The organism is Allobranchiibius huperziae (assembly GCF_013410455.1).
Taxonomy (GTDB): Bacteria; Actinomycetota; Actinomycetes; order Actinomycetales; family Dermatophilaceae; genus Allobranchiibius; species Allobranchiibius huperziae.
In genome coordinates, this window is record NZ_JACCFW010000001.1 from 2109653 (window position 1) to 2165883 (window position 56231).

General features: G+C 69.8%; 57 protein-coding genes (2 of these 57 running past the window's edge). 21 read left to right on the forward strand and 36 right to left on the reverse strand.

What is annotated here, in order from left to right; genetic code table 11:
- The 3 genes from HNR15_RS09940 to HNR15_RS09950 form a co-directional block, all read right to left on the reverse strand.
- Positions 1–871: the 5' portion of a carbohydrate ABC transporter permease gene (locus HNR15_RS09940; RefSeq protein WP_343048495.1), read on the reverse strand. Its footprint begins 38 nt before the window's first position; the window shows 871 of its 909 coding nt (coding positions 1–871); it begins with the start codon at positions 869–871; its stop codon lies off the left edge, out of view.
- On the reverse strand, positions 868–1827 hold the full coding sequence (locus HNR15_RS09945) for a carbohydrate ABC transporter permease (protein WP_179481340.1): 960 nt from the start codon (positions 1825–1827) through the stop codon (positions 868–870). The genes HNR15_RS09940 and HNR15_RS09945 overlap by 4 nt, the downstream gene beginning before the upstream one ends.
- A gap of 86 nt (positions 1828–1913) precedes the next feature.
- On the reverse strand, positions 1914–3248 hold the full coding sequence (locus tag HNR15_RS09950; RefSeq protein ID WP_246305912.1) for an ABC transporter substrate-binding protein: 1335 nt from the start codon (positions 3246–3248) through the stop codon (positions 1914–1916).
- 252 nt (positions 3249–3500) lie between these two features.
- On the opposite strand from HNR15_RS09950, the gene HNR15_RS09955 reads away from it, so the two are divergent.
- The 4 genes from HNR15_RS09955 to HNR15_RS09970 all read left to right on the forward strand — a co-directional run bounded on the left by HNR15_RS09955 (position 3501) and on the right by HNR15_RS09970 (position 7909).
- A complete protein-coding gene (locus tag HNR15_RS09955) occupies positions 3501–4547 on the forward strand; it encodes a LacI family DNA-binding transcriptional regulator (protein ID WP_179481342.1) in 1047 nt (348 codons plus the stop codon).
- On the forward strand, positions 4544–5254 hold the full coding sequence (locus tag HNR15_RS09960; protein ID WP_179481344.1) for a ThuA domain-containing protein: 711 nt from the start codon (positions 4544–4546) through the stop codon (positions 5252–5254). The genes HNR15_RS09955 and HNR15_RS09960 overlap by 4 nt, the downstream gene beginning before the upstream one ends.
- On the forward strand, positions 5251–6336 hold the full coding sequence (locus tag HNR15_RS09965; RefSeq protein WP_179481346.1) for a Gfo/Idh/MocA family protein: 1086 nt from the start codon (positions 5251–5253) through the stop codon (positions 6334–6336). Before HNR15_RS09960 ends, HNR15_RS09965 begins: the two co-directional genes overlap by 4 nt.
- 94 nt (positions 6337–6430) lie before the next feature.
- Positions 6431–7909, forward strand: coding sequence for a GH1 family beta-glucosidase (locus tag HNR15_RS09970; protein WP_179481348.1), 1479 nt, complete (start codon positions 6431–6433; stop codon positions 7907–7909).
- A 48-nt stretch (positions 7910–7957) separates the two neighbouring features.
- On the opposite strand, the gene HNR15_RS09975 is transcribed toward HNR15_RS09970, so the two are convergent.
- Positions 7958–8485 (reverse strand): DUF1990 family protein, encoded by a 528-nt coding sequence (locus HNR15_RS09975; protein ID WP_179481350.1) that lies wholly within the window; start codon positions 8483–8485, stop codon positions 7958–7960.
- 126 nt (positions 8486–8611) lie between these two features.
- On the opposite strand from HNR15_RS09975, the gene HNR15_RS09980 reads away from it, so the two are divergent.
- A complete protein-coding gene (locus HNR15_RS09980) occupies positions 8612–11062 on the forward strand; it encodes a DNA gyrase/topoisomerase IV subunit A (RefSeq protein ID WP_179481352.1) in 2451 nt (816 codons plus the stop codon).
- 55 nt (positions 11063–11117) lie between these two features.
- Here HNR15_RS09980 and HNR15_RS09985 read toward each other — a convergent pair whose 3' ends face one another.
- A complete protein-coding gene (locus HNR15_RS09985) occupies positions 11118–11669 on the reverse strand; it encodes a DinB family protein (RefSeq protein ID WP_179481354.1) in 552 nt (183 codons plus the stop codon).
- A 146-nt stretch (positions 11670–11815) separates the two neighbouring features.
- Between HNR15_RS09985 and HNR15_RS09990 the strand changes: the two genes are divergently transcribed.
- Positions 11816–12991 (forward strand): AAA family ATPase, encoded by a 1176-nt coding sequence (locus tag HNR15_RS09990; RefSeq protein WP_179481356.1) that lies wholly within the window; start codon positions 11816–11818, stop codon positions 12989–12991.
- Positions 12992–13057: 66 nt separating this feature from the next.
- Here the strand turns inward: HNR15_RS09990 and HNR15_RS09995 are convergent, their stop codons facing one another.
- Both HNR15_RS09995 and dinB read right to left on the reverse strand, forming a co-directional pair.
- Positions 13058–13639 (reverse strand): HhH-GPD-type base excision DNA repair protein, encoded by a 582-nt coding sequence (locus HNR15_RS09995; protein ID WP_179481358.1) that lies wholly within the window; start codon positions 13637–13639, stop codon positions 13058–13060.
- 21 nt (positions 13640–13660) lie between these two features.
- Positions 13661–14839, reverse strand: a complete 1179-nt coding sequence (gene dinB, locus HNR15_RS10000) for a DNA polymerase IV (RefSeq protein WP_343048496.1) — start codon at positions 14837–14839, stop codon at positions 13661–13663.
- Between the two features lie 170 nt (positions 14840–15009).
- On the opposite strand from dinB, the gene HNR15_RS10005 reads away from it, so the two are divergent.
- A complete protein-coding gene (locus tag HNR15_RS10005) occupies positions 15010–16851 on the forward strand; it encodes an NAD(P)/FAD-dependent oxidoreductase (protein ID WP_179481362.1) in 1842 nt (613 codons plus the stop codon).
- A 59-nt stretch (positions 16852–16910) separates the two neighbouring features.
- Here the strand turns inward: HNR15_RS10005 and HNR15_RS10010 are convergent, their stop codons facing one another.
- Positions 16911–19034: a DNA gyrase/topoisomerase IV subunit B gene (locus HNR15_RS10010; protein WP_343048497.1), complete on the reverse strand. Its 2124-nt coding sequence runs from the start codon at positions 19032–19034 to the stop codon at positions 16911–16913.
- A 285-nt stretch (positions 19035–19319) separates the two neighbouring features.
- On the opposite strand from HNR15_RS10010, the gene HNR15_RS10015 reads away from it, so the two are divergent.
- A complete protein-coding gene (locus HNR15_RS10015; protein ID WP_179481364.1) occupies positions 19320–19535 on the forward strand; it encodes a DUF7455 domain-containing protein in 216 nt (71 codons plus the stop codon).
- A 93-nt stretch (positions 19536–19628) separates the two neighbouring features.
- A complete protein-coding gene (locus tag HNR15_RS10020) occupies positions 19629–20111 on the forward strand; it encodes a DUF456 domain-containing protein (protein WP_179481366.1) in 483 nt (160 codons plus the stop codon).
- Between the two features lie 15 nt (positions 20112–20126).
- Here HNR15_RS10020 and HNR15_RS10025 read toward each other — a convergent pair whose 3' ends face one another.
- The 3 genes from HNR15_RS10025 to metF form a co-directional block, all read right to left on the reverse strand.
- On the reverse strand, positions 20127–20576 hold the full coding sequence (locus HNR15_RS10025) for a DUF3040 domain-containing protein (protein WP_208052270.1): 450 nt from the start codon (positions 20574–20576) through the stop codon (positions 20127–20129).
- A gap of 104 nt (positions 20577–20680) precedes the next feature.
- Entirely contained in the window at positions 20681–21202 is a 522-nt protein-coding gene (locus HNR15_RS10030) for an SAV_6107 family HEPN domain-containing protein (RefSeq protein ID WP_246305913.1), read from the reverse strand.
- A gap of 93 nt (positions 21203–21295) precedes the next feature.
- Positions 21296–22198, reverse strand: coding sequence for a methylenetetrahydrofolate reductase [NAD(P)H] (gene metF, locus HNR15_RS10035; protein ID WP_343048498.1), 903 nt, complete (start codon positions 22196–22198; stop codon positions 21296–21298).
- 147 nt (positions 22199–22345) lie between these two features.
- On the opposite strand from metF, the gene HNR15_RS10040 reads away from it, so the two are divergent.
- Entirely contained in the window at positions 22346–23428 is a 1083-nt protein-coding gene (locus HNR15_RS10040; protein WP_343048499.1) for a polyprenyl synthetase family protein, read from the forward strand.
- 9 nt (positions 23429–23437) lie between these two features.
- Here the strand turns inward: HNR15_RS10040 and HNR15_RS10045 are convergent, their stop codons facing one another.
- Positions 23438–23797: an Rv2175c family DNA-binding protein gene (locus tag HNR15_RS10045; protein ID WP_179481372.1), complete on the reverse strand. Its 360-nt coding sequence runs from the start codon at positions 23795–23797 to the stop codon at positions 23438–23440.
- A gap of 64 nt (positions 23798–23861) precedes the next feature.
- Here HNR15_RS10045 and pknB point away from each other — a divergent pair, with 64 nt between their 5' ends.
- On the forward strand, positions 23862–25745 hold the full coding sequence (gene pknB / locus HNR15_RS10050; protein ID WP_343048500.1) for a Stk1 family PASTA domain-containing Ser/Thr kinase: 1884 nt from the start codon (positions 23862–23864) through the stop codon (positions 25743–25745).
- On the opposite strand, the gene HNR15_RS10055 is transcribed toward pknB, so the two are convergent.
- From HNR15_RS10055 to HNR15_RS10070, 4 genes are all read right to left on the reverse strand, one after another.
- Positions 25726–27114 (reverse strand): class II 3-deoxy-7-phosphoheptulonate synthase, encoded by a 1389-nt coding sequence (locus tag HNR15_RS10055; RefSeq protein ID WP_343048609.1) that lies wholly within the window; start codon positions 27112–27114, stop codon positions 25726–25728. The genes pknB and HNR15_RS10055 overlap by 20 nt on opposite strands.
- Before the next feature lie 42 nt (positions 27115–27156).
- Positions 27157–27657: a hypothetical protein gene (locus HNR15_RS10060; RefSeq protein WP_179481376.1), complete on the reverse strand. Its 501-nt coding sequence runs from the start codon at positions 27655–27657 to the stop codon at positions 27157–27159.
- A 1-nt stretch (position 27658) separates the two neighbouring features.
- Positions 27659–28528, reverse strand: a complete 870-nt coding sequence (locus HNR15_RS10065; protein ID WP_179481378.1) for a heavy metal-binding domain-containing protein — start codon at positions 28526–28528, stop codon at positions 27659–27661.
- A 76-nt stretch (positions 28529–28604) separates the two neighbouring features.
- Positions 28605–29363, reverse strand: a complete 759-nt coding sequence (locus tag HNR15_RS10070; protein WP_343048501.1) for a lysophospholipid acyltransferase family protein — start codon at positions 29361–29363, stop codon at positions 28605–28607.
- A 154-nt stretch (positions 29364–29517) separates the two neighbouring features.
- On the opposite strand from HNR15_RS10070, the gene HNR15_RS10075 reads away from it, so the two are divergent.
- Both HNR15_RS10075 and HNR15_RS10080 read left to right on the forward strand, forming a co-directional pair.
- A complete protein-coding gene (locus tag HNR15_RS10075; protein WP_179481382.1) occupies positions 29518–30267 on the forward strand; it encodes an alpha/beta hydrolase in 750 nt (249 codons plus the stop codon).
- On the forward strand, positions 30264–30725 hold the full coding sequence (locus HNR15_RS10080) for a hypothetical protein (RefSeq protein ID WP_179481384.1): 462 nt from the start codon (positions 30264–30266) through the stop codon (positions 30723–30725). Before HNR15_RS10075 ends, HNR15_RS10080 begins: the two co-directional genes overlap by 4 nt.
- A 50-nt stretch (positions 30726–30775) precedes the next feature.
- Here HNR15_RS10080 and HNR15_RS10085 read toward each other — a convergent pair whose 3' ends face one another.
- The 8 genes from HNR15_RS10085 to HNR15_RS10120 form a co-directional block, all read right to left on the reverse strand.
- Positions 30776–31501: an endonuclease/exonuclease/phosphatase family protein gene (locus tag HNR15_RS10085; RefSeq protein WP_179481386.1), complete on the reverse strand. Its 726-nt coding sequence runs from the start codon at positions 31499–31501 to the stop codon at positions 30776–30778.
- Positions 31494–32486 (reverse strand): ROK family glucokinase, encoded by a 993-nt coding sequence (locus HNR15_RS10090; protein WP_179483708.1) that lies wholly within the window; start codon positions 32484–32486, stop codon positions 31494–31496. Before HNR15_RS10090 ends, HNR15_RS10085 begins: the two co-directional genes overlap by 8 nt.
- A gap of 56 nt (positions 32487–32542) precedes the next feature.
- Positions 32543–33493: an ROK family glucokinase gene (locus tag HNR15_RS10095; RefSeq protein ID WP_179481388.1), complete on the reverse strand. Its 951-nt coding sequence runs from the start codon at positions 33491–33493 to the stop codon at positions 32543–32545.
- A 1-nt stretch (position 33494) separates the two neighbouring features.
- Positions 33495–34082: a hypothetical protein gene (locus HNR15_RS10100; protein ID WP_179481390.1), complete on the reverse strand. Its 588-nt coding sequence runs from the start codon at positions 34080–34082 to the stop codon at positions 33495–33497.
- Positions 34069–34743: an ArsA family ATPase gene (locus HNR15_RS10105; RefSeq protein WP_179481392.1), complete on the reverse strand. Its 675-nt coding sequence runs from the start codon at positions 34741–34743 to the stop codon at positions 34069–34071. The genes HNR15_RS10100 and HNR15_RS10105 overlap by 14 nt, the downstream gene beginning before the upstream one ends.
- 348 nt (positions 34744–35091) lie before the next feature.
- Positions 35092–35535, reverse strand: coding sequence for an SRPBCC family protein (locus tag HNR15_RS10110; RefSeq protein WP_179481394.1), 444 nt, complete (start codon positions 35533–35535; stop codon positions 35092–35094).
- Positions 35536–35606: 71 nt separating this feature from the next.
- Positions 35607–36518, reverse strand: a complete 912-nt coding sequence (locus HNR15_RS10115; protein ID WP_179481396.1) for a hypothetical protein — start codon at positions 36516–36518, stop codon at positions 35607–35609.
- 20 nt (positions 36519–36538) lie between these two features.
- Positions 36539–36784 (reverse strand): hypothetical protein, encoded by a 246-nt coding sequence (locus tag HNR15_RS10120; RefSeq protein ID WP_179481398.1) that lies wholly within the window; start codon positions 36782–36784, stop codon positions 36539–36541.
- Positions 36785–36898: 114 nt separating this feature from the next.
- On the opposite strand from HNR15_RS10120, the gene HNR15_RS10125 reads away from it, so the two are divergent.
- Entirely contained in the window at positions 36899–38626 is a 1728-nt protein-coding gene (locus HNR15_RS10125) for a DEDD exonuclease domain-containing protein (protein ID WP_179481400.1), read from the forward strand.
- A 16-nt stretch (positions 38627–38642) separates the two neighbouring features.
- Positions 38643–38924 (forward strand): Lrp/AsnC ligand binding domain-containing protein, encoded by a 282-nt coding sequence (locus HNR15_RS10130; RefSeq protein ID WP_179481402.1) that lies wholly within the window; start codon positions 38643–38645, stop codon positions 38922–38924.
- A 37-nt stretch (positions 38925–38961) separates the two neighbouring features.
- Here the strand turns inward: HNR15_RS10130 and trpD are convergent, their stop codons facing one another.
- Positions 38962–40026, reverse strand: coding sequence for an anthranilate phosphoribosyltransferase (trpD, locus tag HNR15_RS10135; RefSeq protein WP_179481404.1), 1065 nt, complete (start codon positions 40024–40026; stop codon positions 38962–38964).
- 2 nt (positions 40027–40028) lie between these two features.
- On the reverse strand, positions 40029–40460 hold the full coding sequence (locus HNR15_RS10140; protein WP_343048502.1) for a hypothetical protein: 432 nt from the start codon (positions 40458–40460) through the stop codon (positions 40029–40031).
- A gap of 247 nt (positions 40461–40707) precedes the next feature.
- Between HNR15_RS10140 and ctaE the strand changes: the two genes are divergently transcribed.
- The 4 genes from ctaE to qcrB are packed head-to-tail and all read left to right on the forward strand — an operon-like array spanning position 40708 to position 45140.
- Positions 40708–41361: an aa3-type cytochrome oxidase subunit III gene (ctaE, locus tag HNR15_RS10145; RefSeq protein WP_370639603.1), complete on the forward strand. Its 654-nt coding sequence runs from the start codon at positions 40708–40710 to the stop codon at positions 41359–41361.
- A gap of 52 nt (positions 41362–41413) precedes the next feature.
- Positions 41414–42199, forward strand: coding sequence for a cytochrome bc1 complex diheme cytochrome c subunit (gene qcrC / locus HNR15_RS10150; RefSeq protein WP_179481410.1), 786 nt, complete (start codon positions 41414–41416; stop codon positions 42197–42199).
- Positions 42199–43329, forward strand: coding sequence for a cytochrome bc1 complex Rieske iron-sulfur subunit (qcrA, locus tag HNR15_RS10155; protein ID WP_179481412.1), 1131 nt, complete (start codon positions 42199–42201; stop codon positions 43327–43329). The genes qcrC and qcrA overlap by 1 nt, the downstream gene beginning before the upstream one ends.
- Positions 43326–45140 carry a cytochrome bc1 complex cytochrome b subunit gene (gene qcrB / locus HNR15_RS10160; protein ID WP_179481414.1) on the forward strand — a complete coding sequence of 605 codons (1815 nt, stop codon included), beginning with the start codon at positions 43326–43328 and terminating at the stop codon, positions 45138–45140. Before qcrA ends, qcrB begins: the two co-directional genes overlap by 4 nt.
- 322 nt (positions 45141–45462) lie before the next feature.
- On the opposite strand, the gene HNR15_RS10165 is transcribed toward qcrB, so the two are convergent.
- From HNR15_RS10165 to HNR15_RS10205, 9 genes are all read right to left on the reverse strand, one after another.
- The gene (locus HNR15_RS10165; protein ID WP_179481417.1) at positions 45463–46479 is read right to left on the reverse strand and encodes a zinc-binding dehydrogenase; all 1017 of its coding nucleotides are present in this window, start codon (positions 46477–46479) and stop codon (positions 45463–45465) included.
- 62 nt (positions 46480–46541) lie between these two features.
- Complete coding sequence (locus HNR15_RS10170) at positions 46542–46943, reverse strand: cytochrome c oxidase subunit 4 (RefSeq protein WP_179481419.1); 402 nt, start codon at positions 46941–46943, stop codon at positions 46542–46544.
- On the reverse strand, positions 46940–48706 hold the full coding sequence (gene ctaD / locus HNR15_RS10175; RefSeq protein ID WP_179481422.1) for an aa3-type cytochrome oxidase subunit I: 1767 nt from the start codon (positions 48704–48706) through the stop codon (positions 46940–46942). The genes HNR15_RS10170 and ctaD overlap by 4 nt, the downstream gene beginning before the upstream one ends.
- Positions 48706–49644, reverse strand: a complete 939-nt coding sequence (gene ctaC, locus HNR15_RS10180) for an aa3-type cytochrome oxidase subunit II (protein ID WP_343048503.1) — start codon at positions 49642–49644, stop codon at positions 48706–48708. The genes ctaD and ctaC overlap by 1 nt, the downstream gene beginning before the upstream one ends.
- A gap of 146 nt (positions 49645–49790) precedes the next feature.
- Complete coding sequence (gene aat, locus HNR15_RS10185; RefSeq protein ID WP_179481424.1) at positions 49791–50480, reverse strand: leucyl/phenylalanyl-tRNA--protein transferase; 690 nt, start codon at positions 50478–50480, stop codon at positions 49791–49793.
- A gap of 16 nt (positions 50481–50496) precedes the next feature.
- Positions 50497–51483 (reverse strand): carbohydrate kinase family protein, encoded by a 987-nt coding sequence (locus HNR15_RS10190; RefSeq protein ID WP_179481426.1) that lies wholly within the window; start codon positions 51481–51483, stop codon positions 50497–50499.
- A gap of 138 nt (positions 51484–51621) precedes the next feature.
- Positions 51622–52002 carry a HesB/IscA family protein gene (locus tag HNR15_RS10195; RefSeq protein WP_179481428.1) on the reverse strand — a complete coding sequence of 127 codons (381 nt, stop codon included), beginning with the start codon at positions 52000–52002 and terminating at the stop codon, positions 51622–51624.
- A gap of 288 nt (positions 52003–52290) precedes the next feature.
- Positions 52291–53412, reverse strand: a complete 1122-nt coding sequence (locus tag HNR15_RS10200; protein WP_179481430.1) for a glycerate kinase — start codon at positions 53410–53412, stop codon at positions 52291–52293.
- A gap of 30 nt (positions 53413–53442) precedes the next feature.
- Positions 53443–54153: a M50 family metallopeptidase gene (locus HNR15_RS10205; protein ID WP_179481432.1), complete on the reverse strand. Its 711-nt coding sequence runs from the start codon at positions 54151–54153 to the stop codon at positions 53443–53445.
- Here HNR15_RS10205 and HNR15_RS10210 point away from each other — a divergent pair.
- Together HNR15_RS10210 and HNR15_RS10215 are read left to right on the forward strand one after the other, a co-directional pair.
- The gene (locus HNR15_RS10210; RefSeq protein ID WP_179481434.1) at positions 54152–55135 is read left to right on the forward strand and encodes a MurR/RpiR family transcriptional regulator; all 984 of its coding nucleotides are present in this window, start codon (positions 54152–54154) and stop codon (positions 55133–55135) included. The two genes, HNR15_RS10205 and HNR15_RS10210, sit on opposite strands and share 2 nt — an antisense overlap.
- Positions 55135–55995, forward strand: a complete 861-nt coding sequence (locus HNR15_RS10215) for a DMT family transporter (RefSeq protein ID WP_179481436.1) — start codon at positions 55135–55137, stop codon at positions 55993–55995. Before HNR15_RS10210 ends, HNR15_RS10215 begins: the two co-directional genes overlap by 1 nt.
- A 51-nt stretch (positions 55996–56046) precedes the next feature.
- Here HNR15_RS10215 and HNR15_RS10220 read toward each other — a convergent pair whose 3' ends face one another.
- On the reverse strand, positions 56047–56231 hold the 3' end of the coding sequence (locus tag HNR15_RS10220; protein ID WP_179481438.1) for a glutathione S-transferase family protein. The gene runs 847 nt beyond the window's last position; only the last 185 of its 1032 coding nucleotides appear in the window; its start codon lies beyond the right edge, outside the window; the stop codon is at positions 56047–56049.

Below are 56231 nucleotides of genomic sequence, written 5' to 3' on the forward strand. Positions count from 1 at the left end.
TGAAGTACTTGTTGAGCACGGAGAAGAGCAGGACGGGCGGCACCATCATGATCACCGCGACGGCCATCACCAGGCCCCAGTTGGTGGCGTTCTGCTGGAAGAAGGTCTGCAGGCCGATCTGCAGCGTGTAGTTCTGGTCCGACCGCAGGAAGACGACTGCGATGAGGTAGTCGTTCCAGGCCAGCAGGAAGGAGAAGATCGCCGTCGACAGGAGGCCGGGCAGGGAGTTGCGCAGCACGATGCGGAAGAAGCTGCCGAAGACCGAGCACCCGTCGATCCAGGCGGCCTCCTCCAGCGAGATGGGGATCGAGTCGAAGTACGCGGCCATCATCCAGACGGCGACCGACATGGTCGAGCCGACGTAGATGATCGTGATGCCCGTCAGGCTGTCGACGAGCCCGACCTTGGCGAAGAGGATGAACAGGGGGATCACCGACGTCACCACGGGGAGCGATTGCGCGACGAACAGGATCAGCGCGTACCCGGACACGAGCCGGTTGCGTCCTCTGGACAGGACGTAACCGGCGGGAGCGGCGACGCTCACGGCGACCACCACCGTGACGAGGGTGACGAGAAGGCTGTTCTTGAGCCAGGTCCCGACGGAGGTCTGTTGGAAGACCTTGCTGAAGTTCTCCAGCGTGAGGCCGGTGGCCGTACTTCCGAGCGATGGCTGGACCGACAGGTAGAGCACGGCCACGATCGGGACGAGCACCACGGCGGTGATGACCAGGATGACCGCGAACCGCCACCACTGACCGCGCCTCTCGGACGAGCTGATGGCGCCGCGCTTGCGCGGCCTGCGCGCGGTGTCGGTGTCGGTACGCACCGCGGCCGCCTTGCCGAGTCGGATCGGCGAGCTCTCGGCACTCACTCGATGTCCACCTTTCGAATCTGGCGGTAGAGCAGGGTGGCGATGACGACCAGCACGATCGTCATCAGGAAGGCGATGGCCACGCCGGGACCGGTCTGGAAGTTGGCGAAGACGGTCAGATACGCCATCACCACCAACGACTGGGTCGCTCTCACCGGGCCTCCCCCGGTGAGCAGGAAGATCGTCGGGAAGTCGTTGACGCAGAAGATGGTCATCAGCACCCAGCTGATGTAGGTCGACCGGGAGATCATCGGGAGCGTGATCTCCCGGAACGTCTGCCACTTGCCGGCACCGTCGATCTTGGCGGCCTCGTACACGTTGACGTCCACCGACGCCAGGGCGGAGGACATCATCATCATCATGAACGGGAAGCTGATCCACACCTTGAACACGCACACGAGGATCTGGGCGAGGAGCGGATCGGCGAGGAAGAGCACGTTGCCGAAGCCGAGCGCTGCGAAGAGCTTCGACATCGGGGACTGCGGCGTCGCGACCAGCCAGTTCCACGACGTGGCCGAGACCACCACGGGGACCACCCACGGCAGCAGCAGCAGCACCTTGAAGATGCTCCTGCCAGGGATCCGCGTCCGCAGCAGCAGCGCGAGTGCGAGCCCGATCGCCCAGCTGCCGAAGACCCCGACGAGGGTGAACACCACGGTGAACCGCGCCGCGTGCCAGAAGTTCGGGTCATGAAGGACGCCCGTGTAGTTGCGTAACCCGATGAACGTGCCGGAGTCGATGAGACTGCCGTTGCGCAACGACTGCAGTGCGGCGTAGATGACGGGGTAGAGGTTCAGCAGGAGGAGCAACGCGACCGAGGGCAGCGCGAAGATCGCGAAGACCCGTGCGAACCGGTTGCGCCGCCTGTGGTGCACCGATCGAGGCGGGCGCCCACGCCCACCGACGCCCACGCCCTTGCGCGCCCGCACCAGAGCTCCGGTTGACGACGATGCCATGCACTTCTCCTGTGAGCCGGGGGTGTGATGGTGGCGCGAACGGCGGGTGGCGCCTGCTGCTGGCCGTACCACCCGCCGCGCGGCCTCTAGGTCATCAGCGGTTCGATGGCGTTCTGCAGGGTGGTGAGTGCCGCCTTCGCGGAGACCTTGCCGCCGAGGATGCTCTGCGCGAAGTTGTTCATGGGCGCTGTTCCGTCGACGGTGTTGGCGACGTTGTAGAACAGGGCCGTCCCGCCGGGAGCGGCCCACGTCTTGAAGATGGGCTGCCAGTCGTCGACGATCTTGACGTTGTTGGGGTCGGCCTTGAACTGCTCGGTGGCGGTGATGGACTTCAGGGGCGGGAGACCGATACCGGTGTTCTGCGTCCACAGCGACTTCATGCTCTGGTAGTAGTACGTCAGGAACGCCTCCGAGCCCTTCTGACTCGGCGTGTTCGTGTACATCATGATGTTGTTCGGGAAGTACAGGCCGCCCTTCTTGCCGCTCGTGCTCGCGAGGGGCACACCGACGACCATGTCCTTGGCGACCGAGCCGCCGACCGAGACCGCGGCACCGGCCGTGTCCCAGCCCATCCCGAACTTCTTGGCCGTCCACTGCGAGTAGACGTTCGCCGTGCTGTAGGTGGCAGCGGCGGGGTCGGAGTACCCCTTCTTCACCAGTCCGAGGATGAACTCCACCGCCTCGACGTTCGCGTCACTGGCGCAGTCGGGCTCCTGCTTTGCGTTGAACAGGCCACCGCCGTTGTTGATCATGAACGCCGTCAGGATGTGCGCCATGATGTTGTTGCCGGTGCCGGCTCCGAGGCCGAACCCGTAGACGCCGATGCTCTTGAGCTTCGCGCAGACGTTCTCGTACTCCGCCCAGGTCGTGGGCGGTTCGACACCGGCCTTGGCGAGCAGCGACTTGTTGTACCAGGACACGCGCACGTCGAGGTTGTAGGGCACACCGGCGTAGCCCTTGTCGGTCTTCATGGTGTCGACCAGACCGGGGAAGAAGTCGTCGTAGATCCCGTTCTTCTTCCAGGAGTCCAGCAGGTTGTCGGCGTACGCGATCTGCCCCTGGTGCGCGAACTGGAACGCCTGCGTGCCGCCGCCCGAGCTGACGGCCGGGCCTGTCCTGGAGGCGATGGCGGAGGCGAACGTCTGGGTGAAGTTCGCCCACTGGATCTCCTGGTAGGTCGCTGCCGGCAACCCACCGGTCGGCTTGTAGGCCGTGGTGATCTTCTTGTCCAACGGGTTGAAGGCCGTGCCGCCCCACGGCATGTTCCAGAACTTCAGGGCCTTGCCACTGCCGCCGCCCCCACCACTCTTCGTGCCTCCGCTGGAGGAGCACGCAGCGAGCGCAGCAGCGACGGCCGCGCCGCCGGTCATGCCGAGGACGCCGCGACGACTGAACGACGCCCCCGCAAGGTGAGAATCCATCTCGATCTCCTGTTCTCTTCGCAGTGCCCCGGTCAGCGACAAGATGCGACTTCGCGGGCACGAGTACCCGCCGATCGGAGAAACATTTCGCTCTGGGGTGCGAAGAGTATCCAAGCCCTGCCGTGCGGCTGTCAACAGTTTCTGTGAGGCAGATCACGCAAAACGCCTTCGCGGATGCCGAGATGAGGGTCCAAGCGACGACGGCGACCCTTGATCTCGCGAAAAGCATCGGATGTCAGTACCATTCCCGCCATGACCACGCGAAACGTTTCGCCTCGACGGGCGACACTTGCAGAGATCGCCATGGACGCATCGGTCTCCATGTCGACGGTCTCGAAGGTGCTCAACGGTCGTCCGGGTGTCTCGGAGCCGGTGCGCATCCGTGTCGAGAACCTCCTCGCGGCGGCCAGCTATCAGCGGCGCACCGACGAGAAGTCCCACTCCGGCTTCATCGAGCTGGTCTTCGCAGGCCCGTTCAACATCCAGGCCGGATGGACCACGGCATTGCTGGCAGGGGTGGACCGTGTCGCTCGGGAGAACGGGATCAGCGTCCTGCTCACCGTCAGCGGCGAGCACCACGGACCAGCGCCGGAGTGGATCGTCGGCGCGACCACACGGAATCCTGCGGGGGTCATCCTGGTCTCCTCCGAGCTGTCGGACGACTCCAAACGACGGCTGCGCACCCGGAACATCCCGTTCGTCATCATCGACCCGGCCGGAGATCCGGCCCTCGACGTCGCGTCCGTCGGCTCGGCCAACTGGTCCGGCGCGCTGATGGCCACCCAGCACCTGATCGAGCTCGGACACCGCAGGATCGGTCTGATCACCGGGTCGGACGACATCATGAGCTCGCACGCGCGCACCTCCGGCTACCGCACCGCACTGGCGAGGGCCGGGATCGAGATCGACCCGGGGCTGATCATCGCCGGTCGGTACGAGTACGAGGACGGAGTCCAGGGCGGCGCCCGGCTGCTGGCCGCCGCCGACCGCCCCAGCGCGATCTTCACCGCGAACGACCAGCAGGCGTTCGGCGTCTACGAAGCCGCCCGGTCCCTCGGGATCAGCGTTCCGAACGACCTGTCCATCGTGGGGTTCGACGACATCGAAGCCGCCCGGTGGATGACGCCGCAACTGACGACGGTGCGCCAACCACTGACCGAGATGGCCGAGCAGGCGACCCGATTCCTTCTGCAGCTGCGCAATGACGGCGATCCGTCGACGATGCGCCTGGAGATGGCGACCAGCCTGGTCGTCCGAGGAAGTACCGCCCCTCCGAGCAGGCAGCTGACGGCGACATGACCGCCGCGACGGATCCGACCCGCAGCGCGCTGATCGTCCGCGGCGGATGGGACGGCCACCAGCCGGTGCAGACGACCGACTCGATGATCCCGTTCCTGCAGGACAACGGTTTCAGCGTCCGGGTCGAGGAGTCGCCGGCCGTTTACACCGACGCCGACTACATGGGCACGGTGGATCTGATCCTGCAGACCAACACGATGAACTCCATCGCCGACGACGAATTGGCGGGCCTGCAGGCCGCGGTCCTGGGCGGCGCGGGACTGGGCGGTTGGCACGGCGGCATCGTCGACTCCTACCGCGACAGCGCGGACTACCTGCACATGATGGGCGGCCAGTTCGCCCACCATGCCGCCAAGCACCCCGCGCTGCGCACCGGCGAGCAGTCCGACAACTACCTCCCGTTCACCGTGCAGATCACACCGGCGGGTCGGGCCCACCCCATCACCCGGGGCGTCGCGGACTTCGATCTGGAGACGGAGCTGTACTGGGTGCTCACGGACGAGCACAACGAGGTGCTCGCCACCGTCACCCAGCCGGCCCGTCCGTGGGACGCGTGGCACCGGCCGGTCACGTTCCCTGCCATCTGGACGAGGCAATGGGGCAAGGGCAGGGTGTTCGTCTCGACCCCCGGCCACACCCTGTCGATCCTGGATCACCCCGACGTACGCGCCATCGTGCAGCGCGGTCTGCTGTGGGCCGCGCGATGAACGTGGGTGTGATCGGCGTCGGCGTCATCAGTGCGCAGTACTTCGCCCAGTTCCCCTCACTGCCGGGTCTGACCCTGGTCGCCGTCGCCGACATCGACGAGGCTCGCGCGGCCGAGGTGGCCGCTGCGCAGGGTGTGCGGGCGCTCGGTGTGGACGCGTTGCTCGCCGCCCCGGACATCGATGTCGTCCTGAATCTCACGATTCCCGCCGTGCACGTCGACGTGAGCATGCGGGCGCTGCGGGCCGGCAAGCACGTCTTCACGGAGAAGCCCCTCGGCCTGACCCCGCAGGAAGCGGCTCCGATGCTGCAGCTGGCCCGTTCGTCGGGTCTGCGGGTCGGAAGCGCCCCGGACACCGTCCTCGGCACAGGCGTCCAGACGGCGCGCGCGCTGCTCGACAGCGGCGCGGTCGGCGACCCCGTCGCTGCGTCCGTCCAGTGGGCCTCGCCCGGCCACGAGCTCTGGCACCCGCACCCGCAGTTCTACTACCAGCCCGGCGGCGGCCCGCTCTTCGACATGGCGCCGTACTACCTCAGCACCCTCATCACCCTCTTCGGTCCGGTCGTGCGGGTCAGCGGTGTCACGCGCAGGTCGAGCCGTGAGCGCACGGTGGCGACCGGCCCCGAGGCGACCGCCGCCGTCCCGGTGCAGGTCGACACCCATGTGAGCGCCATCCTGGAGCACCGCGACGGCGTCACGTCGACCGTCACCGTCAGCTTCGAGGTCTGGGCCTCCCGCACTCCCCTGTTCGAGGTGTACGGCACCAGCGGCACCATCGCCGTCCCGGACCCGAACTGGTTCGCAGAGCCCGTCGAGGTCTGGACGACCGCGACCGGGGACTGGGCTGGGGTCGAGGTGTCGGCGGGCTACCCGGACGCGGGGCGGGGGGTGGGGCTCGCCGACATGGCACGTGCCATCGAGACCGACCGCCCGCACCGCGCATCCGGCGACCTGGCGTTCCACGTGCTGGAGATCATGGACGCCGTCCTGCTGTCGGCCGGGCGACATCAGGTCGTGCACCTGGTCAGCACCGTCGAACGACCGGAGCCGGTGCCGAAGGGATCGTCACCGGCCACCTGGTAGACACCGGCCCACCACCTCGTCGCGCCCAGCTTCCACACACGGGCTGGACACGGACACCTCCTACGAATCGTCGAACGAAAGGGTGAATGCAGCGATGAGCACGAGCACAGACAGAGCGGCCGACCGAGGTGACGGGCTGAGGTTCCCGGACGGTTTCGTCATCGGCTCGGCCACGGCGTCGTACCAGATCGAGGGCGCCGTCGAGGCGGACGGACGTGGCACGAGCATCTGGGACACCTTCAGCCACACGCCCGGCAAGACCCTCGACGGCGACACCGGCGACGTGGCCGACGACCACTACCACCGGGTCGAGGCCGACCTGGACCTGATGCAGTCGCTCAACCTGCACGCCTACCGGTTCTCCATCGCCTGGCCGCGCATCCAGCCGACCGGTCGCGGCCCGGCCAACCAGGCGGGCCTCGACTTCTACTCCCGGCTGATCGACGGACTCATCGCGCGCGGCATCACCCCCGTCGCCACGCTCTACCACTGGGATCTGCCCCAGGCGCTGCAGGACGAGGGCGGCTGGACCAACCGCGAGACGGCGCTGGCGTTCGCCGAATACGCCCGCATCGTGGGTCAGGCGCTGGGTGACCGGGTCGCGATCTGGACGACCCTGAACGAGCCGTGGTGCGCGGCGTTCCTCGGGCACGCGTCCGGTGTGCACGCACCCGGCCTCACCGATCCGTCGGCGGCGCTGCAGGCAGCGCACCACCTGAATCTCGCGCATGGGCTGGCCATCGAGCAGTTGCGCGCCGTGGTGACCAACGACCCGCAGTTCTCGGTCACGTTGAACCTGCACATGCTGCGTGGATCGGGGCCGACGGGGGACGAGGCCGTACGACGTCTGGACGCGGTCGGCAACCGCATCTTCACCGGACCGCTCCTGCACGGCGCGTACCCCGCCGACCTGCTGCGCGACACCGCGTCCATCACCGACTGGTCCTTCGTGCAGGAGGGTGACGCCGAGATCATCCACCAGAAGATCGACGCCCTCGGCGTCAACTACTACTCGACGTCGTTGGTGCGGGTGTGGGACGGGCGCGGCGAGCGCCAGAGGGCGGACGGTCACGTCGCCGGTGACGCGTCACCGTGGCCGGGTGACGACGACATCGAGTTCCTCGCGCAGCCGGGTCCTCACACCTCGATGGGGTGGAACATCGATCCGAGCGGGCTCGAGGACCTGCTGCTCGCCGTGCACGCGGAGTTCCCGGGACTTCCGCTGCTCGTGACCGAGAACGGCGCCGCGTTCGAGGACACGGTGACGACCGAGGAGACCGGTCCGGCCGTGCACGACGCGGACCGGGTGGACTATCTCAGGCGGCACCTCACCGCGGTACACCGCGCCGTCGAGCGGGGCGCGGATCTGCGGGGGTACTTCGTGTGGTCGCTGCTGGACAACTTCGAGTGGGCACTCGGTTACTCCAAGCGGTTCGGCATCGTTCGCGTCGACTACGACACCCTGGAGCGGCTGCCCAAGGACAGCGCGCACTGGTATGCCGAGCTCGCCGCCACCCGCGCGATTCCCGCCGCCTCGCCGGATGCGGAGCCTTCGCTGTCGGTCGGCGACTGACCCACCCGCCCGGGTGCGCCGCCGCAGTGGTGGCACACCCGGCGGTCCTCAGCCGGCGCGGCAGTGCCGCCGCACCGAGTCGACGTACCGCCAGCTGGCGGCGCGCTGCACCCCTCGACCAAGCGGCCCGGCCAGCCGGGTGAACCACCGCCCCGGCGCCGACACCGCCGAGACGCTCACCCTCGTCTCACCGGAGGCCAGCCGCTCGACGAGGAAGAGCTCCTCCCCGCGTTCGGGATGGCCCGGCAACGTGCCGTAGGCGAAGCCGCGCCGGTCGGTCTCCCGCACCACGTGGACCACCCGGGTCGGGATCCGCAGTCCCCGACCTCGCACACCGAGGGTCATCACGACGGTGTCCCCCACCTCGAGCGGACGGTCGGGCGCCTGCACCCGGGCCCCCACGGCACGTTGCATGCCGAGCCCGAGCACGAAGTCGCACGCCCGCTCGAAGACCTCCGGTCCGCCGACGATCCGGGAGGTGCCGCTCGCGTGCATCCCCTCCGGCACCGGCGTGATCCCGCGGGTCAGGCCCACGGGCGCATACGTCAGGGGCTGCTGGTCCAGGTGTGCGGGCACCCGTCGATCGTCGCACGGCCGGCAGGACGCGCCCGACGGCTCACGGCGTGGGTGCCGAGCCCGGCAGGCGGCGGTGAGAGACACTGACCCGGCAGTCACCGACCCACCCAAGGAGACATCCGACGCATGGCGCGCGGCACCAAGACACCACCTCCCGCGGACGACTTCGTGGAGAACATCACCGACATCGACGTCCAGGACGAGATGCAGACGGCGTACCTGGAGTACGCGTACTCGGTCATCTACTCCCGCGCCATCCCGGACGCGCGCGACGGCCTCAAACCGGTGCAGCGGCGCATCCTCTTCTCGATGGACGAGCTGGGCCTGCGCCCGGACCGCTCGCACGTGAAGTCCTCGCGGGTCATCGGCGAGGTGATGGGCAAGTACCACCCGCACGGTGACCAGCCGATCTACGACAGTCTCGTGCGACTCGCCCAGGACTTCACGATGCGCCTGCCGCTGGTCGACGGGCACGGCAACTTCGGGTCGCTGGACCAGGGCCCGGCGGCCGCGCGGTACACCGAGGCCCGCCTGGCCCCGGCGTCCATGACGATGGTCGCGGCGCTGGATGAGGACACCGTCGACTTCGAGCCCAACTACGACGAGCAGTTCCAGCAGCCGACCGTACTGCCCGCGGCGTTCCCCGCCCTCCTGGTCAACGGCGCGAGCGGCATCGCCGTCGGGATGGCGACCAACATGGCGCCGCACAACCTGGTCGAGGTCGTCGACGCGGCACGCCACCTGATCTCCCACCCGGACTGCTCCCTGGACGACCTGATGAAGTTCGTGCCCGGTCCGGACCTGCCGTGCGGCGGGCAGATCGTCGGCCTGGACGGCATCCGGGACGCCTACCTCTCCGGTCGCGGCAGCTTCCGCACCCGGGCCACTGTGCGCATCGAGAACGTCACTCCCCGCCGCAAGGGGATCGTGGTCACCGAGCTGCCCTACCTCGTCGGGCCCGAGAAGGTCATCGACAAGGTCAAGGACCTGGTGCAGGGCAAGCGGCTGCAGGGCATCGCCGATCTGAAGGACCTCTCGGACCGCACGAAGGGTCTGCAGCTGGTCATCGAGATCAAGAACGGCTTCAACCCCGAGGCGGTGCTCGAACAGCTCTACCGGCTCACCCCGATGGAGGAGTCCTTCGGCATCAACAACGTGGCGCTGGTCGACGGCCAGCCGCGCACGCTGGGCCTGAAGGAGCTGCTGAAGGTCTACGTCGACTTCCGCATCGACGTCGTACGCCGCCGCACCCAGTACCGCCTCGACAAGCGGCTCGACCGGCTGCACCTGGTCGAGGGTCTGCTGATCGCGATCCTGGACATCGACGAGGTCATCCAGGTCATCCGCACCTCGGACGACTCCGGCGCCGCGCGGTCCCGGCTGATCGAGGTCTTCGACCTGTCGGAGGCGCAGGCCAACTACATCCTCGACCTGCAGCTGCGCCGACTGACCAGGGTCTCCCGGATCGAGCTGGAGAAGGAGCAGCAGGAGCTCCTCGAGGCGATCGAGGCGCTGCGGGCGATCCTGGCCGACGAGAAGCTGCTGCACCGCACGGTGTCCAGCGAGTTGGCCGAGATCTCCAAAACCCATGGCACGCCACGTCGTACGACGCTGTTGGAGTCCTCCGGCACACCTGCGGCGGCCGCGTCGCTGGAGGTCGCCGACGACCCCTGTCACGTGCTGCTGTCCTCCACCGGGCTGCTCGCGCGCACCACCACCGCCGACCCGCTGCCCGAGGGGGGCACCCGGCGCAAGCACGACGTGGTGGTGGCCGGGGTGTCGACAACGGCGCGGGGCGAGTTCGGCATGGTGACCTCCACCGGCCGGTTGGTGCGTGTCTCGGCGATCGACCTGCCGACCATGCCTCCGACCAGCGGTGCGCCGGTCCTGTCCGGCGGCGCACCCGTCGGCGCGTACGTCGACCTGACCCCCGGCGAGCAGGTGCTCACCCTGACGTCGCTGCGCGCGGACTCACCCGGGCTGGCGCTCGGCTCGCGTCAGGGTGTGGTCAAGCGGGTCAACACCGACTACCCGAGCAAGGACACCTTCGAGCTGATCACGCTCAAGGAGGGCGACTCCCTTATCGGCGCGGTGGAGCTGCGCACCGGCACCGAGGAGCTCATCTTCGTCACCACCGAGGCGCAGCTGCTGCACTTCAACGCCGATCTCGTGCGCCCGCAGGGGCGTTCGGGTGGCGGAATGGCCGGCATCAAGCTCGGCAGCGGTGACACCGCCGTGTGGTTCGGCGCAGTGGACCCGCAGCTGCCGAACGCCGTCGTGACCGTCGCCGGCAGTGCGGACGCCCTCCCCGGGATGGACAGCGCGACCCCCGGATCGGTCAAGGTCACCGCCTTCGAGGTGTATCCCGGCAAGGGACGTGCCACCGGCGGCGTGCGGGCGCAACGTTTCGTACGCGGTGAGAACGTGCTCGTGCTGGCCTGGGTCGGTCCGACTCCCCCGCGTGCCGCCGGACCGACCGGTACGCCGGTGGACCTGCCCGAGCCCGACGACCGTCGCGACGGCAGCGGTGCACCTGCGGGCGGTCCGATCGCGGCCGTCGGAGGCACGCCCCGCTGACCGCTCCGCGAGTGTCCGCACTTTCGTGCACCCGTCTGCGCGAAAGTGCGGACACTCACTCGCCGGTGACGCCGTCGACCGACTCGCGGATCAGGTCGGCATGCCCGTTGTGCCGGGCGTACTCCTCGATCAGATGCAGGATGACCCAGCGCAGCGAGAAGAGCTCTCCGGTACGACGGCTCGGTCGTGCGCTCAACGTGTCCAAAGCGGTCGGCGAGGCCGCCAGCTCGCGCAGGATGGCGTCGCTGCGCGACCTGGACTCGGCGTATTGAGCCTGCAGTTGCTGCACGCTCCTGCCTGCCGCGGTCGTCATCTCCCAGTCGCTGTCGCCGTCCCAGTCAGCGGACGCCCAGGGCTCGACCGGGTCGGCGCCGAGCAGCACCTCACCGCTCCAGTTGTCCTCCACGAGCGCCAGGTGTGCCATCAGACCGCCCAGCGTGAGCGTCGAGGGCGGGTGGGTCGCCTGCAGCTGGGCCGGCGACAGGCCGTCGACCTTCATCATCAGGGTGTCGCGGTGGTAGTCGAGGAAGCCGAGGAGCGTCTCGAACTCGCTCGCGGCGTGCGGCGGATCGACTCGCGCATCGTGCGAGTCCGGCGTGGTGGTCATGGCCGAGACCCTAGGTCCGGGCGCGGACATGTCCCCGGGGCTGCGAGTGTCCGCACTTTCGTGCACCCGTCGGCACGGAACTGCGGACACTCGCCGACCGGTCGCATGCCGACCGAGCTGTCGGCGGCCGGTGCGAGCATGCCCGCGTGCTGCACACCGTCGCCATCTCGGGCTATCGCTCCATCCGCGACCTGGTGCTGCCCCTGACCGGTCTCGACGTGGTCACCGGGCCCAACGGCAGCGGCAAGTCCAACGTCTACCGGGCGCTGCGCCTGATCAGCGGCCTGGCGACCGACAGCGCGATCAACGCCCTGGCACGGGAGGGCGGCCTGGGGGCCGTGCTGTGGGCCGGTCCGGAGTTCGGCTCCGGCGCCGCGCACGCGGCCGGACACCCGGCGCAGGGCACCCGACGCAAGGGGCCCGTCGCGCTGCGGCTGGGCTTCTCCGGCGACGGGGTCGGGTACGCGGCGGACCTCGGGCTGCCCACTCCGATGGACGTCGGCGAGGACTCGATGTTCCGCCAGGATCCGGTGCTCAAACGGGAGTGGGTCTTCGCCGGGGCGTTCCCCAAGCCGTCGGGACTCCTGGTGGACCGCAACCGGCAGGTGGTGCGGGTGCGCGACGACACCTGGCACGACCTGCCGTATCCCGTCCCCGGGCACCGCAGCGTGCTGTCCGAGGTCGCGGACGGGGCGAGTGCGCCGGAGGTGCTGGGTCTGCGGGACACGTTGCGGGAGTGGCGTTTCTACGACCATCTGCGCACCGACCCGGGTGCTCCGGCTCGACTGCCGCAGGTCGGCACCCGCACCCCGGTCCTGGCGTCGGACGGTGGCGACCTCGCCGCGGCCCTGCGGACCATCCTCGAGTTCGGCCACGGCGATCTGCTGCAGGACGTCGTGCAGGACGCGTTCACCGGTTCGCGGCTCATGATCGAGTCGCGGGACGGCGTCTTCTCCGTGGGGCTGCATCAACCGGGCATGCTGCGGGTGCTCGGGGCCGCCGAGCTGTCCGACGGCACCCTGCGGTTCCTGATGCTCGCCGCAGCGCTGCTGAGCCTGCGCCCGCCCTCGCTGATGGTGCTCAACGAACCCGAGACCAGCCTGCATCCCGACCTCTACCCGGCCCTCGGCGCGTTGATGGCCGCGGCCGCCGCCCAAACCCAGCTCGTCGTGGTGACGCATGCGTCCGACCTCGCCACGTGCATCGAGAACGCCGGCCGTGCGCAGGTCGGGCGGTTGCGGTTGGACAAGGCCGACGGGCAGACCCGGTTGCCCGACTTCGGGATGCTGACCACCCCGCCCTGGGAGTGGCCGCGCCGCTGAACCGAGCGGCTGACGAATGCGGAAATTTCCGCGGTCCGTCGACCGTCATCGCGCTACGGCGGACACTCAGTCGCCGGCAGCCGCGGCCTTCGCCTGCTTCTTCGCCGCCTTCTTGAAGTCGCGCACCTGCTGCAGCGATTCGGGCCCGACGACGTCCGCGACCGAGCGGCGGCTGCCGTCCTCGGCGTACGGGCCGATCGCCTCACGCCATCCCGCCGGCCGGACGTTGAGCTGCTTGCCGAGCAGGGCCGCGAAGATCCGCGCCTTCTGCTGGCCGAAGCCGGGCAGTGCCTGCAGGCGGCGCAGCAATTCGCCCGCATCGCCCGCGGTCGTCCAGAGCCGGGAGGCGTCGCCCTCGTACTGGTCGCGCACGACGACCGCGAGCTCCTGCACCCGGCCCGCCATCGAGCGCCCGTAGCGGTGGATGGCCGGCGGGGTGGAGCACAGATCGGCCCAGGCCTCCGGGTCCTGTTCGGCGATCCGCGCCGGATCCAGCGAGCCGAACCGATCCATGATCTTGGCCGGGCCCCGGAACGCATGCTCCATCGGGTACTGCTGGTCCAACAGCATCCCGACGAGCAACGCGAACGGGTCGGTGCTGAGCAGTTCGTCCGCGCGCTCGTCCTGGGCAATCCGCAGCGTCGTCATATCCGCAGAGGATAGGCGCCCTCACTCCGGCAGTCTCGGCATCTCCCAACCGCCCGACCGCCCGACGTGCACGCCGCGGGTGAGCGCCGTGTTGCCGAAACGCTCCCGGATCTCATCCAGCGTCTGATCGACCCGACCGGATTCGACCGCGTCGAACGGCAGCATGGGCTGCAACCGATCAGGAGTCGTCAGACCGGCGATCGTGATGCCCAGCAACGTGATCCCACGATCTGCAATGAGTGGCGACACCTGCTCCAGCAGCTCCCGACCGACCCGCAGGAACGTCTGGGTGGCCGCCGACGGCAGCGGCAGGGTGCGCGAGCGGGTGATCCGGTTGAAGTCGGCGAGGCGCAGCCGCAGGGTGAACGTCGCTCCCCACCGCCCTGAGTCGCGCAGCCGCCCGCACACCTTCTCCACCAGTCCCATCAGGATCTCGTCGAGCTCGTCGCCGGTACGCGGCCGTCCGCCGATCGCCCGTTGGGCACCCATCGACCGGCGCCGACGCCCGGGCATCACCGGTCGCGGGTCGCGGACGTTCGCCAGCGCCCACAGGTGGTGACCCGCTGCGGCGCCCAGCTCCCCCACCACGGCGTCCTCCCGCGCGGCCGCGAGCTGGCCGATCGTCGCGATCCCGCGCGCGTGCAACTTGGCGGACGTCACCTTGCCCACTCCCCACAGCCGCTCGATCGGCAGCGGATGCAGGAACGCGGTCTCACCACCTGCCGGTACGACGAGCAGCCCGTCGGGTTTGGACACCGCGCTCGCGATCTTCGCGACGAACTTGGTCTGCGCGACCCCCACCGAGATCGGCAGCCCGACCTCGGAGCGCACCCGCGACCGCACCGTGCGCGCGATCAGCTCCGGTGGTCCCACGAGGCGCCGCAGTCCCCCGACGTCCAGGAACGCCTCGTCGATGGAGATCCCCTCGACCACCGGCGTGATGTCGTGGAACACCTCGAACACAGCCCGACTGGCCTGGGTGTACGCGCTCATCCGCGGTGGTACCACCACCAGATCCGGGCACAGACTGCGCGCCGCCCGCTCGCTCATCGCCGTCCGCACGCCGCAGGCCTTGGCCTCGTAGCTGGCCGCGAGCAGGATGCCCCCGCCCACCGCCATCGGGCGGTCGCGCAGCGACGGGTCGTCGCGCTGCTCGACCGAGGCGTAGAACGAGTCCAGGTCGGCGTGCAGGATGGACACGAACACATGTTCGCACCCCCGCAGGCCAGGCGCCAGACCGGTGCCGATCCTCTGCCGGATCGTGACGACGTCCCGACCCGATCCGATGACCGTCGGGCCGTCCGAACGGACGGTGCGGCCCCAGGGGTTCGTGGTGTGTCATGGGTCACAGTCGATGTGATCGGAGCACCATGTCCCAGACGCTGGATCCCACGGAACAGGCCGACGCGGCCGAGCCCGACAGCCCCACCTCCATTGCCGAGGAGTGGTTCGGAGACTTCGAGCGGGCACTGGCCGCCCGCGACGTCCGCGCGGCCGCCGAGCTGTTCGCGACCGAGTCCTACTGGCGCGACCTGATCGCGTTCACCTGGAACCTCAAGACCGTGGAGGGCCGCCGCGGTGTCACGGACCTGCTCTCCAACACCCTGGAGGCCACCGACCCCTCTGGATTCGCGCTCACCGAAGCCGCCGACGAGGCCGACGGCGTGATCACGGCGTGGTTCACCTTCGAGACCGCCGTCGGACGCGGTCGCGGGCTCCTGCGGCTCGTGGACGAGGACGGGCCCAAGGCCTTCACCCTCCTCACCACCTTGTACGAGCTCAAGGGCCACGAGGAGCCGAGGAACGAGCACCGCCCCCAGGGCGCGCAACACGGGGCCACCAAGGACCGTCGGTCGTGGCTGGAGAAGCAGCAGGAGGAGATCGACAGCTTCGGCACCACCACGCAGCCGTACGTACTGGTCGTCGGCGGAGGCCAGGGCGGCATCGGCCTCGGTGCTCGACTGCGTCAGTTGGGAGTGCCCAGCCTGGTGATCGACAAGCACCCGCGCCCGGGCGACCAGTGGCGCAGTCGCTACAAGAGCCTCGCGTTGCACGATCCGGTCTGGTACGACCACCTGCCCTACCTGAAGTTCCCGGAGAACTGGCCGGTGTTCAGCCCGAAGGACAAGATCGCCGACTGGCTGGAGGGCTACACCAAGATCATGGAAGTGCCCTACTGGCCCAGCACGACGGCGACGTCGGCGACCTACTCGCCGCAGACGCAGACCTGGACGGTCGAGGTGGAGAAGGAGGGCAAGCCGTTCACCCTGCGACCCACTCACCTGGTGCTGGCCACCGGGATGTCCGGCAAGCCCAACCTGCCGCAGTACCCCGGTATGGAGGTCTTCCGGGGCGACCAGCACCACTCGTCCGCGCACCCTGGTCCGGACGCCTACGCGGGCAGGAAGTGCGTGGTCATCGGTAGCAACAACAGTGCCTTCGACATCTGCGGTGCGCTGTGGGAGAAGGGCGCCGACGTCACGATGGTGCAGCGCTCCTCGACCCACATCGTGCGCAGCGCCTCGCTGATGGAGTACGGCCTCGGCGACCTCTACTCCGAGCGGGCCCTGAAGGCCGGGGTGACCACGGAGAAGGCGGACCTGATCTTCGCCTCGCTGCCCTACCGGATCATGCACCGCTTCCAGATCCCGGCCTACGAGAAGATGGCCGAGGTCGACAAGGACTTCTACGACCGGCTCGCATCGGCCGGCTTCGATCACGACTGGGGCGACGACGGCTCCGGCCTGTTCATGAAGTACCTGCGCCGCGGATCCGGCTACTACATCGACGTGGGCTCGGCGGACCTGGTCGCGAACGGTGACGTGAAGCTCGCACACGGCAACGTGGACCACCTCACCGAGGACGCGGTGGTGCTGGAGGACGGCACCCGGCTGCCGGCCGATCTGGTCGTCTACGCGACCGGCTACGGGTCGATGAACGGGTGGGCGGCAGACCTGATCGACCAGGAGACCGCCGACCGGCTCGGCAAGGTCTGGGGACTGGGCTCGGACACCACCAAGGACCCCGGCCCCTGGGAGGGCGAGCAGCGCAACATGTGGAAGCCGACCAACGTCGAGCACCTCTGGATGCACGGCGGCAACCTGCATCAGTCACGGCACTACTCGCTCTATCTGGCGCTGCAGCTGAAGGCCCGCTTCGAGGGCCTCGACACGCCGGTCTACGCGCTGCAGGAGGTGCACCACACCGGCTGAGCACCGCGGTCGTCAGCAGATTCCTGGCGTCGGCACCAGGAAGACGCTGACAACCGAGTTCAGACGTCGATGCGTTCCTTGTCCAGCGCAGCGGCCGAGTCGACGATGAAGTCCTTGCGCGGCGCCACATCGCTGCCCATCAGCAGGTCGAAGACCGACTCGGCCTTCTCCGCGTCCGCCATCGTGACGCGGCGCAGCATCCGGTGCCGCGGCTCCATCGTGGTCTCGGCCAGCTGGTCGGCGTCCATCTCGCCGAGGCCTTTGTAGCGCTGCGGCGTCTTGATGGTCCGCCCGCGCTTCTGCAGCTGCCCGATGGTCTGGCGCATCTGCGCCTCGGAGTAGGTGTAGAGCACCTCCCCCTTGGAGCGGCCCTGCGCGGTGGTCTCGATGCGGTGCAGCGGAGGTACGGCGGCGTACACCTTGCCGGCCTGGACCAGGGGGCGCATGTAGCGGAAGAACAGAGTGAGCAGCAGGGTGCGGATGTGCGCGCCGTCGACGTCGGCGTCGGTCATCAGGATGACCTTGCCGTAGCGGGCGGCCTCGACCTCGAAGCTGCGCCCGGACCCCGCACCGATGACCTGGATGATCGCGGCGCACTCGGCGTTCTTCAGCATGTCGCCGACCGAGGCCTTCTGCACGTTGAGGATCTTGCCCCGGATCGGCAGGAGCGCCTGGTACTCCGAGTCGCGGGCGGCCAGCCCGGTGCCGAGCGCGCTGTCGCCCTCGACGATGAACAGCTCGGTGCGCTCCACGTCGGTGGAACGGCAGTCCTTCAGCTTGCCCGGCAGCGACGAGCTCTCCAGTGCGGTCTTGCGGCGCTGGGTCTCCTTCATGGTGCGCGCGCTGATGCGCGCCTTCATCTCGGAGACGACCTTCTCCAGCAGCTGCGCGGACTGCGTCTTGAGGTCGCGGGTCGTGGCGCTGAGAGTGGCGCTCAGTTGGGTCTCCACGACCTTCGCGACGATGGCGCGCACGGCCGAGGTGCCGAGGATCTCCTTGGTCTGCCCCTCGAACTGCGGCTCGGCCAGGCGCACGGTGACGACCGCGGTGAGGCCCGCCATCATGTCGTCCTTCTCCGGCTTGTCCGAGCCGATCTTCAGCCTGCGGGCGTTGGCCTCCAGCTGCTTGCGGAACGCCTTGACCAGGCCCTGCTCGAAACCGGCGATGTGCGTGCCGCCTTTGGGGGTCGCCACGATGTTGACGAACGAGGACACGGTGGTCTCGTAGCCGCTGCCCCAGCGCAGCGCCACGTCGACGACGGCCTCGCGCTCCACCTCCTGGGAGCTCATGTGACCGAGCTCGTCGAGCACCGGCACCGTCTCGGTGAACGTGCCCGATCCCTGCAGGCGCCAGGTGCCGGTCAGCGGAGTGTCGGGAGCCAGGAAGTCGGTGAACTCCGAGATACCGCCGTCGTGGTGGTAGATCTCCTCGTGCGGCCCGTCCGCGCCGGGGGTGCCGGCCAGGCGTCGTTCGTCGCGGATGACCACCCGCAGACCAGGGATGAGGAACGAGGTCTGCCGCGCGCGCGCCGCGAGCACCGTGTCGTCGAAGTGGGTGTCCTTGGGGAAGACCTGATGGTCGGCCCAATAGCGGATCCGGGTGCCGGTCACGCCCCGCTTGACCTTGCCCACCACCCGCAGCTCGCTGCGGTCGACGAACGGCGTGAACGGGCTGTCCGGACCGGTGCCCGCTTTGTCGTCGAAGACACCGGGCTCACCGCGCCGGAAGCTCATCGCGTGGGTCTTGCCGTCACGGTCGATCTCGATGTCCAGCCTGCTGGACAGCGCGTTGACGACCGACGCACCGACGCCGTGCAGTCCGCCGGTGGCGGTGTAGGAGCTGCCGCCGAACTTGCCGCCCGCGTGCAGCTTGGTCATCACGACCTCGACGCCGGACAACCCGGTGCGCGGCTCGGCGTCGACGGGGATACCGCGGCCCCGGTCGACGACCTGCACGGACCCGTCCTGGTGCAGCACCACGTCGATGCGGTCGCCGTGCCCGTTCAGCACCTCGTCGACCGAGTTGTCGATGATCTCCCACAGGCAGTGCATGAGGCCGCGCGAATCGGTGGAGCCGATGTACATGCCCGGCCGCTTGCGGACCGCCTCCAGACCCTCGAGGACCTGCAGGTGCCGCGCCGAATAGTCACCGGCCCGGTCCACGCCCTGCTTGCTGCCTGCCACCCGCCACTCCTCCGCCCGCAGTCGTGCCGCGGTCTCGTGTCCTTGGAATCTGCTCGTCGAGAGCTACTGGCGGGCAGGCTATCCCGGCCCGGTGACAGGTGATGCGCACCACACGCGGGCCAGCTACCACTGGGGAATGGCATTGCATGCTTGACTGTTGATCGTGTCGAAGGGCGAAACCCGATCCGGGAACATCTCGGCTTCGAATGACGTCCTAGGTACGCGGCCCACGTGGGCCAACCGCCGTAGGCGCCCGCAGGCGTCCCGACGAAAGGATGAACGACCATGGCAACAGCCTTCGCCCCGACTCTGACAGCGGCCGACCGGTGTGACCGGTGCGGCGCCCAGGCCTTCATCCGTGCACGCCTCGCCGAAGACCACGAGTTGCTCTTCTGCGCGCACCACGGTCGTGAGCACATCGACAAGTTGCGCGCCGTCGCCCTCGAGGTCGTCGACGAGACCGAGCGTCTCGACGAGACCCCCTCGACACCGCAGGTCTGATCGGCCGCGGGACGGTCATCGTCCCCGGCCACGGACACGCCCGCTCCGCATCCGCGGGGCGGGCGTCGTCATGTCCGATGAGAGAGGCACGTCATGCAGACCGCCACCGTCCTCGCCGCGGTGCTGATCGTCGTCGGGACGCTCGGGGTGCTGATCCCGGTGTTGCCGGGGACGCTGCTGTGCGTGGCGGGCGTGCTGCTCTGGTCGGCGACGACCGGCGGAGCCACGGCATGGTCGATCTTCGCGGGGAGCGTCGTGCTCGCGCTGGTCGGCTGGACGTGCAAGTACCTGCTGCCCGGTCGGCGCCTCAGCTCCGCCGGTGTCCCCCGGGCCACCATGCTGGTCGGGACCGTGTGTGCCGTCGTGGGGTTCTTCGTGATCCCGTACGTCGGACTCGCGCTGGGCTTCGTAATCGGGGTCTACGTGGCCGAGCACGCCCGTCTACGGGATGCCGTCGCTGCGCGGCGAGCCACGGCGGCCGCCGTGCGGGCGGTGTTGATGAGCGTGGGGATCGAACTGTCGACAGCTACGGCGATCGCCGTGCTGTGGGTGTGCGGCCTGCTGCTCACCCGCTGATGCGGGGAGGGCGTGCTACCAGCCGGAGCCGCCTCGACGGCGTTCCCACCGCTGCTCGACCCGTTGCATGAAGCCGCCCTGTGGTCCGTTGCCGCGCCCTGCGGACCGGCGCCGACGACGCCGGTTCAGCCGCTGCACCCCGCCGTCGGGCTGCACCGATCCGAGCGAGGGTCCACCGGGGCCGGTCGGGCTCACTGCGTACGCGGCGGCACCCACCATCACCGCGAAACCGAGCGCACCCACCGGGACCACTCGGATGAGGATGCCGGCCACGAGGGTGGCGACACCGACGACCAACAGGACAGCGCCCAAAGCGAGTCGCCGTCGGGCGCGGGCCCGAGCAGGGTCGGCCACCATGTGCGACGCGAACTTGGGATCATCGGCGCTCAACGCCTCTTCCATCTGTTCGAGCAGACGCTGCTCGCGCTCGGAGAGCGGCACGGTGACCTCCCGACGATTCGTCATGGGCAAGAAGTTCGCGAAGGGCCATCGCGGACCATGGACCCAAGAATAAGTGTCGCATCCCACACGCGTCTGCGAATGGGTCGGGACACCTTTTCCTCCTCATCTTACGGCCGTCGGAGCGGGCTGACGTACCCCGGAAGGGGTGTATACATCGGCAGCCCCAGCCGGGACAGGACCAGCTCCAGGAACATCTCCGCCTGACGCACCAGATCGTCGGCCTCCCGGGCCGTCAGATGTGCCCGCCCGCGCTCCGCGCTCGCTCCCCGCGCGCTGGTGAGGGCGAAGAACTCCGCCCACTCGGTGAGCTCCGGGACGCCGGCGACGAGCGTGGTCCACACGTCGCGGCGGGCCGACCGCCGTCGCGTCGAGATCCGGTTCGCCACCAGGGCGGTGGCCGCCCGCAGCGCGCCGAGCTGGGCCAGTGCGTAGCGCTCGGTGGTGCCGTTGCTGTGACACGCCTCCAGGAGCGCCTCCCGTGCGCGGTCGACGAGCTCCAGCACCGCCACCGACGACGCTCCGCCGGTGCTGTCGGCGACAGGCGGGACACTGCGAGGCGCGGGACTTCGCGCAGGGCGGGAGAGGGTGGGGGCGTCGGGGGTGATGGGCATGGTCGATGTGCTGGGCATGACGGCCTCGCTTCGTCGTATCGAACGTCTGTTCGACGACTCTATGCCGTGCCACCGACAGCGGCAATGCCCGCCGACGTGCCGGGCGGGGCCCTAGCCCGAGACGGCGCCGACCGGCACGGCGCTCCTGCCCGACGCCAGGTTGCGGTAGACCTCCAGCGTCGCGGTCGACCGGTTCATCGTGATGAAGTGGATGCCCGGCGCGCCCTCGTCGAGCAACCGGTCGGCGTGCTCGGTGCAGATCGCCACACCGACCCGTCGCACTGCCTCCTTGTCGTGCGCGACCTGCTCGATCCGGCGTACGACGTCGGCCGCGAGCGGCTGACCGTTAAGCTTGGTCATCCGATCCAACTGGCTCGCGTAGGTCACGGGCATCAGGCCCGGCACGATCGGTAGATCCCGCCCGCGCGCGGCAACCAGGTCGCGCAACCGCAGGTAGGCATCCACGTCGGTGACCATCTGGGTGATGGCGAACGACGCCCCGGCGTCGGCCTTGCGCACCAGCGCGTCGGCGTCGTCCTCGAGGCTGCGCGACTCCGGGTGCTTGTCAGGAAAGGCCGCGACACCCACCGTGAACGAGCCGAGCGATCCGATCAGACCGACGAGCTGATCCGCGTGGTCCAGGCCCTCCGGGTGCGCGGTCCACGGGGTGCCGAGGCCGCCGGCGGGATCACCGCGCAGCGCCAGGATGTTGCGGATGCCGGCGTCGGCGTACTCCCCGACCACCTGCCGCAGCGATGCCAGCGAGGACCCGACACAGGTCAGGTGCGCCATCGTCGTGAGGGTGGTCTCCCGCTGGATGCGGCCGGTCACCCGCACGGTGCCGTCACGGGTCGAACCCCCCGCGCCGTAGGTGACCGACACGAACGACGGGCGCACCTGCTCCAGCCTGCGGATCGACTCCCACAACACGGCCTCGCCCGCCTCGTCGCGGGGCGGCATGAACTCGAAGCTGAAGCTGGGCGGCCCGGCGGACAGCAGATCGGGGATGCTCACGCGCGCGCCGACGGTCCGGCGCGCATGCTCGCCGGGCCGTGGGGGTAAGCGTCCGGGAACGGCCTCTGACATGCGACGATGATAGAGGTGCGTGCGCCAACTACGCTGCGGGACAACAGCCCGCGAGATCCACCGGAAGGACAGCCCGTGCCGGACCCGTTGGATGTCGCGGATCTGCGCGTCCGGGTGCAGGCGGTGCTCGACACCGCGCAGGCGCGTCAGCGCGACGTGCTCGCGCCGCTCGGACCCGACGTCGCCGAGTTGTCCGACGGGATCTTCCAGCTCCTGCGCGGAGGCAAGCGACTGCGCGCGGCATTCCTCTACTGGGGCTACCGCGCGGCCGGCGGGCGCGACAGCGACGCCCTGGTCCAGGTCGCCACGTCGATGGAGATGTTCCAGGCGGCGGCACTCATCCACGACGACGTGATGGACCATTCCGACACGCGACGGGGTATGCCGACCGCGCACCGCCGCCTCGCCGCTCGCCACGCCCGGGAGGGCTGGGAGGGCGACGGCGAGGACTTCGGCAACGCCGGGGCCATCCTCGCCGGGGACCTGTGCCTGGTGTGGACCGATGAGCTGTTCGTGGGCAGCGGTCTGCCGCACGCCGAGCTCGCCCGCGGCCGGGACCAGTTCGACGCGATGCGCACGCAGCTGATGGGCGGCCAGTTCCTCGACGTGCTGGACTCGGTGCGCGACTGGGCGACGCTGACCACCGATGAGCGGATCGAGGAAGCGCTTCGCGTCGTTCGTTACAAGAGCGCCAACTACACCGTGGTCCAACCGCTGCTGATCGGAGCCGACTGCGCCGGGGTCGGCGCCTCGACGCGCTCGGCGCTCGCGGCGTACGGAACGGCCCTCGGCGACGCCTTCCAGCTGCGCGACGACCTGCTCGGGGTCTTCGGCGACCCCGAGCAGACGGGCAAACCGGCCGGGGACGACCTGCTCGAGGGCAAGCGCACGGCGCTCGTCGCCTTCGCGCTCGATGACGTCGCCCCGGCGGATCTGAGCCGGTTCACGGCGCTCTTCGGGTCGCCGGACCTGGACGAGGAGCAGGTGGCGTGGCTGCGCGACCTGTGCAAACGCTCGGGTGCGGTCGACCGGGTCGAAGGGATGATCCAGGAGCGGGTGCTCGTCGCGCGGGAGCAGCTGCGCGGTGCCGTGCTCGACGAGGAGTCCGCCGTGATCCTGCACGATCTGATCGACGTCGCGACGGCGCGCGACTCCTGACCGGGCGGGTCAGAAGGCCAGTTCGCTCGCGCGCTTGCGGATCTCGGCCTTGCGACCCGCCAGCAGCATGTGGATGGGCGCCCCCGGCAGCGGAAGCGTCTCGTCCGGGGTGAACAGCCACTCCAGCGCCTCCTCATCCGGCAGGCGCGCGTCGCGCAGGACCGTGACCGTGCCCTGCAGCGAGGGCAGGATCTCCCCGTCCCGGACGAACGCCGCAGGCACGCCGATCGCGGCGTTGGGGCCGACGCGGTGCGAGAGCAAGTCGCCGTCGGTGATCATCTTGCGCACCTGTCGCTGGCGCAGCCCGATCGCCTCGGCCACCTCCGGCACCGAGAGCCACTCCCCCACCAGGTCCTCCAGATCAGCCATGGCGCCAGTTTCCCATGCGCCGCGCCTCCCGATGACCCACAAGGTCGCTTCGTAGACTGCGACGGTGCCGCCCACCGCATCGCCGTCTCTCGTCGGCCGCCGCGTCGACGGGCGGTACCAGGTGCTGCACCACCTCGCCGACGGGGGGATGGGGTCCGTCTACGTCGCCCTCGACGAGCGACTGGACCGGCACGTCGCCCTGAAGATCATGCGCCCGGATCTGGCCCGTGACGAGGCGTTCGTCGAGCGGTTCCGTCGCGAGGCGCGGTCCGCGGCCCGGCTGTCGCACCCCAACATCGTGGCCGTCACCGACCAGGGCCAGGACGAGCAGTACGTCTTCATCGCGATGGAGCTGGTGGAGGGCACCACGCTGCGCGAACTGCTGCGCGCCTCTGCGCCCCTGTCGGCCCGCCGCACCCTCGACATCGCAGGCGGCATCCTCGCGGCGATCGCCGTCGCCCACCGTGCCGGCATCGTGCACCGCGACATCAAGCCCGAGAACGTCCTGCTGCGCGACGACGGCACGGTCAAGGTGGTCGACTTCGGCCTCGCCCGAGCCGTGACGACCCACACCTTCAGCACGGACGCCAGCGTGATGTTCGGTACGGCGGCGTACCTGGCGCCCGAGCAGGTCGAGACCGGCACGGCGAGCGAACGCTCCGACGTCTACACGGTCGGCCTGCTGGTCTACGAGATGCTGACCGGCGCGAAGGCGTTCCCGGGCGACTCCCCCATCCACGTCGCCTACCAGCACGTGCACGGCACGGTCCCCCGCGCCGGGGCGGTCGTGCCCACCGTGCCGCCGGTGCTGGACGAGTTCATCGCCCACGCGACGGCGACCGACCCCGACGAGCGCCCGGCGGACGCGGCGGAGATGCTGGATCACCTGCAGGCCGCCCAGCGCAGTCTGAGCCCCGACCAGCTCGATGCGTTGCCGGCCGCGGGCGGCGACGGGTCGGACCCTCAGGTCGCCCACACCTCACGGCTCGGCACCGACAGCACCCACGCGCTCGGCCGGTACGACGGGTCGCCGGCGGCGCTCTCGGGCACGTCGCGCCGACGGGGTGCCCGACCATTCGTCCTCGCCGTGGTCGGCGCCCTGGTGCTCGCGCTCATCGTGGCGGGCGGCTGGCTCTTCACCGCCGGCCCGCTCGGCGAGGAGAAGGTGCCCGACGTCGTCGGTCGTCAGCAGGGCGCAGCGCTCGCCGCGTTGCACGCCCACCACCTGGACAGCGCGGTGCGCGAGGTCTACAGCGAATCAGTCCCCAAGGGCGCGGTGGTCGCGAGCGAGCCGGGCGCGGGAGCGCAGGTACGCCGGATCGGCTCGGTCACGCTTCAGGTGTCTCGCGGGCCCGAACGGCACGAGGTGCCCACGCTTGTCGGCAACACCCAGGCGCAGGCCCAGGCTGCGCTCACCGCGGCCCACCTTGCGCTCGGCACGGTGGGCGACGGCTACAGCGAGACGGTGCCGGCCGGCCGGGTGATCAGCTCGAACCCAGCGGCGGGTGCCTCCCTCAAGCGAGGCACCCAGGTCGCCCTGGTGGTCAGCAAGGGCCGGGAGCCCATCGCGATCCCGAACGTCGTCGGCGTCTCCGGCAGCGACGCCACGAGCACGCTGAACGGGCTCGGCTTCACCGTGCAGCAGGGCACCCAGCAGTTCAGCGACACCGTCGCCCAGGGAGACGTCATCAGCCAGACTCCCTCGACCGGCACCGGCTACCGCGGTGACAGCGTCTCCCTCGTCATCTCCAAGGGCCCGGAGCTGATCACCGTCCCCGACGTGACCGGCCAGACCAGTCAGAAGGCGAAGGCCGCGCTGGAGGCGCTCGGGCTCAAGGTCACGATCAACCGCTTCTTCGGCGGGTTGTTCAACGACGTCCGGGCGAGCGACCCCTCGCCGGGCACCAGGGTGCGCAAGGGCAGCACCGTCACACTGTCGGTCGTGTGAGCCCTTCGGCGCGGGCGCTCAGCATTTGCGCCACGAGGAACGCCAGCTCCAGGCTCTGCTGGTGGTTCAGCCGCGGGTCGCACGCCGTCTCGTAGCGCTTCTCCAGGTCACCGGCCAGGATCTTCTCGGACCCGCCGAGGCATTCGGTGACGTCGGTGCCGGTGAGCTCGACGTGGATGCCGCCGGGGATGGTGCCAAGGCCCTGGTGCACCTCGAAGAAGCCCTGCACCTCCGCGATGATGTCGTCGAACTCCCGGGTCTTGTAGCCGGTCGAGGACTCGAAGGTGTTGCCGTGCATCGGGTCGCAGACCCAGACGACCTTCGCGCCCTCGGAGGTCACCCGCTCCACGATCCGCGGCAGCGCGTCGTGGATCTTGCCCGCGCCCATCCGGGTGATGAAGGTGAGTCGGCCGGGCTCGCGCTCAGGGTCGAGCTTGTCGATGACCCGCATCAGCTCGTCGGGGTCGGCGGTCGGTCCGACCTTCATGCCGATCGGGTTGTGGATGCGGGAGACGAAGTCCAGGTGTGCACCGTCCAGCTGGCGGGTGCGTTCGCCGACCCACAGGAAGTGCCCGGACACGGCGTACGGGTTGCCGGTGCGGCTGTCGATACGGGTGAGCGGCTTCTCGTAGTCCAGCAGCAGCGCTTCGTGGCTGGCGAAGAACTCCACGGCGCGCAGCGCGTCGAAGTCGGCGCCGCACGCGGCCATGAACTTCATCGCGCGGTCGATGTCGGAGGCGATGCTCTCGTAGCGCGCGTAGGCGCTGTTGGCGATGAAGCCGCGGTTCCACTCGTGCACGTGCCGCAGATCGGCGAAACCGCCCTGGGTGAACGCCCGCACGAGGTTCAGCGTGGACGCGCTCGTGTGGTACGCCTGCACCAGGCGCCGCGGGTCCGGCGTGCGGGACTCCTGCGTGAACGCGAAGTCGTTGACCATGTCGCCCCGGTACGCCGGCAGCGTCACGTCGCCGCGGGTCTCGCTGCCGCTGCTGCGCGGTTTGGCGTACTGACCGGCGATCCGACCCACCTTGATCACGGGGGTGCTGGCGCCGTAGGTGAGGACCGCGGCCATCTGCAGGATCGTCTTGATCCGGTCGCGGATGCCGTCGGCCGTCGCGGCGGAGAACATCTCGGCGCAGTCGCCGCCCTGCAGCAGGAATGCCTCGCCGCGGGAGGCCGCGGCCAGCCGCTGCCGCAGCACGTCGCACTCACCCGCGAACACCAGCGGGGGCGCGGCAGCCAGCTCGGCCCGAGCGGCCGCCAGGGCGTCCTGGTCGGGCCACTGCGGCTGCTGTGCGGCAGGAAGGTCGGCCCACTGCGGCAGGGATGAGGGCTCGTGGGACGCCGCGGCGGACAGGGTGGGACTGATGATGCTCACCGATCAAGAATAACGGCGCCCCGACCGGCGGATTTACAGCTCCAGTCCCGGGTCGCGCTCGCCGTACTTCTCCTCGAGGAAACGGTGATTGGCGCGCAGCTGGGTCTGGCCGACCTCGCCGGCCCTGTCCAGGAGGCCGCGGACCGCCTCCAACAGCAGGTCCAACTCCTCGATCAGGAGGTCCGCCCCGGTCCGGCCGTCCTGCAGCACCGCGGTGTCCGCCGTCGTCGGAGGAAGCCCGAGGTAGGCGTGCACGGCCGAGGGCCCGAAGTCGTCGCGGATCTGGACCACCTCGAACGCGTCCCGCCCGGTGATCCCGCAAGCGGCCAGGTACTGCTGCGCCTGGAGCGTCTGCGTGTCGAGACGCAGGATCCGTTCGCGTGCGGCATCCGGCACGCGCGCGTGACGCGCCAGCGTCTCCAACGCGCTGCTGGGCGCGTTCCCCAGCAACTCCGAGAACGGCCGCGGGACCGTAGGGCCGTACGCCGGTGGGGGCGGGGTCAGATCTCGACCCCGACGGCTCAGGAAACCCATGTCACTCCAGCGACAGGGTCATCGTGGGGTCGGGGATGCCGCTCTCCGGGGAACTGGTGACGCCGGTGCCGACGGCCAGGAACTCCGAGGCGTGCGCACCCCACACGTGTCCGCTGACCTGGGTGTTGACGCCCACGATCCCGTCGGCCCCGAAGCGGTTGGCCTCGTCCTCCATCCGCGTCATGGCCAGCTCGCGCGCGGTGTAGGCGGCCTCGGTGAACTGCGGCATCTCCATGTTGCGTCCGGCCATCCGCATCGACTGGCGGATGCTCTGGTGCGCCACGTGGTAGACGCAGGCGCCGAAGACGAAGGCCCTGGGGAAATGTCCTGCTCGCACCAGCGTGTAGAAATCCTGACCCGACAGGTCCGAGGTGAACGGGCCCCCGTCGCGCAGCTTGTACGCCGGGTTGGGCTCGCGCGCCCGGATGGCCGTGCCCTGGGCGATGAACTCCAGCTCGTCGGTCGCCCACGCGTACCGCTGGATCTGCAGATCGACGCCGACGATCCCGTCGGCGCCCAACGCGTGCGCCTCGCTGCGCATCCGATCGAGCGCGAGGGACCGCGCGTGGTACATCGCCGCCGACAGCACCTCCAGCTCCATCGACTGTCCCCAGTTCTGGAACTGGTAGCCGATGTGGTAGATCGAGGTGCCCATGACGTAGCCGAGCGGCTCGAAGCCGAGCTTGTGCACGAGGACGAACTCGTTGACCGACAGGTCCGAGGTGAACGCGGATCTGTCGCTCTGCTCCCGGGCCGCGAGACGTTGGACCCGATTGCTGGCAGCAGCGGGGATCTGCGGTCCGGCTGCCGGGGGTCCACCCGCCTGAGTGGCACCGGGCAGTGGTGCACCATCACGTCGACCGAAAGCCATTGCACGCTCCTCGCATCGCAGGGGTCTGATCGCCCCGCCCGGACCGTACCCCCGGAAGCTGAGGGTCAGGGGCGTTTCAGCTGGTCGCCGTCTCGACGTCCTCGCTCGGCACGGTGCTCATCTCGGCGTGCTCCCCTGCGGCCCGCCCCTCGGAGCCCGGCACGAGCTTGTGGGCCGCCGTGCTCGCCAGGGCCGCGGCACCTTCGCCGATGCCCTTGGCCCGCTGGGTGACCCGGTCCTTCAACGATGAGGCGTAGACGTCGACGTACTCCTGGCCCGACAGCAGCATCAACTCGTACATGATCTCGTCGGTGATCGAGCGCAGGATGAAGCGGTCGTCCTCCATGCCCTCGTAGCGGGAGAAGTCCATCGGCTGGCCGAACCGCACGTGCGGGTGGGCCATTCGCCCGAAGATCTTGCCGGGAGGCGCGACCTCGTCGGTGCCGATCACGGCCACCGGGATCAGCGGGACCTTGGCCTCCAGCACCATCCGGGCGACGCCGGTCTTGCCCTTGTAGAGACGCCCGTCGGGTGAGCGGGTGCCCTCGGGGTAGATGCCGAAGAGCTCGCCGTTCGCCAGGATCCGCAGGCCGGTGGAGATCGCGCCGGCCGCGGCGCTGCCGCTGCTGCGGTCGATGGGCACCTGACCCGCGCCGGTGAAGAACCAGCGCTGCAGGGTGCCCTTCACGCCGGTGCCGGTGAAGTACTCGGCCTTCGCCACGAAGGTCACCCGCCGGGGAAGGGAGAGCGGCATGAACAGCCAGTCGGCGTACGACAGGTGGTTGCTCGCCAGGATCGCGGCCCCCTCGTCGGGGACGTGGTGAACGCCTTCCACGGAGGGTCGGAAGACACTCTTCAGAAGCGGTCCGACAAGGACCCACTTCAGCAACCAGTAGAACACCTTCGCTGGGCTCCTTCATCGCAAGATAGGCGCCTCGCACAATACGGCACCCACCACACCCCGACGGGCGAAGTGGAAGGATGACCCGATGCAGATCGTCCCCGGCGCGGAGCCGTTCACCCACGACGCCGGGGCGGTGGGCGTGCTGGTGTGTCACGGCTTCACCGGGACGCCGCAGAGCATGCGGTCCCTCGCCGAACGCTTCGCCGCCGAAGGCTTCTCGGTGCGCCTGCCGCGCCTCCCCGGGCACGGCACCACGTGGCAGGAGCTGAACAAGACGCGGTGGACCGACTGGTTCGCCGAGGTCGACGCGGCGTACGCCGAGCTGGCCGCCACCTGCGACCAGGTCTTCGTCGTGGGTCTGTCGATGGGCGGCACCCTCGCGACCCTGGTCGCCGAGACCCACCAGAACGACGTGGCCGGGCTGGTGCTCATCAACCCGGCGTACGTCATGAAGGACAGACGACTGCTCGCCGTACCCGCGCTGCAGCACGTGGTGCCCTCGGTCGCGGCCATCAGCGGCGACATCAAGAAACCGGGCGTCGCCGAGGTGGGCTACGCGCGTACGCCGCTCAAGGCGTTGCGCTCGCAGATGCGGATGTGGGAGCAGGTGACCCGCGACCTGCCGCAGATCACGCAGCCGGTGATCCTCTTCCACTCACCGCAGGATCACGTCGTGCCCCCGGCGTGTTCGGAACTGTTCCTGTCCCGCATCTCCAGCGAGGACGTCACCGATGTGGTGCTGCACGAGAGCTATCACGTCGCGACCCTGGACAACGACGCCGGCCTCATCGAGGATCGTTGCGTCGACTTCATCACGAGAGTTGCGGACCTATGAGCGCACCCGGCAGCGAGAGCCACGACGAGCAGACCGATTACGACGCGCGGTTCGCTGAGATTGTCGCGCAGTTGTCCGGGACCGTCGATCCGGACGCCCTGGCCGAACCCGAGGTCGAGGAGCCCGAACCGCAACCGCCCGCACCCCCCGCTCTGCCCGTGCAGTGGCGGGTGCCGGACTCCGGCGCGGCCAACGACATCCTGGAGGACGACGGCACCTACGAGCCTCCACCCCCCGCGCCGCTGCCCCGCGACGACGTGCAGTTCTGGGCCATCTGGGCCTCGCTGGTCGGCGGGCCGCTGTGGCTGATCTACCTCTTCGCCTTCGAGCGCGACTGCCAGCCCATCTGGTGGGTGCTGGCGTGCCTCGTCTGCATCCTCGGGGTCGTCTTGCTGGTGCTGAGGCAACCCAACAGCCGCGACGACCAGGACCCCTTCGACGACGGCGCCAGACTCTAGTCACCCCACGAGTTGTAGGAACGTGCGCGCTCCATAGGGCGCGCACGTTCCTACAACTCGTGCGGTTCGGCGAGAGCCGTGAGGTCCATGTCCACGTAGACCGGCCGGTGATCGGTGGCCATCCGCAGCTGCAGCGGGTCCAGATCCAGCCGGGGCACCGTCGCGCCCACGGGACCGGAGATAAGCAGTCCGTCGATCGTCTTGCCGGGGGTCCCCGACGGGCTGGTGAGGACGTCGCCGGTCACCTCACGCATCCGCACGGCCAGGTCGCGCCAGGCGCCCTCGCCGTACGTCTCGTTGAGGTCACCGCCGAGCACCGCGGCCGCAGCTCCGATCGCGTCGATGTCGCGCAGGATCTGCTGCACGTGCGGCCCACGCTGTGCCGACCGAAGGCTGAGGTGCACGCTCACCGCCGTGAACGGGAGATGACCGGGCAGGCGCAGGCGCGCCACGGCGTACCCCCGCGGCTCCTCACGCCGCCCGACCGGCAGGTTGCGGTGCTCGCAGGAGAGCAGGTCGAGCCGCAGCGAGCTCAGCAAGGTGGTGCTCATCCGACCGCGCCGTCCGTCGGCCCAGGTCAGTCCCACCTGTTCGGCGAACGCCGCCACCCGATGGCCCGACCCGGGATGCCTCGGCGCCTCCTGCAGCAGCAGGACGTCGGGATCGATCCGACGCACCACCTCCACCAGCGCCTCGCGGTCGTCCTTGAACGCGCGCACGTTGTACGACGCGACGCGCACCGTGTGGGCGTCGCGGGGTTCCGGACGCTCAGTCATCCTCGTCGCCCAGGCGGGCGAGGTCGGCGGCGCCGATCAGACCCGCCTCGTTGCCCAGTTCGGCCTGCACGATGTCCGCCCGCGGGCGGTACCCCCGGCCGGTCAGCGACCGCGCGAACGCCGCCCGTGCGGGATCCAGGAGCAGGTCCCCCGCCGCGCTGACGCCGCCGCCGATCACGAAGAGCCCGGGGTCGAACGCGTTCGCGAGGTTGGCCAGGCCCACCCCGAGCCAGGTGCCTACCTCGGCGAGCAGCTCGGCTGCGGTCGCGTCCCCGCCCTGTGCGGCCTGCGTGATCATCGGCCCGGTGAGCGCGCGAGGGTCCTCCCCCACGCGCTCGGCCAGATCGGCTGCGAGCGGCGAGCCCGCGGCGATCAGCGAACGCGCCTCACGGACCAGCGCGTTGCCACTGGCGTACTGCTCCCAGCACCCCCGGTTGCCGCACTCGCAGCGGTGCCCTCCCGGCACCATCTGCATATGGCCGAACTCGCCGGCGATCCCGAACTCGCCGCGCTGCACCGCCCCCTGGGCGATCACCGCGCCGCCGATGCCGGTGCCGAGGTTGACCATCACGACGTGCGACCGGTCGCGGGCCGCACCGAAGCGCCACTCGGCCCAGCACGCGGCGTTCGCGTCGTTGTCGATGAAGACCGGCACGCTGAGTCGACTGCTCAGGGCGTCGCGCAACGGCTCGTGCCGCCAGGACAGGTGCGGCGCGAAGACCACCGTCGCCCGGTCGGCCGTCACGAATCCGGCAGCGCCCACCCCGACCGCGACCGGCGCCGACCCGTGGTGGGCGTCCAGCAACTCCTCGACGACCTCCACGATCACGTTCTCGACGACGCGAGGGGACGTCGAGCGGTGCGGGGTGTCACGTCGGGCGCGTTGCTGCACCGTGCCGTCTGCCGACACCAAGCCGCCGGAGACCTTGGTGCCGCCGATGTCGATCCCGACGGCGAACTCGTCCTGGGCGAACTCGTCGGAGATCCCCGGATCGTGGGGGTCCTCGCCGTGCCCGGGGCGCGGGCCCACGGGTCCGGCGCTCACCGGTCGCCCGGGTTCACGGCGAGCGCCGCGACGCCGATCACCCCGGCGTCGTTGCCCAGCTCCGCCCGCACGAACGACGCCACGGGCCGGTAGCCGCGCCCGGTGAGTGAGCGTCCGTACGCGCTGCGCATCGGGTCGATCAGCAGCTCACCGGCGTCGGCGACGCCTCCGCCGATCACGAAACCCTCCGGGTCCAGCAGCGAGGCCATCGAGGAGGTGGCCTCACCCAGCCAGTTGCCGACCTGCGCGAGCAGGTCGATCGAGGCGACGTCCCCCTCGAGGGCCGCAGTGGTCACCATCGCGCCGGTCAGCTTGTCGGCGTCGCCGTCGCACAGGTCGGTCAGTCGACGGCCGAACTGGGCACCGCTGCGCACCAGCTCGCGCGCGTCCCGGGTGAGTGCGGTGCCGCTGCCATACGCCTCGACGCAGCCCCGGTTGCCGCACCCGCACAACCGGCCGCCGGGCACCAGCAGCATGTGGCCGAGCTCGCCACCGATGCCGTACGCGCCTCGGAACAGCTTGCCGTTACTCACGATTCCGCCGCCGACGCCAGTGCCCACGGTCACCATCACCATGTGGCCGAGGTCGCGACCGGCGCCGTGCACGAACTCGCCGTACGCCGCCGCGTTGGCGTCGTTCTCGATGATGACCGGCAGGTCGGTGTTGGTCGCGACCCGTTCCTTGAGCGGTTCGTCGCGCCAGGCCAGGTTCGGGGAGAAGAGCACGGTGGTGCCGGCGCGGTCGATGTAACCGGCGCACGCGACGCCCACTGCCGCGACGTCCTCGGTGTGCAGCTCGGCGATGAGTTCCGCGATCGCCGTCGCGATCGCATCCGGCGACTGCGCAGGCGTGGAACGGCGGGCCCGCGCGACGATGCTGCCCTTCTCGTCCACGCGCCCGGCGGCGATCTTCGTCCCGCCGACGTCGATGCCGATGCTGGTGACCATGTCAGTGCCTCTCGGGTGCGGTGGGGTCGTCGTCGCCACGCACCGGGATCGGGATCCCGGTGTCGGCCGGGCGCGGGTCCGGTCGACCGGCCCCGTCCTCGGGGTCGTTCGTGGATGCCTTCGAGGGCGAGGCCTGCGGATCGGAGCCGCGGTCCGCGGCGATCATCTGCAGACTCCCCGCCACCATGGCGAGCACATCGGCGACGCGCACCAGGACCTCGGGCCGCACGGTCTGCATGTACGACGCGATCCGGCACACCGGACACACCCGGCAGATCGCGTCCAGACCGGCGGTCCGTCCACAGTCGCAGGCCATCGAGGCGGGTGCAGCGGTGCCATCTGCCGCAGGTTCGTCGCCGACCGGCTGCGGCGGGGAGTCCTCCCCAGGCTCCTCTGCAACAGGCTCGGATCCGTCCCGATCGCCTGCGTCGCCGGTGCCGCCTACCCCGCCCACCCACGAGGTGAAGGCGTCGGCGAGGCGTGTCGCCTCCGCCACCAGGGCGTCGGCCGCCTCCCCGCCGTCGTCGGCCCGATGGTCATGGTCGGCAGGCTCCCGCTGCCCGGCGGGCGTGTCGTCATCCCTGGTCACGGGCCTCATCCTGCCGCACGGGTGAGAAGCGCACCGTCAGGATGCCGTCGTGCAGCCGAGCGTCCACCGGTCGGCATCGGCGCAGGGCCGTGGGCATGGTGAGGACGCTGCGGTGGCCCTGGGTCTGCAGCACGAGGTCGTCCTGCATCATCGACAGGCGCAGCTCGCGGAAGCGGACACCGGGGAGGGGCATTCGCCAGACGTAGTCCGCACCGTCGTGCTCCCAGGAGATCCCGGCGAGCCGGCCCGTGCGTGCCTGGTCGTCCAGCGCGCCGAGCTGATCGGGGACTCCACGTCCCGTGCGCCACCGTGGCGGATCGTGCGGGCCGCTGCGCGGTCCGCCGACGACCGCGTTCACCGGGGCCCCGCCGAGCGCCATGCCGGCCACGACGCGGCGCACCTTCGCCGACGGCGCCGATCCGGCGATCACGACGGCCGTGCTGCCCTCGCCGATGAGCACCTCGCGCGCCGCGGACGCGTGAACGAGGGCGGCCCGGACCTGATCGGTGACCTGCTCGCCCGGCCATCGCGATCCCAGCGCCGCCGCGAGGAGTGGTCGGGATGTCGTGAGCCACCCCCGGCTGTGCCGGTGCGAGACGTTGCAGGACCCACGGCACGGCCCCGGCCAGGCGCACCAGGTCCACGGCACGAGGGCCGGCATCGACCACGACGACCTCGCCGGGCGGCCGCTCGGCACCGATCGCCCACAGCAGGCGCACGGTCGCGGCCTCGGTCAGGCGGGCGACCTCCGCCGCGAGCCTGGGGTCCAGGCCGACCATGTCGAGCAGCGGCGCCATCGTGCCGTCCGCGTCATCGGCGTCCCGCGGGTCCGCGGTCCGCAGCGGGCCGTCCGCCGGGGCGTCGACCAGGCGGGTCGCGTCGTCGTACGGGTCGGTGCCGAGCAGCAGCACGGATCGGCCGCGGTCGGCGTACGCGCGGGCGAGCGTTGCGGCGTAGGTCGAGCACCCCGTGCCGCCGGGACCGGCGACGAGCACGCACTGCGCACCCATCAGCTCTCGCAGCGCTGCTTCAGCCCGCGCAGTGCCTGGTCGATGATGCTCTTCTCCGCCTTGCGGCGCAGCACGGCGACCACCGGAATGTTGACGTCGACGCACAGTTGGTAGGTCACCTGGGTGCGGTCGCCCGCGGGCTCCAGCTGGTAGCTGCCGTCGAGCGCGCGGATCACCGTGGACTCGACCAGCTCCCAGCTGACCGTGCCGGTGCCGTCCTCAAGGATGTCCCAGTCGTAGGCCAGCACGTAGGTGTCGCGCAGCACGCCGGCGTCCAGCTCGAACCGCACGGTGCGTGCCCACCCGTCGGAGTCCTGCGTCAGCACCTGTGCCCGGGTGACGTTCTCGGCCCACTGGTGGTAGTCGTCGAAGTCGGCGATCACGTCGAGGACCACCGCGGGGTCCGCGGTGATGGTCATGGACGACGAGGTGCTCTGCGACATAGCGCAGACAGTAACGGCCGGTGATGAGTGCTCTCCCCCGCGTCCCGACGGCTGCCCGGTCGGCGCGCCGGTCACCCGACCGTGTGACGCAGGAACGCGGCGTAGGCCGCGCGTAGACCCGTCGTCGTGGCTCCGTCGAAGTCGGCGCCGAACGCATCCGTCGACCCGGACGAAGTCGCGAGCACGAACTGCTTCCAGGCGTTCTCGCCGAACCGGTCGACGAGGAAACTCATGTAGGCGTGCGCGTCCTGGTAGGCCCGTTGCTGCTGGCCACCGGAGAACGCCGCGTCCGGCGGCGGCCCCGCGGGCAGTCGGTCCGCGCGCACGTCGGCCGCGAGGGTGGGGCACGCCGCCCCGAGCGACAGCCCGGTCCAGCGATACGCCGTGTACTCCGCGGACCCCTCGACCACCCACCGCGCAAGTCCGGTGCGCGTCGTCTGCCGCAGCACGACGTGGGTGATCTCGTGAGCGAGGACGACGCGCTGACCCTGCGCAGTCAACCCCTGCATGACCGCCTGGCCGATGACGACCTCGCCGGAGGCGGTCGTGCTCGCGGCCAGGTCGTCGCTCTCGGGCACCCCGCCGCGGAGCCGGGCGAACTGCGCGGCGTTCGCGGCGACCTGCACCCGGACGGTGCCGGCGGCCGCGACCTGCGTCGGCCAGGTGCGGGCGACCCACGTGCGGGCGACCCGCGCCTCGGCCAGCACCTGCGCGAGCTGCGTCGTCCCGACCGACCCGGAGACCTGCAGGCCGGCGGTGCTCAGGACGACGGTGCCGGTCGCGGCGGAGGGCGCCGAGGACCTAGAGGACGTGGCCGACCGGGAGGAAACGGACCCGGTCGACGTGTGCACCCCGCCGCCCGGCCCCGAACCGTCGCATCCACCGAGGAGCATCGCGGCCAGCACCACGCCCGCCGCCGCCCCTGCCCGTCGGGCGCCCCCCTCGGTGGCTCGGGTGCGCTGTCCTCGCCCGATCGTCCGCACCCTGAGAGCCTAGGTGTGACTCAGCCCGTCACCCGCAGGGCGCGACCCGGCTCGCGCACCGCCCTGGCCGCGTACGCGTCGGCCGGGCTGACCAGACCGGCCGCCACCAGCACCTCCAGCCCGCGGCGCTCCTGCTCGTCGGGCGCGAGATCGGCGTCGGCATCATGGGCGTCCGTGCGCGGGACCGGCATCTGCAGCAGCACGGTCACCATGCAGTCCGCGCAGTGGCGGTCACGGGCCGGGCAGCTTCGACATTCGATGTGCATCTCGGGACTCCTTCCTGTCGTCCTGTGCGCAGACGCTAGGTGCCGGGTCCGACAACCCCTTCCGACGGCGTGGCGGACGGGTGGGTGTCGGTGCACCCACCTAGCGTCCGTCGTATGCCGACCGCACACGCCATCCAGGCGACCTTCGACGATCTGGGCACACCGCTGTCCGGGGTCACCTTCGTCGTGGTCGACCTCGAGACGACCGGTGGCAACCCGCGATCCAACAGGATCACCGAGATCGGCGCGGTCAAGGTGCGCGGCGGCGAGGTGCTGGGCGAGTTCCAGACGCTGGTCAACCCCGGCGGTCCCATCCCGGCATTCATCTCCGTGCTCACCGGCATCACCGACTCGATGGTCGCTAGCGCACCGGGTATCGCCGCCGCGCTGCCGGCCTTCCTGGAGTTCGCGGCCGGCAGCGTGCTGGTGGCGCACAACGCACCCTTCGACATCGGCTTCCTGCGCGCCAACTGCGCCGAACTCGGCCACCCCTGGCCCGGGCACCAGGTGATCGACACCGTCCACCTCGCGCGCCAGCTGGTGAGCCGCGACGAGGTGCCCAACCGCAAGCTCGGCTCCCTGGCGCAGCTCTTCGGGGCCACCATCACCCCCGACCACCGCGCGTTGCACGACGCCCAGGCCACCGTCGACGTGCTGCACGCCCTGCTCGGGCGGGTCGGCAATCTGGGGGTGCACACCCTGGAGGAGCTCGCGTCCTACACCAGCCGGGTCCGCCCGGAGCAGCGACGTAAGCGCTACCTGGCCGACGACCTGCCCCGGGCGCCGGGTGTCTACATCTTCAAGGACGACCGTGCGCGGGTGCTCTACGTCGGCACCTCCGTCGACATCCAGCGCCGGGTCCGCAGCTACTTCACGGCGAGCGAGCATCGTTCACGGATGGCGCAGATGGTGGGGCTCGCGACCAGCGTCACCCCGATCGTGTGCGCCACGGTGCTCGAGGCCCAGGTGCGCGAGTTGCGGCTGATCGCCGAGCACAAGCCGCGGTTCAACAGGCGGTCGCGCCACCCGGAGAAGGGTGTGTGGCTGAAGCTCACTGTCGAGACCTTCCCCCGGCTCTCGGTGGTGCGCGAGACGCGTGACGACGGCGCCGAGTACGCCGGACCGTTCGGCTCGCGCGCGATGGCCGAGATGGCGGCGGCCGCCGTGCACGAGGTGGTGCCCCTGCGGCAATGCACGAAGCGGTTGTCCGCGACGACCACCTCCTCGTCCTGCGCGCTCGCCGAGATGGGCCGGTGCGGAGCGCCGTGCACGGGTCAGCAGAGCCCGCAGGACTACGCCCAGGTCGCCGCGCGCGTGGCGGAGGCCATCGGTGGCGATGCCCGGCCGCTGGTCGACGATCTGCACGAGCGGATGCGCCGACTGTGCGAGAGCGAGCGCTTCGAGGAGGCAGCCACGGTGCGCGACCGGATGCTGGCCCTGGTCCGCGCCGCCGACCGCGCTCAGCGGATGGCGCCGTTGACTGCGAGCCCCGAGGTCGTGGCGGCACGCCCAGGTGCCGTCGGCGGGTGGGAGTTCGTGTGCGTGCGCTACGGCAAGCTCGCCGGCACCACGCTCAGTCCGCCCGGTGCCGACCCGCGTCCCTACATCGACGCCCTGGTCGACTCCGCCGAGGTGGTGGCCCGCCCTGTCGGGCGCGCACCGGCGACCCATCCGGAGGAGACGGAGAAGATCCTGCGCTGGCTGGAGACCCCGCAGGTGCGGATGGTGCGGATCGAGGGTGAGTGGAGCTGCCCGGTGCACGGCGCCGGTGAGGTCCGCGAGCAGCTCGAACCGCTGATGAGCCGCGTCGACAACGGTTTCGAGACCTCTGCGACGGCCTGAGTTCTAAGCTGTCCCGGTGATCTCCGCCATCGTCATGATCAAGGCCGACATCCAGCAGATTCCGGAGGTGGCCGAGGCGGTCGTGGAGATCGAGGGCGTGAGCGAGGTCTACTCCACGACCGGCGACGTCGACCTCATCGCCGTCGTCCGGGTGGCGCGCCACGAGGACCTGGCCGATGTCATCGCCGACAAGATCAACAAGATCCCCGGGATGCGCGAGTCGCAGACCCACATCGCGTTCCGCACCTACTCCAGCGGTGACCTCGGGGCCGGCTTCTCCATCGGCCTCGACGACTGAGCCCTGCCCCTAACCGGCCCGATCCTTCACTCGGCAGTCAGGCTCGACGGGTCGCCGCCACCCACTGGTCGAGCGATCGGGCGGCCGCACCGTCGTCGATGGCGGTCCGCGCCCTCGCGACACCCGCGCCGAGCGCCTCACCGAACGATGCGTGCGCGCCGAAACGACCCGACCCGTCCTCGTCGGCGACGGCCAGCGCGATGCCCGCATTGAGCACCACGGCGTCCCGCACGGGCCCCGTCGCCCCGGCGAGCACCTCGCGGACCACGCCCGCGTTGTGCACGGCATCGCCACCGCGCAGCGCGTCCGCGCCCGCCGGTGCGATCCCGACCTCAGCCGGGTCGACCCGGTGCTGGGAGATCTCGCCGTCGCGCACCCACCGCACGCTCGAGGTGGTGGCGACGCTCAACTCGTCCAGCCCGTCGTCACCCCGGAAGACCGCAGCGGCGCTTCCGCGTTCGGCGAACACCCCGGCGATCAGATCGGCCACCCGCGGGTCCGCGGCGCCCACGGCGGAGTACCGCGGCCTGGCCGGGTTGGTCAGCGGTCCGAGGATGTTGAACGCCGTCGGGATCCCCAGTTCGCGACGAGGGACCGCCGCGTAGCGCATCGAGGGATGGAAGGTCTGCGAGAAGCAGAAGGTGATGCCGACCTCGGTGGCGATCGGTCCGATCCGGTCCGCCGGCAGATCCAGGGCGATGCCGAGCGCCTCCAGGACGTCGGCGGCGCCCGAAGAGGAGGAGGAGGCTCGATTCCCGTGCTTGACGACCCGAGCGCCCGCGCCGGCACTCACGATCGCCGCCATCGTGGAGATGTTGACGGTGTGGGCACCATCACCGCCGGTGCCGACGATGTCCAGGGTCGGGCCATGCACGCTGATCGGCACGGCGAAACGCCGCATCGTGTCGGCGAGGCCTCGGACCTCGCCGACCGTCTCGCCCTTGGCCCGCAGCGCGACCAGGAAACCGGCGACCTGCGCGGATGAGGCCTGCCCCGACATCACCTGGTCCATCGCCCACGATGTGTCGTCGGCGGTGAGGTCACCGCCCTGGAGCAGCGCCCCCAGCAGACGCGACCAGCTGCGGGCGGACGCGCCGGACATCACTACTGGCCGGTGGGCGCGGCGAGTTGCTCGCGATCGCTGTGTCGGCGCGCGACTTCGGCGATCGTGGAGCTGAGGATGAGCGGGTCGATCGGGTGGGGCACCGCGGCGTCCGCCTGCGACCACGACGCCAGCCAGCCGTCGGAGGGCCGGCCCGTGAGCACGATGATCGGGGGGCAGTCGAAGATCTCGTTCTTGAGCTGCTTGGACAGGCCCATCCCGCCTACCGGCGTCGCCTCACCGTCGAGGATCAACAGGTCGAGGTCCTCGTTGTCCGCTGCCTCGATCACGGCCGCCGCCGTCGCGCACTCACGCCATGAGCCGATCTGCACATCCTTGGCCGGGCGCTTGCCGACTCCGATACGGACGGCGTCGCGCGTGGCGATGTCGTCGCTGTAGAGCAGCACCTTCAGGGTTCGGGGCGTGTCGGCCATGCCGAGGATGCTACCCATCGCGTCCGGTCGGTCGAACAGACACCGACGACGCCGGAACCTCCCGGGCATGCGGATCGTTGACCGCTTCGAACGCCGAGCCGCCGCAACGCCGTACGCGGAGTGTGCGCCCACCGGGCCGCCACTCCGGGCGACGTCATTGCGCGAGTCCCCGCGAGATGGTCACGAGATGGCCTCGCGGCGGGGGTCGGCCGTGCCCCTCGTCGGTGGATGGGGCCATAATGTTCGGGTGGCCACCACAACGACCGCTACCACCAGCGACCACGGGATTCCGACCGGGCACGGCCCGGTCACGCGTCCCAATCTGACTGCCGTCGGCACGATGGTCTGGCTGTCCAGCGAACTGATGTTCTTCGCCGGGCTGTTCGCCATGTACTTCACGATCAGGTCGGTCGCTCACCCGCTGTGGGCGGACCGCACCAGTCACCTCAACGTGCCGTACGCCGCGGTCAACACAGCGATCCTGGTGATCTCCTCGGTGTGGTGCCAGCTCGGCGTCTTCAAGGCGGAGGCAGGCATCCCGTCCCGCACCGGCAAGCTGCTGCAACCGGGCCTGTGGGGAATGCGCGAGTGGTACGTGCTGACCTACATCTTCGGCGCGCTGTTCGTCAGCGGCCAGATGATGGAGTACTCCAACCTCTTCGCCGAGGGCATCAGTCTCAACTCCGACTCCTACGGGTCGATGTTCTATCTGACGACCGGCTTCCACGCGCTGCACGTCACCGGCGGGCTCATCGCCTTCCTGTTGATCATCGGCCGCACGTTCACCAGCCGGAACTACACCCACCACCAGGCCACCGGCGCCATCGTGACGTCGTACTACTGGCACTTCGTCGATGTGGTGTGGGTCGCCCTGTTCGCGACCATCTACCTGCTGCAGTGACCCCCTTGCCTGACTGTTCCGACTCCCTCCCCGACGACAGGATCTGCGCCTCGTGAGTTCGCTCGCCGCACACCGTAGGCACCCGGCATCGATCGTGCTGGTGCTTCTCCTCGGCCTGGTGATCACCGGTAGCCTCTATGCGCTCCTGGCGCCCAGCAGCGCCGGTGCCGCCGCCGCGTCCAGTTCCGACCTGAAGTCGGGCAAGGCGCTGTTCCTCGCGAACTGCGCGACCTGCCACGGCGTCAACGCCAACGGCCGCGCCAACAACCCCTCGTTGGTCGGCGTGGGCGCCGCAGCTGTCGACTTCCAGGTGAGCAGTGGCCGGATGCCGCTGTCCAACCCCTCGGTGCAGGCCGCGCGCAACAGCAGCAACGTGCAGTTCACCTCCCAGCAGATCAGCCAACTCGCGGCGTACGTCGCCTCCCTCGGCGCCGGCCCGGCGATCCCCTCCAGCAAGTACACGAGCCTCGGCGGCAACATCGCCACTGGCGGTGAGTTGTTCCGGGTCAACTGCGCCATGTGCCACAACTTCGCAGGCTCCGGCGGTGCCCTCACCCGCGGCAAGTACGCGCCGAATCTGGCTCCGGCCACCGGACGCCAGATCTACGAGGCGATGCTCACCGGCCCCCAGTCGATGCCGGTCTTCAACGACACCAACCTGTCGCCGCAGGACAAGAAGGACATCATCGCCTACCTCAAGAACGTCAAGAACGAGCCGAGTCAGGGTGGCCACACGTTGGGCAACCTCGGGCCGGTGACCGAAGGCATGTTCGCCTGGACCATCGGCATCGGCCTGCTCATCGGCGCCGCGGTCTGGCTGGGACGGAAGGCAGCCTGATGACAACGTCGTTCACCGGACCGGAGCGCCACGACCACTCCGAGCACCAGCCCGAGCCGGGCGAGGTCGCTCGCGGTGGCCACGGATCGGACCTGATCAACCTGGGCGACGGGCACCACGAGGGCGGCGGCCAGCTGCTCGAACGGTTCGAGAACCCCGGGCTGCCGGAGCACGTGCACCGCCTCGGCGACGATGACCCGGCCGCCGCGAGGCGCTCGGAGCGTCAGGTGGCCAGTCTTTTCGCCGTCTCGATGGTGGCCACCCTGCTCTTCGTCATCTCCTACATCGTCGTCGGCAAGGGCGCCATCGTCACGCTGCCGCTCATCGGACCGACCAAGGCGCTGCACGTCTCACTCGGCGTGACACTCGGGATCTCTCTGCTGTGCATCGGCCTGGGTGCCGTGCACTGGGCGAAGACCCTGATGTCCGACACCGAGGTCGTGGAGGAACGCCACACGCTGCGCTCCCCCGACGAGGACCGGGAGGGCACGGTCCAGATCCTGACCGACGCTGCCGAGTCGACGCAGATCACCCGGCGGCCGCTGATCAAGTACTCCCTCGGCGGCGCGCTCGGCCTGTTCGTGGTGCCGCTAGGTCTGCAGCTCGTGGGCTCCCTCGGCCCGTTGCCGCACGACAACCTCGGCGTCACGCTTTGGGACCGCAAGCTGAACGGCAAGGGTCGTCGGCTCATGCGCGATCCGGAGAACACCCCGATCCGCCTGTCCGACGTCACCCTCGGCAGCGTCTTCCACGTGCTGCCCGAGGGCATCGACGACGTACAGAACCCGCAGGACGCCAAGGTCAAGGCCGCGGTCCTTCTCGTCAGCATGCAGGAAAGCGACATCAAGAACGCCAAGGAAGCCAGTTGGGGCATCCAGGGCGTCGTCGCGTACTCAAAGATCTGCACACACGTCGGCTGCCCCGTCGGCCTCTACGAACACACCACGCACCACCTGCTCTGCCCCTGCCATCAGTCGACGTTCGACATGACCAACGACTGTGAGGTCATCTTCGGCCCGGCCAAGCGCCGTCTACCCCAGCTGAAGATCTCGGTGAACGACGCGGGTTACCTCGTCGCTGACCAAGGATTCCAAGAGCCCGTCGGGCCTAGCTTCTGGGAGCGCGCATGACCTCCGACATGCACACAGGTCGACCCGCCGACGCACTGCGCGGCGACGACGAGACATCGTCCGCGCCCAAGAAGAAGGGCGGAGGTGCGGTCGGCGGCGTCGCCAACTGGATGGACGAGCGGACCGGCGGTGCCAAGGGCATCCGCTACCTGATGAACAAGGTCTTCCCGGATCACTGGTCGTTCATGCTCGGCGAGGTCGCGATGTACTCGCTGATCATCCTGCTGATCACCGGTACGTTCCTCACCTTCTGGTACGTGCCGAGCATGGGCGAGACCGTCTACCACGGCTCCTACACCCCGCTGCAGGGCCAGCAGATGAGCGAGGCCTATAAGTCCACCGTCGACATCTCGATGGACATCCGTGGTGGGTTGCTGATCCGGCAGATCCACCACTGGGCGGCGTTGCTCTTCCTCGTCGCCATCATGCTGCACATGTTCCGGGTGTTCTTCACCGGCGCGTTCCGCAAGCCACGTGAGATCAACTGGGTCATCGGCGTCGTGCTCTTCATGCTCGCCACGATCGAGGGTTTCGCCGGCTACTCGCTGCCCGACGACCTGCTGTCCGGTACCGGCATCCGTGCCGCCCAGGGGTTCATGCTCTCGATCCCGGTGATCGGCAGCTACGTCGCGTACTTCGTCTTCGGGGGTGCGTTCCCCGGCACCGAGATCATCCCGCGCCTGTTCACGGTGCACGTCCTGTTGCTGCCTGCGATCATCATGGGTCTTTTCGCCGCGCACATGATCCTGCTGATCGTGCACAAGCACACCCAGTTCCCCGGCCCCGGCCGCACCGACAACAACGTCGTCGGCTTCAAGCTGATGCCGGTCTACACCGCCAAGGCGGGCGGCTTCTTCTTCATCGTCTTCGGTATCACAGCGCTGATCTCCGGGCTCGTCACGATCAACCCGATCTGGATGTACGGGCCCTACGAACCGACCATGGTCACTGCGGGTGCTCAGCCCGACTGGTACATGGGCTTCGCCGACGGTGCTCTACGCATGTCGCCGGGGTGGTGGGAATTCACCCTGCTGGGTCACACCTTCAGCCTGAACGTGATGATCGGCGCCATCCTGCTGATCCCGGTGATCTTCACGGCGTTGGGTGCCTACCCGTTCCTCGAGGCCTGGGTCACCGGTGACAAGCGCGAGCACCACCTGCTCGACCGCCCGCGCAACGCACCGACCCGTACGGCGATCGGCATGGGCTCCATCGCGTTCTACTTCGTGCTCTTCGTGGCCTCCGGCAACGACATCATGGCGATCACCCTGCATCTGTCGATCAACGACATCACGCACGTCATGCAGGCATCGATCTTCATCCTTCCGCCATTGGTCTTCTGGATCACCAAGCGGTTGTGCATGTCGTTGCAGCGGGCCGATCGAGACCTGGTGCTGCACGGCAAGGAGTCCGGTCGCCTCGTTCGCACCGCGGAGGGTCGCTTCTTCGAGGCCCACACCCCGCTGTCGGACTACGACCGCTGGCGCCTGGTGTCCTACGAGACGCACCGTCCCATCGCGGCTCCCACGGAGGCTGACGCCAACGGCGTGAGCCGCCGGCAGATCGCCAAGGACAAGGCACGGGCCCGGTTGTCGCACTTCTACTTCAGCGACCGCATCGAGGCCGTCACTCCCGCCGAGTTGGCTGCCGCACACCACGACGGTCAGGCGCACGAGTCGATCGAGGCGACCGAGTCCGGCGACCGGCCGGAGCTCGAAGCCGACGAGTTCGAGCAGCACATGCACGGCGGCGCCGAGGAACTGTCCTCCGGGCACGCCTACTCCCACCCGCAGGACCAGGAACCGTCCTGACCCTGCCCTAAGGGTGACTTCGCCCGATACGGCTGCTGCCGATGTGCTCCGGAGCACATCGGCAGCAGTCGTTTGTGGTGCCACCCGAACAGGGACCGATGGCCGCCTGACTGGTCGGCGAGGCAAGCAAGATGCTCCGGCCGGCGTACACACCGTGCAGGCCCTTGCGCGGCGCGCGGGTCCATCCCTATCGCGGGGTGGCCGATCCGGCAGTCATGGTCCTGGGGGGCAGCGCGCGCCTGATGGTCAGCGGGTTTCTGGCGCCGGCGTCACAGAACTGCTGACAACCGCGCCGGGATGCGTCGTCGGGCAGCGGGCAGGGTTACTCCGACACCTTCACGACGAGCTTGCCGAAGTTGCGGCCGGCCAGCAGTCCTCGGAACGCCTCGGGGGTGTTGTCCAGGCCGTCGACGACGTCCTCGCGGTACTTCATCTGGCCGGAGGAGACCCAGCCGGACATCTCACGCTGGAAGTCGGCGAAGTGGTCGGCGACGAACTCGGTCTGGATGAACCCGCGGACGGTCAGGCTCTTGCGCAGGATGGTGCCCATCAGCACCCCCGACCGGTCCGGCCCCTCGGGCAGGGAGGTCGCGTTGTAGACCGACACCAGACCGCACAGCGGCACCCGGGCGTAGGTGTTGAGGCGCGGCAGCACCGCGTCCCAGACCGCGCCGCCGACGTTCTCGAAGTAGACGTCGATGCCGTCGGGCGTCGCTGCGGCGAGGTCGTCGCGGAAATTCTCCGAACGGTGGTCGACGGCGGCATCGAAGCCGATCTCGCGGCAGTAGTCGACCTTGGCCTGGCCACCGGCGATGGCGACCGCGCGGGCGCCGCGCAGCTTGGCGATCTGGCCCACGGCACTGCCTACGGGGCCGCTCGCTGCGGCGACGACGACGGTCTCCCCCGGCTGCGGCTTGCCGATCTGCAGCAGTCCGGCGTACGCGGTGAAGCCGGGCATCCCGAGGACGCCGAGTGCGGTGCTCACCGGTGCAGTGCCGGTGTCGACCTTGCGCAGGTAGGAGACCGGCTCGACGGAATGGCTCTGCCATCCGCCGTACCCCAGCACCACGTCGCCCGGTGCGAACTGACCACCGGGAGACTCCAGCACCCGGGACACCGTCGCTCCGACCATCGTCTGACCGATCTGCACCGGCGCGGCGTACGACGGCGCATCGCTCATCCGGCCGCGCATGTAGGGGTCGAGCGACAGGAAGAGGGTCTGCAGCAGCGCCTGGTCCTCGCCGGGCTGGCCGAGCTCGGCCTGCTCGATGCGGAAGTCGCTGTCGGCGGGTTCACCCTTGGGGCGGGCCTGCAGGGCGATACGGGTTGTCTGCGTCACGGGCGTCTCAGATCATCGAAGGGCCTGCGCCGCGCCGGCGCCGGCGTCGTGCGGGACGGCGATCAGATCGCCTCGTCACCCCGGAAGTACTCGAAGACCCAGCCGATCGCCGACAGGGCGAGCAGCGGCAGACCGATGATCACCATCCACCAGCCGACTGCGAGGCCGAGGAACACGATCGCGCCGGAGAGGCCGAGGAACAAAGGCCACCACGAGTGCGGGCTGAAGAAGCCGAAGTCGCCCTCGACATCGCTGATCAGCGCATCCGGGTTGTCATCCGGCCGCAGGTCGATCTTGCGGCCGGTGACCCACAGGAAGAACGCGATCATCAGGCATAGGCCACCGGTGAGGAACAGCCCCACCACACCGACCGGCTCGTGCCAGTGCGTGAAGATCCCGTAGATCACGCCCATGATGGCGGAGAAGCTGAACAGAATGGTGAACAGCTTGTATTCGACCTTCATCGGTCAGCCTTCCGTTCGCCGCCCATGGTCTGGGACCCGCGGTCACCTGGGCCCATCAGCTTGGACAACGCATCGGGTGCCGGCGCGACAGACGTCGCCGCGACCTCCGGGTGGTGCAGGTCGAACGCGGGGCGCTCGGAGCGGATCCGCGGGATCGAGTCGAAGTTGTGCCGCGGCGGCGGGCAGGAGGTCGCCCACTCCAGCGACGCGCCGTAACCCCACGGGTCGTCGGTCTCGACCAGAGGCGCGCTGCGCCAGGTCTTGTAGACGTTGTAGAGGAACGGCAGCATCGAGACGCCGAGGATGAACGAGCCGACCGTGGACACGTCGTTCATCCACTGGAAGCCGTCCTCGGGCAGGTAGTCCGCGTAGCGACGCGGCATGCCCTCCACACCCAGCCAATGCTGGATGAGGAACGTGGTGTGGAAGCCGATGAACAGCAGCCAGAAGTGCAGCTTGCCGAGGCGCTCGTCGAGCATCCGGCCGGTCAGCTTGGGCCACCAGAAGTACCACCCGGCGAACATCGCGAAGACCACAGTGCCGAAGACCACGTAGTGGAAGTGCGCCACCACGAAGTAGGAGTCGGACAGGTTCAGGTCGAGCGCGGGGCTGGCCAGGATGACACCGGTGAGGCCACCGAACAGGAAGGTCACGAGGAAGCCGATGGCCCACAGCATGGGCGTCTCGAACGTGATCGATCCGCCCCACATGGTGCCTACCCAGTTGAAGAACTTCACGCCGGTGGGCACGGCGATGAGCATCGTCATCACCGCGAAGAACGGCAGCAGCACCTGGCCGGTCGCGTACATGTGGTGCGCCCACACGCTCACCGACAGCGCCGCGATGGCGATGGTCGCGAAGACCAGCGTCTTGTAGCCGAACAGCGGCTTGCGGGAGAAGACCGGCAGCACCTCGGAGATGATCCCGAAGAACGGCAGCGCGATGATATAGACCTCGGGGTGGCCGAAGAACCAGAACATGTGCTCCCAGAGCATGGCTCCGGCGTTCTGGGCATCGAAGACGTGCGCACCCATCACCCGGTCGGCACCCAGCGCGAAGAGCGCGGCAGCCAGCACCGGGAAGACCACGATCACCAGGATCGAGGTGATGAGGACGGTCCAGACGAACATCGGCATCCGGAACATCGTCATACCGGGGGCGCGCATGCACACGATCGTGGTGATGAAGTTGACCGAGCCGAGGATCGTGCCGAATCCGGCAAGGGCCAGACCGAAGACCCACAGGTTGCCACCGACACCGGGGCTGTAGACCGAGTTCGCCAGCGGGGCGTAGGCGAACCAGCCGAACGCCGCGGCGCCCTGCGGGGTGAGGAAGCCACCCGCGGCGATCAGGCCGCCGAACAGGTAGAGCCAGTAGGCGAACATGTTCAGCCGGGGGAACGCCACGTCCGGCGAGCCGATCTGCAACGGCATGAGCGCGTTCGCGAACCCGGCGAAGAGCGGGGTCGCGAACAGCAGCAGCATGATCGTGCCGTGCATGGTGAACAGCTGGTTGTACTGCTCGGGGTTGTCCACGATCTGCAGCCCCGGCGCCCACAGCTCGGCGCGGATCAGCAGGGCCAGCAGGCCGCCGATCAGGAACCAGGAGAACGAGGTGATGAAGTACAGGTGACCGATGACCTTGTGGTCGGTCGCGGTGATCCACTTGACGATGGTGCGTCCGAGGTGACGCTCACGGGGTACGGAGGTCGACTCGCGGAAATCACCGGCGCCCCGGGTGCGATCCGCAGTGGTGCTCGCCATCACTTGCTCCCAACGTTGACGACGTCCGAGGAGTCGAGCCCGGACGGCAGGTACTGCTGCTGCCCGTTCTCGAGACCGGACCGGTTGAGCGCGTTGGACAGGAAGCCGGTCTGACCGGCCGCGCGCAGTCGCTGCATCTGCTTGGCGTAGTCGGCAGCGTCGACCACCTTGACGTTGAACAGCATCTGAGAGTGGTAGGCGCCGCACAACTCCGCGCACTTGCCGCGGTAGGTGCCGATCTGGGTCGGCGTGACATCGAACTTGTTGACCTTGCCCGGGATCATGTCCATCTTCTGCAGGAACGCGATCACCCAGAAGTCGTGGATCACGTCGCGGGAGGTGAGGATGAACTCGGTGCGCTCGTTGACCGGCAGGTAGAGCGTGGGAATGGTCTTCTCGGCGCCGGGCTTGCCGTTCAGCAGGGCCTGCTCACCGGTGTCGTAGACCTTGTCGTTGACGTAGTTGAAGTCCCAGGACCACTGCTTGCCGATGACGTTCACGGTGTTCTGGGGGGTGCCGGAGGTGTCCAGCATCTTGTTCTCCAGCTGCACGGTCTTGCCGAAGAGCACGGCCACCATGATGACTGGAACGACCGTATAAAGGATCTCGATCGGCACGTTGTAGGCCAGCTGCGGCGGCAGCCCGGTGTCGGTCTTCTTGCGGCGGTAACGCACCGCGCAGTAGATGATCAGACCCCAGACCAGCACGCCCACACCGAGCGCCCAGAGCCACGAGGCGACCCAGAAGTGGGTGATGTCCGGGGACACCTTGGTGATGCCGTGCGGCAGGAAGCCGCGCCGCTGTTGGGCGGTGCAGCCGGACAGCGCGGTGGCGCAGATCGCCACCACACCGGCGTAGCCCAGCCGACGGCGCAGCGACCGGGGCTTCACGGGTCGGCGCGGGGTGCCGCCGGACTGGTTTTCACGGGTTCCGGACACGACGAAACCTTATCTCAGCCTCGGACGTTGAGGCAGGGCGGTACCCGCGTCCGCGCGCCCTGTGAGGTGGCTGGCCGAGCGATGTATTTCCAGGTACGCCGAGTGGGCGCCGACGCGGGCCGCGGCCGGCCGCCGGCCGAACGTGCTCAGCCCCGGCTCGCCCCTGCGAACGCGGACGGCGACGTCCCTGTGACCGCGGGTCCGAGCAGACCCAGATACGCGGCCCGGTCGATCTCCCGCACCCCGAGCGTGCCGAGGTGCGCGGTGTGCCACTGCACGTCGATCAGCCCGGGCGCGCCACCCGCGAGCACCTGCTCGGCCAGCACCCAGACCGCGACCTTCCCCGCGTCGGTCGCGCGGTGAAACATCGACTCGCCCGCGAAGAGCGCGCCGATCGCCACGCCGTACAAGCCCCCTGCCAGCTCCCCGTGCTCGTCCCACACCTCCACCGAGTGCGCCCAGCCGAGGTCGTACAGGCGCCGGTAGGCCGCGATCATGCGTGCGGTGATCCATCGCCCGTCCCGACCGGGATCGGCACAGGCCCGCACCACGGCGTCGAAGTCGCGGTCGATGCTGGTGGTGAAGTGCCGCCGGGAGCGGCGCAGCGAACGCGACACGTGGTGCTCCCCGGGCAGCAGCACGCCGCGGTCCACGGGCGACCACCACCCCATGGGCGGTCCCCCGTCGCGGCCGGTGCCCATCGGGAAGAGTCCGGACCGGTACGCCGCGAGCAGCGTGCCGGGCTCCAGGTCGGCGCCGACAGCGACCAGGTCGGACGGGTGCGCGGGATCGAAGCGCAGCGACCACTGCGACGGCTCCGGTTCGATCGGCGACACGGGTCAACCCGATGTCTCAGTCGCGCGGGATGCGCAGCCCGGCCTGCACACGCGCCGCCGCGTCGTCGCCGTACGCCGTGGCCAGCCGGCCGAGGAAGTGAGCGCGCCCGAGGACGTACTCCTGGGTGCCGACGGTCTCCACGACGTACGTCGCGAGGGTCGAGCCGATTTGGGCGCAGGTGACCAGGTCCAGATCCCAGGCCAGCCCGCAGAGGAAGCCGGCCCGGAAGGCGTCGCCGACACCGGTGGGGTCCACGCTCGTGACCTCGCCCGCGATGGGCACGTCGATCGGGGGGGCGCCCTTGCGCAGGATGCGTGCGCCGTCGCGGCCGCGGGTGATGACCCGGACGTCGACGTGCTCGAGGATCTCCTCGCCCGTCCACCCGGTCTTCTGCTCGGTGAGATGCGCCTCGTACTCGTTGGTCATCAGGTAGCTCGCGCCCTTGATGAGCTCGCGGATGAAGGGGCCGTCGGCGAACGCCAGTTGCTGGGACGGGTCGGCCACGAACGAGATTCCGCGCGAACGGCATTCGTCGGAGTGCCGGCGCATTCCCTCCGGGTCGTTGGCGCCGACCAGCACGAGGTCCAGACCCCCCACGCGCTCGGCGACGGGGCCGAGCTCGATCTCCCGCGCCTCCCCCATCGCGCCGGCGTAGAACGTGGCGATCTGTGCCTGGTCGTCGTCCGTCGTGCACACGAAACGCGCCGTGTGCCTGGTCTCGGAGACCCGGACCGACTCGCAGTCGACCCCGTGGCGCTCCAGCCACGAGCGGTACGACGCGAAGTCCTCCCCCACGGCCCCGACCAGCAGCGGGTGCTCGCCGAGGACCGCCATCCCGAAGGCGATGTTGGCCGCCACTCCGCCGCGACGGATCTGCAGCTCCTCGGCGAGGAAGGACAGCGAGATCTTGTTCAGCTGTTCCGGGACGAGGGAGTCGGCGAACCGGCCACGGAAGGTCATCAGGTGGTCGGTGGCGATGGAGCCGGTGATGGCGATCTTCATGGCGTGCAACCTATCCGGCGTACGGCGACAGGCCCGAATCGGCGCCGCGCCGCGGCCCCCGCGGGGGCCGGACAACACGAGAGGCCCGAACCCGCTGGGGGTTCGGGCCTCTCGGTTGCTACGAGCGGATGCGGTCGATCAGCTGAAGCTGTCGCCGCAGGCGCAGGAGCTGCCCGCGTTGGGGTTGTCGATGGTGAAGCCCTGCTTCTCGATGGTGTCGGAGAAGTCGATGCTGGCGCCGTCGAGGTAGGGGGCGCTCATCCGGTCCACGACGACCTCGACACCGTCGAAGTCGCGCACCAGGTCACCGTCGAGGCTGCGCTCGTCGAAGTAGAGCTGGTAGATCAGGCCGGAGCAGCCACCGGGCTGCACGCCGACGCGCAGGCGCAGGTCATCGCGACCCTCCTGCTCCAACAGGCTCTTGACCTTACCGGCTGCGAGCTCGCTGAGCTCGACGCCGTGGGCCGGGGGCGCCTCGGTGGTCGGCGTCGAAACGGTGGTGCTGCTGTCCACGCTCATGGATCCTCCACTGGCTGGCGGGATGGTCGCGCCGAGTGCGGCACGATCCACGTTCGTTGCTGGCAACCGCGTGGTCCTGCGAATTGTTCCCGGACGTGGTACGCGGTCGCCACATCAAGGGTACGTCGTCGGCGCAGGAGGCCGTGACCGCCCGACCTGATCTCGGCGAGCGGGTCGCGCGCTCGCCGTTCGCACCTCCGGGACCGAGCGGGCCGAAACGAGGGGCGTGCGCGGGCCATGGGCGAGCGTTCGGGACCGAGCGGGCCGCAACGAGGGGCGAGGACTGGGTCAGGCAGGCGTCCATGTGCCGGCGACCCGGGCGGCGAGCTGAGCCACAAGCTCCGAGGGGTCCGGCACGGCCGAGGCCTCTGAGCCGTCTGAGCCCCGCACGGATCCCGCGCCCTCACGCCGTACGTCGGCCGACAGCCGACCGGCCGGCACGGCGGAGTAGACGCCGCTCACGCCGAGCGAAGCGGACTCCCGACGGCCGACGTGCGCCTCCCGTGACAGCACGACCACCGGCCTGCCCCGCGCGGCCGCGACCTCCCCGACGTGCGCCAGCACCGTGTCCTGCAGCGAGCGCCAGTCGAAGACGTCCTCGCCGATCACCACCAGGTCGCTGGCAGCGACGGCCCGGTCCAGTCCGGCCAGCTCGGCGCTCACCTGCGCGCCGGGACGGATCTGCGCGCCGATCAGCCCCAGCCCGAACGCCACCCCACCCCCGGCGCCTGCACCGGGCTCGCGGTCCAACCGGCGGTCCTTGCCGGTGAGCAGATCGCGGCGCGGCGGCAGCGCGCGACGGGTGCGGTCGACGTACTCCCCCAGCGCGTTCTCGGCTTCCTGTGACTGCTGCCGGCTCAGCCCCAGCGCCTCCTCGGCGTGGGCTGCGGCACCGTGGAACCCGAGCATCGGCAGCGCATGCGAGGTCGCGGCCACGATCGGCACACCCCGCCACGCGACGCGCGTCTCGCGCAGCCACCCGAGGTCGGTCTCGGCCGGGTCGTCGGGGCGTCCGGCCATCGCCTGGAGCATGCCCAGCCCGCCGTCGAGGCAGCGCAGGTCTCCCACGCCGACCAGGATCCTGCGCACGCCGGGCACATCGGCCGCGGCGACGAGCAGGGCGCCGACGGAGTACGACGAGCGGTCGGCCTGCGCCTGCGCGGCCTCGAGCACTGCGCTGCCGTCGGGTAACAGGACGACGGTCCCGAGCGCGCCGCCCGCAGCGAGCGGCTCCTCTCGCGCACCCTCGACCCGGGCTGCCGCGGCCGCGAACCCCCGTCCTCCACGGGAGAGCGGGAGAGCGTCGACGGTCACCGCCGGAGCCCGCTGCAGCCAGGCCGCCCGGATGAGGTCGGCGGCCTCGGGCGGGGTGGCCACCCCGATCGCGTCACAGGTCACGAGCACTCGCACGCCGTCATTCTCCACCGGGCGCGCGCCCGGTCAGCCCACCCTCCCGAGCAGCAGTGCGCCACCGAGCACGGTGACGGCCAGGCTGATGAGGGCGAAGACCAGGATCCACAGCACCGCGGGCACCCTGGTGAGCGCGGCCAACTGGTCGGCGTCGGACCGGCCGCTCTCGTAGCGACGGTTACGCGCCAGGTCCAGGACGGTGCGCGGCGACCCCAGCAGCAGGAACCACATCAGCAGGTGCGCGAAGCCAGATTGGACCGGCGCGGTGCACCACCAGGTGATCGCGGCGACCGGTAGGGCACAGACCAGCATCACCAGCGCGCCGTACCAGTTGCGGATCTGCAGCGTCATCGCGGCGAGCACGAGCAGCACGGCCCACAGGACACCGGCGGCGTAGCCGCGGGAGAGCACCCATGCGCCGAGGGCACCGAGGACCGCCGGGCCGGGATAACCGGCCGCGAAGGTCGCGATGGCCCCGAAACCGCGTGCAGGCCCGCGGGACACCGTGACGCCGGAGGTGTCGCGGTGCACGTGCACACCGTGCAGCGACCTCCCGACGCTGAGGGCCGCGATCGCGTGGGACCCCTCGTGGGCGAGGGTGATCCCGCTGCGCGCGACCCGCCAGACCGGCGCCCAGCAGACGATGCCGAGGGCGAGCAGCATGGTGCCGATCACGACCTCGCGGGACGGCGGCGGCGCCGCAGCGGTGACCCGGTGCCACAGGTCGGTCGCGCTGCTCATGCCGGGAGGATGCCCCACCCGGCTGTGGGGCGGCGATGCGATCGACGCCCGGATCCAGAACGAGCGGGGCAGGTCCTCACCGGTTACGCTGTTACGCGTGGATGGATCGGACGGTAACAGAGTTACGCCTCGCGATGACCCCCTGGCGAAATGGCTGGGGAGTGTCCGAGCGCGCAGCGGCGATCTCGCTGCGAGCGAGGCGAAGGTTGTGACCCTCCTGCTGTCGGACCCGCTGTTCGTCGGCACGAGCACCACGGCGGAGGTCGCCGCCCGTGCCGGCGTGTCCGCGCCGAGCGTCGTCCGTGCGTCCCGGGCCATCGGGTTCGACGGTTTCACCGAGCTCAAGCTCCAGATCGCCCGCGCCCGTGGGACCACGGAGTTCTTCGCGCCTCCCGCGGCGCTCACCGACGACGCCTCGACGGCTGCCGTGCTCGAGACGTCCGTGCGCGCGGGCGCAGATGCTCTCACCGCGCTGAGCGGTGCGGTGAGCCTCGCAGCCCTCGACGAGGCCGTCGACGCCGTACGACGGGCGGAGCAGGTGATCGCCTTCGGTGCGGGACCGTCCGCGACGGTCGCCGCGGATGCCGTCTTCCGCCTGCGGGCCCTCGGCGTGCGGACCGCCGGCATCCCGGACCACGAGTCGGCGATGATCGCGATGCGGCTCCTCGACGTCCACGACGTCGTGATCGCCGTCAGTTCGACCGGACGCACCGCGTCGACGCTCGCGGTGGCCGACGCGGCCTCCTCCGCCGGCGCGACGCTGATCGCGGTCACCAATCAGTACAAGACGCCGCTGTCGGACCTCGCGGACATCGCCCTCGTCGTCGGCGGCGCGCCCCTGCCGACCCAGATGGCGGCTGCGGGCAGCCGGCTCGCTCAGCTCGTGGTCCTCGACGCGCTCTGTGCCGCTCTCGCCTTCCGCGACCCGGATCGGGTCGGTCGCGCCGAGCGTGCGGGCATCGACCTCCCCGACATCTCCTGATGCAACCCGGCACCGTCGGCATCGTGCTCATCGCGGCCGTGGCGCACGCGATCTGGAATCTGGCGTCGAAGTACAAGCGCGGCGACACCGTCCTCTTCGTCTGGGCCTACACGTGCGCGTCCGCGGTGCTGTTCGTGCCCATCGGCGTCGTCCTGGTGTGCACCGGCGCACAGCCCCTCGACTGGCGGCTCGCGGCCGGCTCGGTCGTCTCGGCCGCGTTGCACCTCGCGTACTCCCTGACACTCCAGGCCGGCTATGACCGCGCCGAACTGGGCGTCGTCTACCCGATCGCGCGCGGCACCGGGCCGGTGCTGACCATGCTTTTCGCGGTCCTACTCCTCGGCGAACGGCCGGGTCTGGTCGCGATGCTCGGTGCGCTCGGCGTCGTGGGCGGCATCGTCGTGGTCGCGGGCAACCCGTTCGGCAGTGGGCGACGTCGTCCCGCCCGCGGCGTGCGCTGGGGCGCCGCCACGGGTGCGACGATCGCCGGCTACACCCTCTGGGACAGCTTCTCGATCACATCGCTGCACCTGGCTCCCGTCAGCTACTACTCCGGCACGCTGCTGCTGCAGAGCCTGATCCTGACCCCGAGCGCCCTGCGGCGAGGCGGCGACATCTGCGCCGCCGTCCGGCGGAACGTCGCCCCGGTCCTCACCGTCGCCGTCTTCTCGCCTGTCGCCTACATCCTCGTCCTGACGGCGATGCAGACCGCGCCGGTCGCACTCGTCGCACCGCTGCGTGAATCCTCGATCGTGATCGGTTCGCTCCTCGCGTGGCGGCTCTTCCACGAGGGCCATCTCGCGCGCCGCCTCGCCGGCGCGGCGATCGTCCTCGTGGGCATCGCGGCGATCAGCGTCTGAGGTCTCGACCCGGCGAAGTCGCGTCCTCGCGACCTGGCCGCTGTAGGCGGGTCAGTTCGAGCGGTGCAGCACACCGTCCGGGCCGACGGCCGGGTTGTCAGCGGGGTCCACCCGCTCACCCTCGGCGATCGCACCAGGGGCGGTGCCGTCGCCGAAGGCGCTGCCGCCGAGCGACTCCCGCCCGTGCGGGGTCATCCAGCCGGACAGGTCCGGACCCTTCGGGACGATGCCGGTGG

What these genes read in the sequence shown, in the direction of transcription:
- HNR15_RS09945 (WP_179481340.1), bottom strand. Translation starts at nt 1,827, where the DNA reads ATGGCATCGTCGTCAACCGGAGCTCTGGTGCGGGCGCGCAAGGGCGTG.
- HNR15_RS09950 (WP_246305912.1), bottom strand. Translation starts at nt 3,248, where the DNA reads ATGGATTCTCACCTTGCGGGGGCGTCGTTCAGTCGTCGCGGCGTCCTC.
- HNR15_RS09955 (WP_179481342.1), top strand. Translation starts at nt 3,501, where the DNA reads ATGACCACGCGAAACGTTTCGCCTCGACGGGCGACACTTGCAGAGATC.
- HNR15_RS09960 (WP_179481344.1), top strand. Translation starts at nt 4,544, where the DNA reads ATGACCGCCGCGACGGATCCGACCCGCAGCGCGCTGATCGTCCGCGGC.
- HNR15_RS09965 (WP_179481346.1), top strand. Translation starts at nt 5,251, where the DNA reads ATGAACGTGGGTGTGATCGGCGTCGGCGTCATCAGTGCGCAGTACTTC.
- HNR15_RS09970 (WP_179481348.1), top strand. Translation starts at nt 6,431, where the DNA reads ATGAGCACGAGCACAGACAGAGCGGCCGACCGAGGTGACGGGCTGAGG.
- HNR15_RS09980 (WP_179481352.1), top strand. Translation starts at nt 8,612, where the DNA reads ATGGCGCGCGGCACCAAGACACCACCTCCCGCGGACGACTTCGTGGAG.
- HNR15_RS09985 (WP_179481354.1), bottom strand. Translation starts at nt 11,669, where the DNA reads ATGACCACCACGCCGGACTCGCACGATGCGCGAGTCGATCCGCCGCAC.
- HNR15_RS09995 (WP_179481358.1), bottom strand. Translation starts at nt 13,639, where the DNA reads ATGACGACGCTGCGGATTGCCCAGGACGAGCGCGCGGACGAACTGCTC.
- HNR15_RS10005 (WP_179481362.1), top strand. Translation starts at nt 15,010, where the DNA reads ATGTCCCAGACGCTGGATCCCACGGAACAGGCCGACGCGGCCGAGCCC.
- HNR15_RS10015 (WP_179481364.1), top strand. Translation starts at nt 19,320, where the DNA reads ATGGCAACAGCCTTCGCCCCGACTCTGACAGCGGCCGACCGGTGTGAC.
- HNR15_RS10020 (WP_179481366.1), top strand. Translation starts at nt 19,629, where the DNA reads ATGCAGACCGCCACCGTCCTCGCCGCGGTGCTGATCGTCGTCGGGACG.
- HNR15_RS10025 (WP_208052270.1), bottom strand. Translation starts at nt 20,576, where the DNA reads ATGACGAATCGTCGGGAGGTCACCGTGCCGCTCTCCGAGCGCGAGCAG.
- HNR15_RS10030 (WP_246305913.1), bottom strand. Translation starts at nt 21,202, where the DNA reads ATGCCCAGCACATCGACCATGCCCATCACCCCCGACGCCCCCACCCTC.
- HNR15_RS10045 (WP_179481372.1), bottom strand. Translation starts at nt 23,797, where the DNA reads ATGGCTGATCTGGAGGACCTGGTGGGGGAGTGGCTCTCGGTGCCGGAG.
- HNR15_RS10060 (WP_179481376.1), bottom strand. Translation starts at nt 27,657, where the DNA reads ATGGGTTTCCTGAGCCGTCGGGGTCGAGATCTGACCCCGCCCCCACCG.
- HNR15_RS10065 (WP_179481378.1), bottom strand. Translation starts at nt 28,528, where the DNA reads ATGGCTTTCGGTCGACGTGATGGTGCACCACTGCCCGGTGCCACTCAG.
- HNR15_RS10075 (WP_179481382.1), top strand. Translation starts at nt 29,518, where the DNA reads ATGCAGATCGTCCCCGGCGCGGAGCCGTTCACCCACGACGCCGGGGCG.
- HNR15_RS10080 (WP_179481384.1), top strand. Translation starts at nt 30,264, where the DNA reads ATGAGCGCACCCGGCAGCGAGAGCCACGACGAGCAGACCGATTACGAC.
- HNR15_RS10085 (WP_179481386.1), bottom strand. Translation starts at nt 31,501, where the DNA reads ATGACTGAGCGTCCGGAACCCCGCGACGCCCACACGGTGCGCGTCGCG.
- HNR15_RS10095 (WP_179481388.1), bottom strand. Translation starts at nt 33,493, where the DNA reads ATGGTCACCAGCATCGGCATCGACGTCGGCGGGACGAAGATCGCCGCC.
- HNR15_RS10105 (WP_179481392.1), bottom strand. Translation starts at nt 34,743, where the DNA reads ATGCCGGCCCTCGTGCCGTGGACCTGGTGCGCCTGGCCGGGGCCGTGC.
- HNR15_RS10110 (WP_179481394.1), bottom strand. Translation starts at nt 35,535, where the DNA reads ATGTCGCAGAGCACCTCGTCGTCCATGACCATCACCGCGGACCCCGCG.
- HNR15_RS10120 (WP_179481398.1), bottom strand. Translation starts at nt 36,784, where the DNA reads ATGCACATCGAATGTCGAAGCTGCCCGGCCCGTGACCGCCACTGCGCG.
- HNR15_RS10125 (WP_179481400.1), top strand. Translation starts at nt 36,899, where the DNA reads ATGCCGACCGCACACGCCATCCAGGCGACCTTCGACGATCTGGGCACA.
- trpD (WP_179481404.1), bottom strand. Translation starts at nt 40,026, where the DNA reads ATGTCCGGCGCGTCCGCCCGCAGCTGGTCGCGTCTGCTGGGGGCGCTG.
- HNR15_RS10140 (WP_343048502.1), bottom strand. Translation starts at nt 40,460, where the DNA reads ATGGCCGACACGCCCCGAACCCTGAAGGTGCTGCTCTACAGCGACGAC.
- qcrA (WP_179481412.1), top strand. Translation starts at nt 42,199, where the DNA reads ATGACAACGTCGTTCACCGGACCGGAGCGCCACGACCACTCCGAGCAC.
- qcrB (WP_179481414.1), top strand. Translation starts at nt 43,326, where the DNA reads ATGACCTCCGACATGCACACAGGTCGACCCGCCGACGCACTGCGCGGC.
- HNR15_RS10170 (WP_179481419.1), bottom strand. Translation starts at nt 46,943, where the DNA reads ATGAAGGTCGAATACAAGCTGTTCACCATTCTGTTCAGCTTCTCCGCC.
- ctaD (WP_179481422.1), bottom strand. Translation starts at nt 48,706, where the DNA reads ATGGCGAGCACCACTGCGGATCGCACCCGGGGCGCCGGTGATTTCCGC.
- HNR15_RS10190 (WP_179481426.1), bottom strand. Translation starts at nt 51,483, where the DNA reads ATGAAGATCGCCATCACCGGCTCCATCGCCACCGACCACCTGATGACC.
- HNR15_RS10195 (WP_179481428.1), bottom strand. Translation starts at nt 52,002, where the DNA reads ATGAGCGTGGACAGCAGCACCACCGTTTCGACGCCGACCACCGAGGCG.
- HNR15_RS10210 (WP_179481434.1), top strand. Translation starts at nt 54,152, where the DNA reads ATGCCGGGAGGATGCCCCACCCGGCTGTGGGGCGGCGATGCGATCGAC.
- HNR15_RS10205 (WP_179481432.1), bottom strand. Translation starts at nt 54,153, where the DNA reads ATGAGCAGCGCGACCGACCTGTGGCACCGGGTCACCGCTGCGGCGCCG.
- HNR15_RS10215 (WP_179481436.1), top strand. Translation starts at nt 55,135, where the DNA reads ATGCAACCCGGCACCGTCGGCATCGTGCTCATCGCGGCCGTGGCGCAC.